This window comes from Streptomyces cinereospinus (assembly GCF_042430725.1).
Lineage (GTDB): Bacteria > Actinomycetota > Actinomycetes > Streptomycetales > Streptomycetaceae > Streptomyces > Streptomyces cinereospinus.
Genome location: NZ_JBHMCY010000024.1, coordinates 1 through 56101 on the forward strand (window position 1 = coordinate 1; position 56101 = coordinate 56101).

Here is a 56101-nt window from a genome sequence, read left to right on the forward strand (position 1 = left end):
GGTTCCTGGAGGTCGGCCCGGACACCGTCCTGGCCGCGATGGCCGAGGACGTCGCTCCCGTCGGCGCCCATGTCGTGGCCGCTCAGCGCCGGGACCGCGACGAGTCCCGCACTCTCCTCACGGCCCTGGGCGACCTCCACACCCGCGGCGCGGACGTCGACTTCACCGCCCTGCACCCCGGCGGGCACCACCTCGACGGCCTCCCCACCTACCCCTTCCAACGCCAGCGCTACTGGCAGCCCGAGCGTCCGGCCGGTGCCGGCCCGGCGTCGCTGGGGCTGGCGGCGGCCGGGCATCCGCTGCTCGGCGCGGCCGTCCAGCTCGCCGACTCCGACGCGGTCGTGTTCACCGGCCGTCTGTCGACACAGACCCAGCCCTGGCTGGCCGACCACGTCGTCGGCGGGTCGGTCCTGTTCCCCGGCACCGGGTTCGTGGAGCTGGCGCTCGCGGCAGGCGGGCAGGTCGGCTGCGAGGTTCTCGACGAACTGGTGCTGGCCGCGCCGCTCACCCTGCCCGAGCAGGGCGGGACGACGATCCAGGTGTCCGTCGGCGCCCCCGCCGAGGGCGGTGGCCGTACCGTCGCGATCCACTCACGCACCGACGACACCCAGCCGTGGGTGCGTCACGCGGACGGGGTCCTCGGCACGGCAGGACCGTTGCAACCCGCCGGACTGACGCAGTGGCCGCCGCCCGGTGCCGTGGCCGTGCCGGTGGACGACGCCTACGAGACGATGCTCGCGCGCGGCTATGGCTACGGGCCGGTGTTCCAGGGGCTCACGGCCGCCTGGCAGCGCGGCGACGAGATGTACGCCGAGATCTCGCTGCCGGAGCGGATCCACACCGAGGCCGCCCGCTACGGCCTCCACCCGGCCCTGCTGGACGCCTCGCTGCACGCGCTGGGCCTGGCCGGCGACGACCAGGACGGTGACGGTGCCGGCACCGTGCTGCCGTTCTCCTGGAGCGGTGTCGTCGTGCACGCCCACGGCGCGCGCGGCCTCCGGGTGAGGATCACACCGGCCGGTGACCGGGCCGTCGCGCTCGCCCTCGCCGACCTCTCCGGCAGCCCGGTGGCCACGGTCGGCGCGCTGACCCTGCGGGAGATCACCCCCGAGCAGCTCGCCGTGCTGCGGCAGGGTGGCACGTCCCCGTACCGGATGGAGTGGGTCCCGGTCGGCTCCCCGCCGCAGGCGGACTCCGGGGCCGGCCGGGTCACGGTCGGGCACGGCTGCCCGTACGCCGATCTGCCCGCTCTGGTCGCGGCGCTCGACGCGGGCGCCGTACCCGTGCCCGACATCGTGTTCTGGCGGGCCGCGCCCGCTCGGGCCGCCCTGCCGGCCGACGTCCGCGAGGCGCTCGCCGAGGCGCTCGGCACGGTGCAGCTCTGGCTGGCCGAGGAGCGTTTCGCGGCCGCGACGCTGGTGGTCGTGACGGACCGCGCGATGAGCGTGACCGGCGGTTCGGACGTCACTCTGCACCAGGCACCGGTCTGGGGGCTGGTCCGCGCGGCGCAGGCCGAGAACCCCGGCCGGTTCGTCCTGGCCGACGTGGACGACGCCACCGGGACGGTGGGCGGCACGTCCCCGCTCGCCGCCGCGGTGGCGACCGGCGAGCCCGAACTGGTGCTCAGGGACGGGCAGATGCTGGTGCCCCGCCTGGCCCGCGAGCAGCACGCCGGCGAGGCCTCCGGATCACCGCTCGACCCCACGGGCACCGTTCTCGTCACCGGCGGAACGGGCGGCCTCGGCGCCCTGGTGGCACGGCACCTCGTCAGCCGCCACGGCATCCGCTGGCTCGTCCTGACCAGCCGCAGCGGCCCCGACGCACCCGGCGCCGACCAGCTGCGCGCCGACCTCACCGGACTCGGCGCCGACGTGCGTGTCGTCGCCTGCGACGCCGGCGACCGCGACGCGCTGGCCGCCGTGCTGGCCGGCGTCGACCCGGCCGCACCGCTCACCGCCGTCGTGCACGCGGCCGGCGCCGTCGACGACGGTGTGGTCGGCTCGCTGACGCCGCAGCGGATCGAGACGACGCTGCGCCCCAAGGTCGACGGAGCCTGGCACCTGCACGAACTCACCGCCGGCCTGCCGCTGCGCGCGTTCGTCATGTTCTCCTCGGCCGGAGGCCTGGTGCTGGCCGCCGGGCAGGGCGGATACGCCGCCGGGAACGTCTTCCTCGACGCCCTCGCCGCGCACCGTGCGGCGCACGGGCTGCCCGCGACCTCGCTGGCGTACGGGCTGTGGGGCGTCGAGGCGGGCCTCGGCCGGTGGCTGACCGAGGCCGACCGGGGCCGCCTCGCCCGACAGGGCTTCCCCGTCCTCACCGTCGAGGAGGGGCTGGCGGCCTTCGACACCGCGCTGGTCACCGACCGGGCCACGCTCGTCCCCGTCACGGTGGACGCGACGGCCCTGCGGTCGCGGCCCGGGGAACTCCCGGCGCTCCTGCGCGGCCTGGTGCCCCCGGTGCGGCGGCGCGCCGCCGCCGGGCCCGCGGACGCCGGGGACCTGGCGCGCCGGCTCGCGGGGCTGTCCGGCGCCGAGCAGGAACGGGAGCTCACGCAGGTGGTGCGCGCCCACGCCGCCGCCGTACTGGGACACGACAGCGCGCAGGCCGTCGACCCCGAACGCGACTTCCTGGAGCTGGGCTTCGACTCGCTCGCCGCCGTCGAGCTGCGCAACCGGCTGACCGCCGCCACGGGCCTGCGGCTGTCGCCGATGGCGGTGTTCGACAACAAGAACCCCACCGCCCTCGCCCGCCGTCTGCACGCCGACCTCTCCCTGCCGCCCGCCGCCGCCCCGGCGGCCGGCGGGACGCCGGACACCCTGGCCGAGCTGTTCCGGGCGGCCGTGCTGTCCGACCAGGTGCTCAAGGGATTCGACCTGCTGCGTGCCGTCTCCGAGCTGCGCCCGCGGTTCGCGACCGCCGCCGACTTCGGGCCCCTGCCCGACGGGGTCCGGCTCGCGGACGGGCCGCAGGAGCCCGTGCTGATCGGCATCAGCACGCCGATGGCGACCGGTGGCCCGCACCAGCACGCGCGGCTCGCCGCCGCGTTCCGCGGCAGGCGCCCGATGATCACGCTGACCAACCCGGGGTTCACGGCCGGGGAGCCGCTGCCGCACTCCACCGACGCCGTGATCGACTGCCTCGCCGAAGGCGTGCTGCGGGCCGCCGCGGGCCGCCCGTTCGTCCTGATCGGCTACTCGTCGGGCGGCACGCTCGCCTACGCCACGGCCGGCCATCTGGAACGGGAGCGCGGTGTCCGGCCGGCGGGCGTCGTCCTGATGGACACCTACCGGGTCGACCTGGACGACCGGGACCAGGGCCGGCTGATGGAACAGCTCACCGTCGGACTGGTCCAGAAGGACGCGGCGTACGGCATGTTCCACAGCAGCGCCCTGTCCGCGATGAACCGCTACTTCGACCTCGTGCCCAGGTTCACCCTGGAGCCGGTGGCGGCCCCCGTGCTCTTCGTCGGCGCCACGGAGTCCTTCGTGCCCTCCGCCGCGGCCTCCGCCGCGGCCGCGGACGGCGACGACGCCTGGCGCGCCAGACCATGGGACCCGGCACACCACTTCGCGGCCGTGCGGGCCACCCACTTCTCCATGATCGAAGACCATGCGGCGCAGGTCGGCGGCCTTGTCGAGGAGTGGATCGGCCGGCACGCCGGTAGGGGTGACTAGGGGTACTTGCCGGGTCCGGCCCTCCCTATCGTCAAGGATGACATCGCGTGATCGAGCAAACAGGAGCGGCAATGAGCGCTGACGGCAGCTGGGAGTTCACGATCGACAGCCCCATCGGCAAGCAGAGCCTGTGGGTGGACATGAAGGCGGAGGACGGCAAGCTGGTCGGCACCTGCCGCGCGGACGGTCAGGTCATCGACCCGGACATCATCGACGGAAAGATCGACGGCGACCTCGTGTCCTTCAAGGTCAAGTCGCACAAGCCGGTGCCGCTGAAGATGACGCTGACCCTGACCCGCAACGGCGACACCATGACCGGCAAGGCGAAGCCCGGCATGTTCGGCACGTTCCCGGTCACCGGCAAGCGGGTCTAGTGTTCCGCCCCACTGCCAAGGGCGTGGCGCCGTTCGGTGAGTACAGGACCTGGTACCGGGTCACCGGCGAACTGTCGCCGCACCGGACGGCGCTCGTGGTGGCGCACGGCGGACCCGGCAGCACGCACGACTACCTGGTGAGCCTGGCCGCCCTGTCCGAACTGGGCGTCCCCGTGGTCCACTACGACCAGATCGGCAACGGCGGTTCGACCCACCTGCCGGACGCGCCGGCGGACTTCTGGACCGTCGAACTGTTCCTCGCCGAGCTGGACAACCTGGTGCGCCACCTCGGCATCGCCGACAACTACCTGCTGTTCGGCCACTCGTGGGGCGGCCTGCTCGTGGCCAAGCACGCCTCGACCGCCCCCGCCGGACTGCGGGGGCTGGTGATCGCCGACGCCCCTGCCTCGTACCCGCTGTGGCTGGAGCAGATGGACGTCCTGCGGTCCCGGCTGCCCGCCGGTGTCAACGAGACCCTGCTGCGCCACGAGGCCGCCGGCACGACCGGCAGCGACGAGTACCACGCGGCCACCCGCGTCTTCTACGACCGGCACCTGTGCCGTCTCGACCCGTGGCCCCGCGAGTACCAGGCGTCGTTCTTCGAGATGTACAACGACCCGACGGTCTACTTCACCATGAACGGCCCCAGCGAGTTCCACGTGATCGGCTCCCTGCGCACCTGGGGGGTCACGGACTGCGTCTCCGGCATCGCCGTGCCGACCCTGCTGGTCTCCGGCCGCCACGACGAGGCCACCCCGGAGACCGTCCGGCCCTACGCGGACCTCATCCCGGACGTGCGGTGGGAGATCTTCGAGCACTCCAGCCACGTGCCGCACCTGGAGGAGCCGGAGCGGTTCCACGCGGTACTGACCGAGTACGTGAAGGCCGTGGCCTTCGGTTAGCGGCACGAGGACACGGCCCCCGGCCGGCAGCAGCAGAAGGACGAGAGCATGGCCGATGAGCGGTTCAGCCCCCGGTTCCCCGCCGACACGCTCGACGCGTTCGCGCTGGCGCCGGCCACCCGGACGCCGGACGAGCCCGCCGTGGTGGAGCTCGGCGCGTCCGGGTCCGTCACCACGGTGTCGTACGGCGAACTCGCCCAGCGCGTCGAGGAGTACGCCAGGGAACTGACCGCGGCCGGGGTGCACGTCGGCGACCGGGTGGTGGTCGAGTCCCACACCTCCGCCGCGGCGATCGCCGTCCTGCTCGCCTGCGCGCGCGTCGGCGCCGTGTTCATCCCGGTCGACCCCGGCACACCGGCCCTGCGGCTGGACACCGTCATCGGCGCGACCGGACCGGCGCTGTACCTGCACCCGGCGGGCGGCCCGGCCCGCGCGCCCCGGGACGACGTGCCGCTCGGCGCGTTCGACGCGGACGGCCGGATCGCCCTCGACCGGCTGCCGCCGGACCGGCGGCCGCGCCGGCGCGGCGTGGTGGGCGGCGACCCGGCCTACGTCATCTTCACCTCGGGCACCACCGGCCGCCCCAAGGGCGTGGTGATGAGCCACCACGCGGCGCTGGCCTTCTACCGCGGCACCCAGCGCTTCGGCGCCCTGTCCCCCGGCGACCGGGTGGCGAGCACGTCCCCGCTGGCCTTCGACGTGGCGCTGTTCGACATCTGCGTGACCCTCGGCTCGGGCGCCACCCTGATCGCCGTACCCCGGCCGTTCCTCAGCTTCCCGCGCCGGCTGCTCGGCTTCCTGCGGGACACGGCGGCCACCGTCGTGCACGGCGTCCCGTCGCTGTGGCGGCCGCTGCTGCGGCACGAACCCGACGGTGTCGCGGCCCTCGGCGGGCAGTTGCGCGGCATCCTGTTCGCGGGGGAGAACTTCCCCCTGCCCGAACTGCGCCGGCTGCGGGAGCTGCTGCCGCACCTGCGGGTCGTCAACGCGTTCGGCGCCACCGAGACCGTGGCGTGCTCGTTCGCCGAGGTGCCCGACCCGCTGCCCGAGGACGCCGAGGCGCTGTCCATCGGGCACGGCTACCCGGGTGCCGAGATCCTGCTCCTCGACGAGCAGGGCGAACCGGTCGACGAGCCGGGGGTCGCGGGGGAGATGTACGTCCGCTGCCCGTCCCTGTTCTCCGGGTACTGGGACGACCCGGACGCGACCCGCGCCGTCCTCGTCCCGGACCCGCTCGAACCGCGCTCCGGGCAACTGGTCTACCGCTCCGGCGACCTGGCGTACCGCGGCCCGGCGGGCGAGCTGTACTTCTGCGGCCGCGCCGACTCCATGGTGAAGATCCGCGGCAACCGGATCGAACTCGGCGAGATCGAACGCCGGCTGGCCGAACACCCCGACGTGGCGGCCGCGGTGGTGCTGGCCCTCGACGGGCCCGGCGGCGAAGCGGCCCTCACGGCGTTCGTGGTGGCGTCCCCGGCCCGGGTCGCCCCGGCCGGCCTGGCGGAGCTGTGCCGGCGCGCCATGCCCGCTTACATGATCCCCAAGAGGTTCCACTTCCTGGCGGAACTGCCGCTGAACGCCAACGGCAAGGCCGACCGCGGGGCGCTGGAGGCGCTGGCCGGTCAGTAGTCCTGCCACTCGTGGCGCGCGTACTCCAGCACCGCCGGATCCATCAGGGTGCTCGCCCGGACGTCCTGGGGACGGCGGTCGAGGGGGAAGACGGAGGCGGCCCGCAGCACGGCGTCGTCCAGGAAGCGCAGTGCCGGGGCGTCGTCGGCCAGGCGCGGCACCGGCCGCGGCCCGTCGGCGCCGGGGACGGCGAGGACGTACCCCCAGTTGCCGAAGCTGGGGACGTCCGCCTGGTACGCGGCGGTGCGGTAGCCGGCCTGCTCGATCGTGGCGGCGATGGACCAGTACGACTTGGGTGCGAAGAACGGCGAGCCCGCCTGCACCACGACCTGGCCGCCGGGGTTCAGCGCGTGGCGCAGCAGGTGGTAGAACTCGACGCTGTACAGCTTGGCCAGCGCGGCGGTGTCCGGGTCCGGGAAGTCGATGACGACCGCGTCGTGGCGCCGGCCGGCGTCCCGCAGCCAGGTGAACGCGTCGGCGTGGACGACGCGCACCCGCGGGTCGTCGAACGCGTCGTCGTTGAGCTCGGCCAGCGGCCCGAAGGTGCGGGCGAGCCGCGTCATCGCCGGGTCCAGATCGACCAGCGTGACCCGCTCGACGTCGTCGTAGCGCAGCACCTCCCGCAGGGCCAGTCCGTCGCCGCCGCCCAGGATCAGCACCGAGGAGCGCTGCCGCGACAGCGCCGGATGCACGAGTGCCTCGTGGTAGCGGTACTCGTCGACGGACGAGAACTGCAGATCCCCGTTGAGGAACAACCGCATGTCGGGGCTGCCCGTGAACGCGGTGGACCGGGTGACGACGATGTCCTGGTACGCGGTGGTCTCGGCGTGCACGATCGGGTCGCGGTACAGCTGCTGGCGTGCCGTCACCTCGATGTCGTCGGCCAGGGCGTACACCGAGCCCAGCACGGCGAGCACGGCGGCGGAACCGGCCAGCAGCGTCACGCGCACCGCCCGCCGGGTCTCCCTGCGGAAGATCCACAGCACCACCACGACACCGGCCACGGCGTTGACCGCGCCCACCACCAGCGCGCCCCTGAGCTGCCCGAAGGTGGGCAGGAGCAGCAGCGGGAAGCACAGGCCGCCGACGAGCGCCCCCACGTAGTCCGCGGCGAACAGGTCGGCGACCGCGCTGCCCGCCTCCTGCCGCCTGATCCGCTGGAGCAGCGTCATCAGCAGCGGGATCTCCGCCCCGATGAGCAGGCCGACGGCGAACGACACGGCCACCATGGCCGGCATGTAGACGCGCAGCCAGGCGAACGTCACGTAGAGCACCAGCACCGACAGGCCGCCGACCAGCGCCAGCGCCCCCTCCAGCAGGGCGAAGGCCCCGACGGCGTGCCGTTGCAGCGGCTTCGCGGCCAGGGAGCCGAGACCCATGGCGAAGACCATGACGGAGATGACCACGGAGGTCTGCGTCACGGAGTTGCCGATCAGGTAACTGCCCAGCGCGGTCAGCGCCAGCTCGTAGACCAGACCGCAGGCCGCGCAGACGAACACCGCGAGCAGGAGCAGGAAACGAGCCGCCCGCGAGTGCCTCACGGGCGGCGGCGCGTCGGCCGGTGCGGTGCGGTCCAGGGTGGTATCCACGCCGGCGGGCTCAGGAGACCGCGGCGCCGACCATGAAGGCCGTACCGATGTACATGGCCGCCTGGACCCAGGCGGCGGGGTGGGGGCGGCCGTCCTGGTCGTCGAGGACGGCGTGGCCGAGGCGGCCGGGGGTCAGCAGCCCGATCAGGCACGCGATCAGGGTCATCACGACGACTCCGGCCAGGCCGTACAGCAGGGTGCTGAACAGGCCGTGGCCGAGGCCCAGTTCGGACTCGCTGGCCCGGATGGACTGGTCGATGACGAGGCCGATCGCGAGCGTCTGGCCGGCCAGCAGGACGGCCGCGCCCCGGTTCCGCTCCGTCCACACCACATGGACCAGCTTGCCGGGGGTGACGAGGTCGAGGGCGATGAACCCGACCACCATCACCACGAAGCCGGCCAGGCCGTAGAGCAGGGCCGTGCCTGCCGACTCGAAGATCTCTGCCACGGGGTGCCTTTCGAGGACTTCGGATGGGTGGGGTGCGGTGGCTGTGGCGGGCGGTGGCTCACTTGCCGGAGCCGGGGCCGCCGCCGCGGAACGAGTCGCTGTCGGGGTCCGGCCACACCGAGCTCACGTGCGGCCTCCAGCGGTAGTAGCCGCCGCGGTAGTCGTCGATCTCGATGCGGCTGCCGCCCAGGTAGGGGCTGACCGCGACGATGTCGTCCCGGTAGCGCAGGAAGACCATGCTGCCGCTGGTGGTGCGGTCCCGGGGCGAGGCGTGCTTCGCTATCTCGCCCGCGACCGTGGACACCGGGTCGGCCCGGTCGAGGTAGCCCCCGCCGCCGGCACGGTACTCCTTGCGGATCCAGCTCGACGGTACGGCGTTGCCGCCGGAGCCGCCGGAACAGGCGGCGAGCGCCGCCGTGGCGAGGAACAGGACGCCGATGCGTCGGGCGGTCTTCAACGGACCTCCAGCCGGGTGTGCGTCGCCACGATCGTGCGGCTCTGCGGATACGTGTGCCAGGTGTGCCAGCTCGGTCCTGTGCCGTGCCACTCGACGGTCAGCGCGGTGACCGCTTCCGGGGAGCCGGGGAAGATGCCGCACAGCGCCCGGGGATGCGCCTCCGCCCGGCCGCGCAGCTCCGCCACCCGCGTGCTGAAGTCGCCGGTGGCGTAACGCCGGACCTGGGCGCCGAAGCGGTAGTCCCAGCCCTCGGCCTCGTGCTCCGCCACCTCCGGCAGGCCGCCGTCCACGCCGGGCAGGCAGGCCACGGTCTCCCGGACCGGCCCCACGACGACCTGGTGCGAGGCGCCCAGGAGCCTGAGGTGCACGTCGATCCCGCCGACCGTCACGTCCCGCACGGCGAGCGCGGGGTACGGGGGGTGGCCGAGCGCGAACGAGAGCTGATCGGCGTCGGTGTCGAGATACGGCGTGGCGAGGGCTATACCACTCATCCGGTACGGCTCCAGCACGCCACCCGCGTCCCCATGACGGAACGCGCACACCGCCGCTTCAACGAAGATTCCCCCGGATTGGACCATTGCAGAACGCGGCGAGTATGGCACACGTGTCAAGGGCGCGGTGGCGGAGGCGGTGGCACGGGGGGCGCACACGGGGGACGGCGGGTGCGCGGTCCGCGCCGGCTGCGGCCGGTCCGGCGGGCGCCGGGCACGGGCCGGCCCCCGGCAGGGCGAAGCCCGCCGGGCGCGGACGGCCGGGCGGGCTCCGTGGCGGTGCCGGGGCGCGGACCGGTCCGGCCGTCCGCCGGGGACGGGAGGGCCGGTCCGGTCCGGCGGTGCGGCGTCCTCAGCGGGCCCCGGTCCAGTTGTGCGCCACGTCGACCACGACACGGTCCGTCAGCACCAGGACCCGGAAGGGCAGTCGCGCCCGCACGCCGAGCCCGATCTGCGTCTCGCCCTCGAAGCTGCCGCCGAACCGGGCGTCCCGGAACGTGCGGTAGCCGGTGAGGTCGACGCCCGGCAGTTGCTGGCCGGCCCGGGCGGGGTAGGTCGGCGCCCCGGTCCCGGGGTCGTAGCTCGGCGCGGTCACCCGGACCTCGATGACGGCTCCGCCGGCGACCGGTACGGGCCGGCCGGAGCCGTCCTGGCGGAGCCGGTCGACGTACCGGACCGAGTAGCCGGAGCCGCTGCCGCCCGCGCCGGGCAGGTCGACGACCATCCGGTCGTAGCAGGCCTGGCGGCCGGTCCTGACCTCCGTGACCGGCGCCGTCGTGGTGGCGGTCCGGGTCTTGGCCGCGCTGCCCCAGCCGGTCGGACACGCCGTCGCCGGCGCGGCGGCGACCGGGGCGCCCGCGGTGGCGGCCCGGGCCGGGGCGGCCACCAGTACCGACGTGACGCCCAGCAGCGCGAGCGTCGTCCACGCCGTCCCTCTGACTGTCCTGTTTCGTGCCATTGCAACCCCAAGGTGTGCGTGTTGGTGATATCGGCTAAGACGGCCGAGATGGCCGGAAGGTTGCATCCGATGATCACGTACCGTCACGCCCCGGCGCCGTCTCCCCTCGGCACCGTCACGCTCTGGTACCTACCGCCACGCCTCGGCACTGTCTGCGCCTCGGGGACTGTCATGCCTCGCGGCTGTCCGGCCTCCGGGCAGGCGAACACCCCCGAGACCGCTCGCACGCCGCTCGGGGCGGGGCGGGCGCGGGCTCTCGGGGGTGCGGCCGGCCGGGGTCAGGACGGACCGGGCTTGATGCGTCCGCGCCAGCCTCCGGTCTCGCCCCCGCGCTGCTCGACGTAGTCCTTGAACCGCCGCATGTCTCCCTTGATGCGCCGGTCGATGACGCCGGTCATGTCCGCGGCCTTCTCCGCGACGCCCGACGGTTCGACGTCCATGACCAGTTCCACGCGGGTGTGCGTGTCGTCCACGCGCTGGAAGCGGACGGAGCCCCGTTGCTGGGTGTCACCCGAGGTGGTGCGCCAGGTGATCCGCTCGTCGGGGAGCTGGTCGACGATCTCGGTGTCGAACTCCCGGCGCACTCCGCCGATCTTCGTGGTCCAGTGGTTGTGCCGGTCGTCGAGCTGCCTGACCTCCTCGACGCCCTCCATGAAGCGGGGGAACTCCTCGAACTGCGTCCACTGGTTGTAGGCGGTGTGCAGGGGGACCTCGACCTCGACTGTTTCCTTGACCGTGCTCATGTCCGACCTCCTTGCGATCGTGAGCGGCGGGCCGTGAGCCCGCCGTCCGGATCTCGGCACGTGCAGCGAGTACCCGAAGAGCGCGGATCAACAGCAGCACATCCGGCGACCGGCTGGCCGGGGCCGTGCCCGACGCCGGCCGCGCCCCCCGTCAGAACGGCAGCCGGCCCCGCGCCCGGCGGCCCGCCGAGCCGCTGCGGCCGAGCGCCCGCGAGCTGGACGAGAACGGCTTGCTGAACAGGCGGCCCAGCGGCCCGGGTGCCTTCGACCCGGCCCTGGACCCGAAACCGAGGGTGCGCTGCGCGCCGTTCTGCGGATGGCGGGACAGGCGGGGGAGCAGGAAGGCGAGTACGGCGAGTACCACGCAGGCGGCAATGATGCCGGCGATCATCATGAGGGTCTCCCAGTTCGCTGTTGGACGGACACCGCTCGCGTTCCCCGTTCCCGGCTGAACACGCGCCGGGCGCATTTGGTCCGGTACGGCGGTGTGTACGAGGCTGTCCGGTGAGCGCACCGCGCCGCCGGCCGGCCGAACGCCGGCAGACGCCGCCCCGGGAAGGAACGAACACATGATCATCTTCGGTACCAAGGGCTACCTGTACCAGATCGCGATACTCACGCTGCTCTGCGGCCGGTGCGGCAACCCCGCCGCCCACACGCTCAGGAAGCGCGTCACGAAGTTCACCCTGTTCTTCGTGCCGCTGTTCCCGTTCTCGACCAAGTACGCGACGCAGTGCACGTTCTGCGGCGCCGAACAGCGGGTGACCAAGGAGCAGGCGGAGCAGTTGCAGGTGCAGGCGGCGGGCGGGCCGGGCGGCCAGCCGTACGGGCAGCCGCAGCAGCAGCCGTACCAGTCCTGACCCGGGCCCGCCCGGGTCAGGACCCGGCCGCCTCCCGTGCGACGGCGCCGAAGGGGGCGCCCGTCGCCTCGGCCGGCGCCCGGGCGGCCGACAGCGGGCGGACCATGACCGTGAGGTCCGCGATCCTCCCGTCGTCGTCCAGGCGCGGGAAGTCACAGCCCTGGCCGCTTCCCGGCGACCGTCGCGGTGAGGACCGGGGCGCGGTCGCGGGCGTCACAGGCGCCGATCTCCCGCTCGTGGGCGAAGTCCTCGAAGACCTCGGCGACCGCGCGCGGGATCGCGGCGGCGACGGCCCTGTTCGGTGCACGGCTCGAAGGCGACCGGGCTGCGCGGGATGTCGTTCGAACGGGAGAACCTCCGCTGGTGCGAACCGGCGCGGCGGCGCCTGGAGCGCGGGCGGCCGCCGGGTGAGCGCGGAGCGGGCGCGGGGCTCGGGCGCGGAGCGGGGCGGGAAGAGCCGTGCGGCGTCCGCGCGTCGGCCTGTGCGGGCACGGGTGCCGGGCGTCGGGAACCGGAAACCGTGCGGGTGCAGCCGTACCGGTGCGTGCGTGCGTGCGCGCGTGACCGTGCCGAGTGCGGGCGGGCGTGGCTGTGTCGTTGTGTGCGGGCGTGGCCGTACCAGGCCCCGTCGAGCCCGGGGTTCGGTACCGGACCGGTGGGAACTCGGCTGCGGCACGCGGTGTCGAGGGCTCCGGCCGGACGGTGAGGGAACACGATGGGAAGGGACGGAACACCGCTCATGAGGATCGGCCTGGCACTCAGCGAACTGCACGACGCCGAGGTGGAACTGGTGCGCACCCTGCTGCGTACGGCGGACCACCACAAGTCCGCGCACGACGTCCACCACCTCGCCCTCGACCTGGCCGCCTGGTCCCGCCGTCATCTGCGCGAACTGGCCGCCATCGGCGGGCGCTACGGCGTCGACCTGGTCCAGGACCCCGAGCCCGCGCACGGGCGGCACGCCCAGGACGGAGAGCCGGACGAGGGTCTGCTCCTGCTGCGCGACCTGCGCGAGGTCCACGTCCGGGCCTCGGAGGTCTCCCTGGACTGGGAGCTGATCGCCCAGGCGGCCCAGGCGACCGCCGACGAGCCGCTGCTGGACCTCGTGCGCCAGTGCCACCCCGACACCCTGCGCCAGCTGTGCTGGGCCAACGCCCACCTCAAGGACAACGCGCCGCAGGTACTGGCCGGCTGACGCGCGCGCTCACGCCCCGTGCACCCGGTCCACCAGGATGCCGACGGCCCGCGGCAGAGCGGGCCGAACCCGAGCAGGACGCCGTCCTCCAGGGTGACGACGCCGCTCACGGCCGCCGGCCGGCACGTCCAACCGGCACCCCGCGGCCGGGGCACGGCCGGCACCCCGACCGGGCCGCACACCGGCTGACCGCACGGCCGGCTCGGGGCGCCCCGCACCCGCCTCCCCCGGGCGCCCCGGGTCCGGCCCCGCGTCCGTCGGCCCGTTCGGGGCACGGCACGGGCTTTCGTCCGGGCATGCGGGCGGGGCCGGGGACTGGAATGCTGAATCTGGCAGTGCCGCGTTTCGACCGCCTGACGAAGACGGTGGTGATCGCCGTGACGGTGAGCCACTCGGGGGAGCGGAAGCCGGCGTGGTCCCGGGTGGATCCCGCCGGAGTGCCGTTCCTGCGTACCCGGCTGACCCTGCCGGCCAGGCCCGCCACCTTCCTGCGCCGGGCCCGCCTGGTCGAGTCTCTCGACCGGGCGGCGACGGTGACGTTGACCATGGTCAACGGCACCGCCGGTGCGGGCAAGACCCTCCTGGTGGCCGACTGGGCCGCCGGGCAGGACCGGCCGCTCGCCTGGCTGACCTGCGACGCCGCCGACCGGGCCCCCGGCGTGTTCTGGGCGTACGTACTGGAGGCGCTGCGCGGGGCCGGCGTGCCGGTGCCGTCCGGGGTCGGCGGTCCCGCCGAAGCGGGCCGGGTGGACGCCCGGCTGCTGGCCCGCGTCGCGGCCGGCCTGGACGGCCGGGACAGCCCCGTCGTCCTCGTGCTCGACGAGTACGACCGGGTGACCGGTCCCGAAATCGCCGAGCAACTGGCGTTCGTGCTGGACCACGCGGGCCGCGGCCTGCGGCTGGTGCTCGTCACCCGCTCCGAGCCGCTGCTGCCGCTGCACCGGTACCGGGCCTCGGGCCTGATGGCGGAGATCCGCAACGCCGACCTCGCCTTCACGCCCGAGGAGGCCGCGGAACTCCTGGCCCTGCACGGTCTGTCGCTGCCCGCGGGCGCCCTGGGCGGGCTGGTGCGGCGCACCCAGGGCTGGGCCGCGGGGCTGCGGCTGTGCGCCCTGGCCGCGCAGCAGAGCCCGGACACGGAGAGATACCTCAAGGAGTTCGAGGCCGACCGCAGCACGGTGGCCGACTTCCTGCTGGCCGAGGTGCTGGACCGGCAGCCGCCCGAGCGGCAGGACCTGCTGCTGCGGGCCAGCGTCCTGGACCGGTTCTGCCCCGACCTGCTCAACGCGCTGACGCAGCGGTCCGACGCCGAGCCGACGCTGGCGGCACTGCACCGGGAGAACGCGTTCCTCCAGCGGCTCGGCCACTCCTGGTACAGCCTGCACCCGCTGTTCGCGGAGATCCTCCGGGCCCATCTGCGGGAGCGCGCGCCCGGGCTGGAGCCGGTGCTGCGCCGCCGGGCCGCGCGGTGGCTGCGCCGCTTCGGGACCCTTCCCGAGGCGCTCGCGCAGGGAGCCGCCGCGGACGACTGGAACTTCGCCGCCCGGGCCGTCGTCGAGGACCTGGCGGTGGGGCAGCTCTTCACCGGCCTGCGGTCGCGGGACCTGTCCGACCTGTTCGGGCGGATGAGCAGCGAGGCGGCCGGCCCGGCCGCGGACCTCGTCCGCGCGGCCCGCGCACTGGCCGACCGCGACCTGCGCCACGGTCTGCTCCACCTGGACCACGCCGGCAGGAACCTGGAGCAGGACGGGCTCGATCCGGGAGCGGCCCGGCTGACCTGCGCGCTGCTGGAGGCACTGGCCGGGCGGCTGACCGGTTCACCCGTCCGGGCGGAACGGGCGGCGCGGATCGCGGAAGCGGTCGCCCCGCACGTCCCGGCGGACCTCCGGGACGCGCACCCGGAACTCACCGCCCTGCTCTGGACCCACCTCGGCTGCGCCCGGCTGTGGGCCGGCGGGTTCGACGCCGCGCGGGAGGCGCTGAACGCCGTCGCCGGCTGCGCGGGCGGAGCGGCGACGGCGCTGCCCCGGACGGAGGCCCTGGACCACCTCGCGCTGATCGACTGCCTGACCGGCTGGCACACCCGGGCGGAACGCAAGGTCCAGGCGGCGGCGGCCGAGGCGGAACGCCACGGCCTGGCCCCGCAGGCCGGCTCCGGCACCGGCCGCCTGGTCCTGGCCGCCGTGGCCGTCGACCGCGGCGAGCTGGACCGGGCCGAGGCGCTGCTGGAACGGGCCGGCGACTGCGACCGCGGGTGCCTCGACCCGGTGACCGAGGCCGGACGGGTGCTCACCCGGGCACGCCTGCTGCTGGCCAAGGGCGACGCGCGGGCCGCGCTGGAGGCGGCGCGCGTCACCGTCCCCGCCGTCGTCGCCTCGCCGTGGGCCGAGGACGAGTCCGCGCTGATCACCGCGGCCGCCCACCTGGCGCAGGGCCGGCCCGAGTCGGCCGTCCGGGACCTGGAGCGCGCCTCGGGCCACCGGACGGCGTGCGCCGTCGAGGCCGCACGGGCGCGGCTCGCGGAGGGCCGGCTCGCCGAGGCCCAGGACCTCGTCGCCCACCTGCCCCACGACGACCGGCCCGGCCCGGCGGTGACCGTACGGGTCACCCTGGTGCGGGCCCAGGCCGCCCTCCAGGCGGGACGGACCGGCACCGCGCGGCGGCTGGTCGCCCGCGCCTTCCTCGACGCCCGCCGCGAGCGGCTGCGCGGCCCGTTCCTGGAGGCCGGGCCCTGGATCGGCCCCCTGCTGAGCACGGACGAGCTGCGGGAGCTGAGGCAGGGGTGGCTCACCGCCGGGCCCCGGGCCCGGCTCGCCGAGGAGCCGGGCCGGGCGCCGGCGCCGCTCGTCGTGGAGGAACTCAGCGCCCGGGAGCGCGACGTGCTGCGGCGGCTGGCGCTGATGATGTCCACCGAGGAGATCGCCGCGGACCTCCAGGTGTCCGTGAACACGGTGAAGACGCACCTCAAGAGCGTCTACCGCAAGCTCGGCGTGAACCGGCGCAGCGACGCGGTGCGCCGCGCGCGCGACCGGCGCCTGCTGTGACCCCCGGACACGGGGACCGCGGTGCACGGCCTCGCCCCCGGTGGGTGAGGCGCCCGCCCCCGCCGGCTGCTGCGATGGACCCGTGAAGCACTGGCGCGCCCTGATCGTCCTCGGTACGGCCCAGTTCCTGATGGTGCTGGACACCTCCGTGATGAACGTGTCCATCAGCCGGCTGGTCGAGGACTTCGACACCGAGGTCACCGCCATCCAGGCCGTCATCACGCTGTACGCCCTGGTCATGGCCGCCTTCATGATCATCGGTGGCCGGCTCGGGGACATCCTGGGCCGCCGCCGCGTCTTCCTGCTCGGCATGGTCGTCTACGGCACCGGATCGGCCGTCACCGCCGTGGCGCCCACCCTGGGGGTCCTCGCGCTGGGCTGGTCCGTGGTCGAGGGGCTCGGCGCGGCCCTGGTCCTGCCGTCCATGGCCGCCCTGGTCGCCGAGTCCTACCGCGGCCGCGACCGGCCCGTCGCCTACGGCGTCATCGGCGGCCTGGCCGGCGCGGGGATCGCGGTGGGCCCGCTGCTGGGCGGCTGGGTGACGACGTACCTCACCTGGCGGCTGGTCTTCGCCGGCGAGGTCGTGGTCGTGCTCGCCGTGCTGCTCTGCCACCGGGCGATCCCGCGGGCCGTCCCGGACGGGCCGCGGCCCCGGATGGACCCCGTCGGGGCCGTGCTGTCGGCGGCCGGGCTCGCGCTGGGGGTGCTCGGCGTGCTGCAGAGCGGCACCTGGGGCTGGGTGCGGCCGCGCAACCCGCCGTTCACCGTGCTGGGCTTCGCGCCCACCCTCTTCGTGATCGCGGCCGGCGCGGTCGTGCTCGCCCTCTTCCGCACCTGGGAACGGCGGCGCGACGCGCGCGGCGAGTACCCCCTGGTCCACCTGGACCTGCTCGCCCGGCCGCCGCTGCGGTCGGGCCTGCTGGCCCTGCTGAGCCAGAACCTGATCCTGCTCGGCCTGTTCTTCGCCATCCCGCTGTATCTCCAGGTGGTGCAGGGGTTCGACGCCTTCGAGACGGGTCTGCGGCTGCTCCCGGTCTCCGTCACCATGCTGGTGACCTCGCTGGTGGCCGCCCGGCTCGCCCGGACCGCGGGACCCCGCGCGGTGGTCAGGCTGGCCCTGCTGACCCTGCTGGTGGCCGTCGTGTGGCTGCTGGCCACCATCGACCCGGTCATCGACGACGCCCAGTTCTTCGCGGCCATGGCCGTCCTCGGCGTCGGCATGGGCCTGCTCGCCTCGCAGCTCGGCAACGTGGTGCAGTCCAGCGCCGCGGAGGAGGAGCGCAGCGAGGTCGGCGGCCTGCAGTTCACCGCCCAGAACCTGGGCTCGGCGCTCGGCACCGCCCTCATCGGCTCCCTCCTCGTCGGCGCCCTCGCCCACGCCTTCACCGCCGCGGTGGAGACCGATCCCCGGCTGTCCGCCCAGGCCCGCCAGGAGACCGGCGTCGCCCTGGAGGCCGGGATCAGCTTCGTGCCCACCGCACAGGTGCGGTCGGCGGCCGAACGGGCCGGACTGCCCCCGTCCGAGGTCGCGGCCCTCACCGAGTCCTACGCGCAGGCGCAGCTCGACGGCCTCCGGGCGGCCGTCCTCGCGGTCGGCGGCATCACCCTGGCGAGCCTCCTGGTCACCCGGCATCTGCCGACGGGCCGGCCCGCCCGGCCCGAGGAGCCCGAGCCGGCGGCCGGGCGCACGGAACCGGAGGAGAAGGCGTGAAATCCCGGACGCGGGACGCGTCGGCCCGGGCGGCGGAACGCCGCGCGCACGCCGACTACACCGGCGGTGTCTACGGATCGATGCTGGCCGCCTCCGTCGTGGTCGGTGCCGGTGCCCTCGGCGCGTACCCGCGCGTCGAGCTGGCGGTGCTCCTGCTGCTCACCGGCGGGGTGTTCTGGGTCGCCCACGTGTACGCCCAGCTGTTCGGGGCGCGTCTGGCGCAGCAGCCGCTGGGCCGCCGGGTGACGTGGCAGGTGTGCCGTGACGAGTGGCCGATCGTGAAGGCCGCCGTGCCACCGGCCGTGGCGGTGGCGATCAGCCCGCTGCTCGGCCTCGGCGTGCAGGGCGCCGGGTGGCTGGCGCTGTGCGTCGCCGTGGCCGGACAGGTGGGCTGGTCGGTGGCCGCGGCGCGGCGGGCGGGGGCGGGCCCTCGCATGATGGCCGCGGCGGCGGCGGTGAACCTGGTGACCGGCCTGCTGATCGTCGCGTTCAAACTCGTGGTGACCCACTGACGCCGGCGGCCGGCCGAGTCACCTGTACGGGGTGAGGCCGGCCGGGTCCGACGGGCGGAGGATCGCAGGGTGGTCGCAGGCGGCCCGATGGAAGTCCCCCCGCGGGAGAGCAGACCATGCGCTATGAGATCCGCGTCGACGGGCAGGTGTCGGAGACGCTGACCGACACCTTCCCGGAGCTGGAGTACGTGGTGATGTCCGGTCAGACGGTCTTCTACGGCCCGGTGGTGGACGAGGCCCACCTGTACGGGCTGCTGGCCCGGTTCCAGGCGCTGGGGCTCACCGTGGTGGAGATGCGCCGGCTGGCGGAGTGAGCACGCTCGGCCGTCCCGGTGGGCACGGCCGGCGGTCTCGGTCGGTACGCCGCCTCGGTGGGCACGGCGGCCTCGGTCGGCACAGCCGTCTCGGTCGGCACAGCCGTCTCGAAGGTCACACCGGTCTGTCAGGTCATACCGGTCTGTCAAGGTCACACCCGTCTCGCAAGGTCACACCCGCCGCGATGACACAGCCGTCTCGGTCGGCAGGCCCGCCCCGGTCGGCAGGCCCGCCCCGGTCCGCTCAGCCGCCCTCCGCCGTGACCCGGCCGGACCGGGCGGCGGCCCGCAGCGCCTCGAAGTCCCGCTCGTTGCGGTCGGCGTAGGACCGGGCGAACTCGGTGAGCGCCCGGTCGAAGCGGGCACTGCCACCCAGGTAGGCGGCGATGGCGACGGGGTCGCCGGAGCGCGCGTGGGCCCGGGCCAGCGACCCGCCGCACAGCTCGCCGAACAGCGCCAGCAGGCTCGCCCCGGTCCGCTCAGCCGCCCTCCGCCGTGACCCGGCCGGACCGGGCGGCGGCCCGCAGCGCCTCGAAGTCCCGCTCGTTGCGGTCGGCGTAGGACCGGGCGAACTCGGTGAGCGCCCGGTCGAAGCGGGCACTGCCACCCAGGTAGGCGGCGATGGCGACGGGGTCGCCGGAGCGCGCGTGGGCCCGGGCCAGCGACCCGCCGCACAGCTCGCCGAACAGCGCCAGCAGGCCCGGATCCATGGTGTCCGGACGGGCGATCCCCTTCCAGTCGCGCAGCTGGCGGACGTAGAAGTCCCGGCCCTGCCCGTCGAGGCCGATCGTGTGCGTCCACCCGAGGAAGATGTCGCTGGACGTCTGGATGAGGCGCTGCCCGGACACCACCCGGCGGCCCTGGTTGCCGTACCGCACGCCCCCCGTGTACGGGGCGAGCACCGACTCCTGCGCCTCCTTGGCCTGCAGCAGCAGCGGATCGTCGTCGTCCCGGCCGAGCAGCAGCGCGATCCAGCAGCGCGTGCCGACACTGCCCACGCCCACCACCTTGCGGGCCAGGTCCACCAGCCGGTACCGGTGCAGCAGATGGCGGCGCTCCGAGGACAGACTGCGGGCGTAGGCGTCCAGCAGCGCGCTCAGCTCCCCGGCCCGGTCCTCGTCCCCGGTGCCGTCCCGCAGATCGCGCAGCGGGACGACGAGCGGCGGGTCGGGGGTGATCCGCCGGCCCTCGGCCGTGGCCCGGGTGAGCTGCTCGAAGGCCTGGAGGTGGGTGCGTGTGCGGGCCCTCGCCGCGGCCCGGGCGGTGCGCCGCCGGGCCTGGCGGTCCAGCGAGGCGGCGAGAAGCTCGCGCAGCCGGTCGGCGTCGTCCTGCGCGTACCACACGTCCAGCGTGCTCATCCCGGCGAACGCCCGCATCCGCTTCCGGTAGGCCCGCACGCACGCCTCCACCGCCCGGTCCTGCTCCCGGGCGGTGAACCCGTTGGCCCGCCCGGCGACGACGAAGCTGGCCGCCAGGCGTTTCACATCCCACTCGAACGGCCCGGCCAGCGTCTCGTCGAAGTCGTTGATGTCGAACACGAGCCGCCGCTCGGGGGAGGCCAGCAGCCGGAAGTTCAGCAGGTGGGCGTCCCCGCACAGCTGCACGGTCAGCCCGGTGCTGGGCAGCGGGCCGAGGTCCATGGCCATGATCGCCGCCGCGCCGCGGTAGAAGCGGAACGGCGACTCCAGCATCCGGCCGTAGCGGATGGGCACCAGCTCCGGGAGCCGGGTGGCGGACTGGAGCTCCAGCACGTCGACCGGATCGGTCCGCTGCCGGTCCGGCTCGAACCAGCCGTGACAGGAGCGCGAGGCACGGGCCCGCGCCCTCCGGCCGTACGCCATCCGCTCGGCCACGGTCAGGGAGGCCGGCAACGCGTCCGTCGTGGTCATGGTCACCCTCCGCCCGTGTCGTCCGTGGTACGGCCGCGCTGCCTCAGCCCCTCCCGCACCGCGCCCGCCAGCACCCGCGCCGCGACGCCCACCAGCAGCAGCCCGCCGGCCATCTGGAGCATGGCCAGCACCCGGCCGGCCTGGGAGCGGGCGGTGATGTCGCCGTACCCCACGGTGCTGAAGGTGGTGAGGGCGAAGTACAGCGCGTCCGTCCTGGTCAGGTGCTCGCTGAAGGCGCTCGGGAACGAGTGGCCCAGCAGGTAGTAGGCGCTGGCGAAGAGCAGCACGTACAGCGGCACGGTCGCGGCCAGCGCCTCGACGGCCTTCAGCCGCGGATGGGCCGAGCGGATGACCGTGCGGACCTCCCAGGCGAACACCGCCACGACCGCCAGCAGGCCGCACACCAGCCACACCACGGTCTCCGCCGTGACGCGCTCCATGGGCAGCAGGTAGTAGCCCGCCACCAGTCCGGCCGCGATGACGGTGCCCCGCGCGAACGCCGCGGCCGCCACCCGCCGACCGGGACGCGACCGCGTGCTCATCCTCGCTCCGTTCCGCCGGTGACCGGTGCACCGCCTCCAGGATCACCTCAGCGCTCCCGCGGCGCCCGCGGATCACCCGTCGTGGGTGATCCGCGGGCGGGCGGCCGGGCACGACGCTGGCCCGGTGGGCACCGCACACCGTCCGCGTCAGCGGTCCGCACCCGCCCCGGACGGGCCGCGCCAGGAGGAGCCATGACCGTTCCGGGTGGTCCGACACCACAGGAAGCACCGAACCCCTCGTCCGGGGGAGCGCGCCCCGCGCCGCCGGGCGACCCCGCGGAACTGCTGGGACGGCTGGGCGGCTCGTGGACGTGGCTGCTGGGCTCGGCGCTGGCGACGCTCGTGCCGGGCGTCGTCGTGCTGGTGTGGCCGGCGGGCACGCTGCACGTGCTGGCCGTGGTCATCGGGCTGTACCTGCTGGTGACCGGGGGCTTCCGGTTCGTCGCCGTCTTCGCCCAGGAGCGCGGGGAACGGCTGCCGGGGCTGCTGCTGGCCGTGCTGTACGTGCTGGCCGGGGTGCTGTGCCTGCGGAACCCGCTGCAGACGATCGCCGCGCTGTCGCTGATCGTCGGGATCGTCTGGCTCGTCACCGGCATGCTGACCGCCTACGCGGCCGTCGCCGCCGAGGCCCTGCCCCACCGGGGCGTCGTGTTCGGCGCCGGGGCGCTCGGCGTCGTGGCCGGCGTCGTCGTGCTGGCCCTGCCGGCCGAGTCCGCCCTCGCCCTGACCCGGCTGCTCGGCCTGTGGCTGGTGCTGCTCGGGCTGGTCGAACTCGCGGTCGCCTTCGCCTGGCGGGCCGCCTCGCGCCGGGCGCCCGGAGACGGCCGGGCGGGCCCGCCCGCGGCGGCGTGAGATCCCCGGCAGCCGGCCCTGCCACGGAGCACCGCCGCGCCCTCCCGGGCCACCCAACAACTTACGGAGACCCCATGGCCCCGACCCAGACCCCCGCACCGCCGCCGTCCGGCGGCGGTGCGGACGACCAGGTCGTCGTCACCCCCGAGGAGCACGCCGAGTACCGCCGGCTGCGCCACGCCGCCGCCGTGCGCCACCGCACGGCGCGCTCCGTCGGCGCGTCGGTTCTGCTCCTGGTCGCGCTGCTGCTGTCCCCGCTCGCCGTGGTGGCGGCCTGGGTGGACGACGAGGTCACCGACACCGACCGGTACGTGCAGACCGTGGCGCCGCTGGGCTCGGACCCGGCGGTGCAGGCGGCCGTCACCGACCGCCTGACCGACCGCGTCGTGGCCAACGTGGACGTCGAGGCGGTGACGAGGTGGCTGGGCGAGGCACTCGCGGACGCCGGGGCACCGCCCGCCGTCGCGGACCGCGCCGACGCGCTCACCGGGCCGCTGCGCGCCGCCGTCACCGACGCCGTGCACCGCGTGGTGCAGCGGGTGGTCACCAGCGACGCCTTCGAGGATGCGTGGGTGGCGGCCAACCGGCGCGCCCACACGGCGGTGGTGAACGTGCTCACCGGCAGCCAGGGCGGAGCCGTGCGCGCCGAGCAGGACAAGGTCGTCCTGGATCTCGGCACCGTCGTCGACGAGGTCAAGCAGCGACTGGTCGACGCGGGCTTCGAGAAGGCGTCGGTCATCCCCGCCCCGGACCGGCAGATCACCCTGTTCGAGAGCGACGCGCTGCCCGAGGCGCAGGCCGGCCTGCGGCTGCTGGACGTCCTCGGCACGTGGCTGCCGGTCCTCACCGTCGTGCTGGCCGCGCTGGCCGTCTGGACCGCCCCGGGGCACCGCGTGATGCTGCTGGTCACGGCCCTGGGCGCGGCATTGATGATGGTGCTGCTGCTGATCGCGCTGGCCGTGGCGCGCCGGTTCTACCTGGACGCCGTCCCCGCGTCGACCCTGCCCCCCGACGCCGCCACGGCGATCTACGACACCCTGGTCCGCTTCCTGCGCGACAGCACGCGCACCCTGCTCGTGGTCGCCGTCGTCGTCGCCCTGGCCGCCTACCTGTACGGACCCGGGCGCGCGGCCCGCGGGGTACGGGGCCTCGCGGCGAGCGGCACCACCGCGGCCGGCCACGGGCTGCGGCGCCTGGGGCTGCGCACCGGCGCGGCCGGACGCTGGCTGGCGGCGCGCCGGCCGGGGACCACCGGCGTCGTCATCGCCGGCGGTGCCCTCGCCCTCGTGTTGTGGAACCACCCCACGGTCGCGGCCGTCGCCCTGGTCCTCGGCCTGGTCCTCGCGGTCCTCGTCGTGCTGGCCGTGCTCGCGGCGGCCGGCGGGTCCGCGCCCCGCGAAGCCGGACGGCCGGCCGGACCCGGCGGGGCCGCGCCGTGAGCCCGGCCCCGACGGCCGTCTCACCCCCGCCGGGTGAGGCCGTACCGCACGAGCGTGCGCAGCCTGAGAGCAGCGGGGAACACCTGCCGGGCGCCGCCGCGCACGGAGACGACAGGAGACGAAGATGAGTACTGGGACCTACCTCGCCTACGACTTTCCGCTGCTGAGCATGTTCTGGACCCTGCTCTGGTTCTTTCTGTGGATCATGTGGTTCATCCTGCTCTTCCGCATCATCGGCGACATCTTCCGCGACGACACCCTCAGCGGCTGGGGCAAGACCGGATGGCTGGTGTTCGTCATCGTGCTGCCGTTCCTCGGCGTCTTCGTCTACCTCATCGCCCGCGGCAAGGGCATGGGCCACAGGGAGGTGTCCCACGCCCGGGCGCGGCAGGAGGCCTTCGACAGCTACGTCCGGGAGACGGCGGCCGGCGGCCGGCCCACCAGCAGCGCCGACGAACTCGCCAAGCTGTCCGAGATCCGCGCCCGCGGCGACATCACGGACGAGGAGTTCCAGCGGGCCAAGGCCCTGGTCCTGAGCGACTACGGCCCGTCGGCCCGCTCCGGCGCCGCCGGCTGAACCCGCACCACCGGCCGACGGCCGCCACCGCACACAAGGACACGGAAACGAGGCAGACATGACCGCCACACCCCAGCCCCAGAGGCACACCGCGCGGCGCGAGTGGGCCGCGGACCTGATGGTCTTCGGCGCCATCATGCTGATGCTCGCCGGCATTCTCGGCATCCTGCGCGGCATCATGGCGATCGCCCAGGACGATGTCTTCGTCACCACACCCGACTACGTGTTCCGGTTCGACCTCACCGGGTGGGGCTGGGCCCATCTCGTCCTCGGCGCGGTCGCCGTGCTCGTCAGCGTCGGGCTGTTCCAGGGGGCGACGTGGGCACGGGTCGGCGGCGTGGTGATCGCCGGGCTCATCGTCATCGCCAACTTCCTCTCCCTGCCCTACTACCCGGTGTGGTCGGTGCTGATGATCGCCTTCTCCGGGTTCATCATCTGGGCCCTGTGCGTCGCCCGGAGGGAAGACGTCCGAGCCCCGCTCGGCGCACGCGCCGGTACGGCCGGCCGGTAGTCCCGACTCCGGTGCGCCCTGCGGTGACCGGGCGGCCCCGGTCGCCGCACGGCGCACACGAGGGGGCGGACGGCGCGCGGTGACCGGGGACAGGAGACGGCTCCGCGCGGCACCGACTGGCTGCTGTCCCGGGACGCGGGCGACGTCACCGCCGACGGCGCACGCCACCAGTTCCGCGTCTTCGTCCTCGGCGGCCGCGTGATCCACGCCCGTGAGCACCTCCAGTCCGAGCCGGACACCCCCTGCACCACCTGCCGGGGCGCCCCGCCCGTCCCGATCGCCCCGCCCGGCCTGCCGCCGCGCCTCGCCCGGCCGGCGATCGCGGCCACCGCGCCGGTGGGACCGCCCTTCGCCGGCGTCGGCCTCGCCGTCGAGAACGGGGGAGTGGTCTTCGAGGCGGACGTGCAGCCCGCCTTCGTCGACGGCGAGGCCGGGACCGTCGCCGTGCCGTACGTCGAGGCCCATCCGAGCGCCCCGGCGGCGGCCCGCCGGGCCCGCCGGGCACAGCGGTTGCCCGCCCGAGGGTTCCTCACACCTGGGTTACGAAATGTTCAACCACTGGTATCGGTGGGGTGATGCGGTGACGATGGACACATGACTCTGGCCCAGCGCGCCCTGGAGCGACTCGCAGTCTGGCCCGACCTCACGGCGGGACCGGCCAGTTGCGGCACGGGGCGGGCAGTTCGCACCGCCCGCAGCGAGATAGCCCACTTCCACTCGGCCCGCGACGTGGACCTGCACCTGACCCGCCGGGCCATCCGCCGGATCGCCCAGGACCTCAGCGTCTCCACGGCGATCCGGCTGGTGCCCGGCTCCCGGTGGGTGACCGTCCACCTCGACTGCGACACGGACGTCGACCTGCTGCTGAGCCTGGTGAGCGTCGCCCTCCAGGCGCACCAGGCCGGGCCCCCCGCCGAGCCCGCCACGCCCGGCGGGTGCAACTTCCGCCGGGTCACGGTGCTGCGCCCCGACCCGGCCGGCGCGGCGCCCCCGGCCCCGTAGGAGCGTCTCCCGCGCGGGGTACCCGTCCGTCACCGGCGTGGGCCGCGCCACCCGGCGGGGCGTCGGGGAGACACTGCTTCCGCACGGCGCCGAGACGGCCGGACCGCGTCCCGGCGGGCCGCCCGCTGCGGGAGGAGCACCGAGGTGATGGGCTGGACCTGGGAGTACGAGGGCTACGAGCCGGCCGACGAGCGGCTGCGCGAGTCGCTGTGCGCGCTCGGCAACGGCTACTTCGCCACCCGCGGCGCACTGCCGGAGTGCTCGGCCGACGATGTGCACTACCCGGGGACCTATGTGGCCGGCTGCTACAACCGGCTCACCTCCGACGTGGCCGGACGCATGGTCGAGAACGAAGACATGGTCAACCTGCCCAACTGGCTGTCGCTGCGCTTCCGGTTGCGCGGGCGCCCCTGGCTCACCCCGGACACCGCCCCCGTCCTCGAACACCGCCAGGTGCTGCACCTGTCCTCGGGCGTGCTGGAGCGGCTCACCTGCTACGGGCTGGGCGACGGGCGGGCGCTGACCGTCCGCCAGCAGCGGCTGGTGCACATGGCCGACCCGCACCTGGCGGCGCTGCGCACCGACTTCACCGCCGACGGCTTCACCGGCGAACTGCACGTCGAGGCGGCCCTCGACGGCGGCGTCACCAACGCCGGCGTGGCGCGCTACCGGGACCTGGACGGCCGGCACCTCACCCACGAGCACGCGGGAACCGCCGAACACGACACGGTGTGGCTGCGCTGCCGTACCCGCACCTCCGACATCCGCGTCGGCATGGCCTCCCGCCTCACCGCCGACGCGCCCGTCACCGTCCGGCACGCCCGTCCCCGTACCACCCAGCGGATCCGGCTGCACCTGGCGCCCGGCCGCACCGCCACCGTCGACAAGACCGTCGCCCTGCACACCTCGCGCGACCCCGCGATCAGCGACCCGCTGCACGCCGCCGTCGCGCGTGTCGGCCGCGCCCCCGGCTTCGACGAGCTGCTGCGCGGCCACCGCACCGCCTGGGCCCAGCTGTGGCGCCGCGCCGACCTCGACGTCGCCGGCGAGGCCGGCAGCATCCTGCGGCTGCACCTCTTCCACGTGCTGCAGACGCTCTCCCCGCACACCGCCGACCTCGACGTCGGGGTGCCCGCCCGCGGACTGCACGGCGAGGCCTACCGCGGCCACGTATTCTGGGACGAGCTGTTCGTGCTGCCCTTCCTCAATCTGCACTTCCCCGAGGTCTCCCGGGCCCTGCTGCGCTACCGCCACCGCCGCCTCGAACAGGCCTGCACCGCAGCCCTGCACGCCGGCCGCCGGGGCGCGATGTACCCCTGGCAGAGCGGCAGCGACGGCCGTGAGGAGACCCAGCAGCTGCACCTCAATCCGCGCTCGGGCCGCTGGCTGGCGGACCACTCCCACCTCCAGCACCACGTCGGCTCGGCGATCGCGTACAACGTGTGGCAGTACTGCGAGGCCAGCGGCGACACCGAGTTCCGGCACACCAAGGCCGCCGAGATGCTGCTCCAGATCGCCCGCTTCTGGGCCGACGCCGCCGGGTACGACCAGACGCTCGGCCGGTACCGCATCCGGGGCGTGGTCGGCCCCGACGAGTACCACGACGCCTACCCCGGCGCCCGGCAGCCCGGCCTGGACGACAACGCCTACACCAACGTCACCGCTTCCTGGGTGCTCACCCGCACCCTGGAGCTGATCAACGGCCTGCCCGAGCCGCGGCGGCGCGAACTCGCCGAGCGCACCGGCCTGGACGACGACGAACTCGGCCACTGGGAGGAGGTCTCCCGCACCCTGCACGTGCCCTTCCACCAAGGCGTCATCAGCCAGTTCGACGGCTACGGCGACCTCGCCGAACTCGACTGGCACCGCTACCGGCAGGAGTACGGCGACATCCGCCGGCTGGACCGGATCCTGGAGGCCGAGGGCGACACCGTCAACCGCTACCAGGCGTCCAAGCAGGCCGACGTGCTGATGCTCGGCTACCTGTTCTCACCGGCCGAGCTCCAGGGCCTGTTCGCCCGGCTGGGGCTGCGGCTGAACGACGAGACCTGGCACCGCACCGTCGACTACTACCTGCACCGCACCAGCCACGGCTCCACCCTCAGCGGCCTGGTGCACGGCTGGATCCTCACCCGGGCCCGGCGCGCCGAGGCCTGGCAGTTCGTGCAGGAGGCGCTGCGCGGCGACATCGCCGACGTCCAGGGCGGCACCACCGGCGAGGGCATCCACCTCGGCGCCATGGCCGGCACCCTCGACCTCGTCCAGCGCGGACTGACCGGCCTGGAGACCCGCGAGGGCGCCCTGTGGCTGGACCCGGTCCCGCTGCCGGAGCTGTCCTCGTACGGCTTCTCCCTGCGCTACCAGGGCAACTGGGGCGTCCGCCTCCGCCTGCGCCACGGGCGCCTGGAGATCACCGTGCCGTCGTCCGACGAGACCGCCATCGACGTACGGCTGCCGGACCGGGCGGTGCGGCTGGAGCCGGGGGAGACGGGGCGGCTGGTGCTGCCGGAGTGAGGGGGTCCGCTTCGCCTTCGGCACCTTCGGCTTCACGCCGTCCAGCGGCGGGCGTTTCGGGCCGGCTGCCCCGGACGGCGCGGCGGGACGGCGGGCCCGGACGGCGCGGCGGGACGGCGGGCCCGGCGGGTGGAGGACCTGCTCGCCGGCCGGGTGCGCGGGCTCACCCGGCAGACCCGGACCGGCCGGCCCGCCGCCGCCCTGGCCCGGCAGCGTCCGGACCCGGTGCTCAACGGCCACCGGGCCCGGCTCGACGGCCTGGTCCGGACCGCCGCCGGCCGCACCGGGGAGTGCCCCCCCGCCGCGCGCGGTGCCGCCCGGCAGTGGCTGCGGCCAGGCCTCCACCTGAGCCCGAAGCTGCCGTAGGCTCGCCGTCATGCGGATCTCCGTCTCCTCGGACACGGCCGAACCCGTCGCCCGCCTGCTCGTCACGGAACTGCGCGAGCGCGGCCACGAGGTGCTCACCCACGGCGCGCTGCGCTCCGGTGACGACCCCCAGTGGGCGGCGTGCTCGGTGGCGGCCGCCCGCGACGTGGCGGACGGGACCTCGGCGATGGCGGTGGTGTGCTGCTGGACCGGCACCGGCGCGTCGATCGCCGCGAACAAGGTGCCCGGCGTCCGGGCGGCCCTGTGCACGGACGCCTGCACGGCCGACGGCGCCCGCCGCTGGAACGACGCCAACGTGCTGGCGCTGAGTCTGCGGCTGACCTCCGCGCCGGTGCTCAGGGAGATCCTCGACGCCTGGTTCGCCGGGGAGCCCGGGGAGGACGCCGAGGACCGGGCGAACGTGGCCCGCATCGAGCAGCTGGACGACGGCCGGGTCCTGCCGTGACAGGGCTCAGCGGCCGGGGGCCGGAAGTCCGGTACCCCGGCCGCTGAGCCCTGTCGGCCCGGGCAGAGCCCTGTCTGCACAGCCCTGTCTGCCCGGAAAGAGTCCCGTCAGTCCAGCTCGGGTCCAGATCAGGTCCAGACCGAATCCAGATCAGGTCCAGATCGGGTCCAGATCAGGTCCAGATCGGTCTAGAAGCGGTCACCCTTCGGTTTCCCCCGCTGGTCCGGCGTCCCGTGCGGCGGCGGGCCGGCGGGCTGCGGCGACGTCGCGGGCGACACCGGGGAGCCGCCCCGGTCCGCCGCGCCCTGCTCGGGACGGAGCGCGGACGGATCGCCGGAGGTCGGCTCCGCGCCCGCCTTGAGCTGCTCCAGCCGGGCGGTGAGCAGCTCGGTCGCCGGCAGCCGGTCGGCGTGCGTGCGCTCGTACGCGAGGAGCTCCTCGACCTCCTCCGCGGTGAGTGACCGCACCCGGGCTTCCAGACCGCCGATCGGCAGGTGGTCGTAGTCGGGCAGGGGCAGGCCGCTGCGGCCGGCGTCCGCCATGATGTCCCTTCCCTCCGTCTGTGCTGTGCGTCCGTGCTGCCGGGGCGGCGCTCAGTGCGCGCCGAGCCCGCCGCCGCCGAACGATCCGGTCGTGCCCTTGCCCCAGCGGGGCCGGTCCTTCGACGTGCTGGGCCGGGTCTGCATGTTGGTCAGCTCGTACGGGGTGAGCGGACGGCCGCCCTTGGGAATCCTGGGCACCTCGTCGGGCTCCCGGTTCTGCCGGATCTCGTGCACCGCGCCGTCCGGCGGCAGGTGCGGCTGCTCCTCGGGCCGCGGGCGCGGCGACTCGCGGACCTTGATGCGGGAGCCGAGCCAGAAGCTGCCCGCCAGTATCGCGAAGACGGCGATCGCCACCGCGAACAGCCCGAGGACGAGCAGTCCGCTCGGCGCGGCCAGCTGCATCGCTGCGATGTTCATATCGGACATATAAGACGAATACCCCCTCAATCGGGAGTGACACGGAAGCGCGCTCGCGGGTGACCGGGCAGCCCGGTCGGGCGTGACACGGAAAGGATCCGGTCACTACGACCGGGCGGCGCGCGTCCGGGACCGGTTGGCCTTGCGGATCGCGTCGAGCAGCTCCGTCTTCGACATCCGGGACCGCCCCTCGATCCCCAGCCGCCTGGCGAGGTCGTACAGATGCCGTTTCGAGGCGTGCTCATCGACGCCCTCACCGCTGCGCCCGCCCTGACCGCGCGGCCGCGCCGACCGCGGGTCCGAGGGGCCCTTGCGGCCGCCCTCCTTGCGCTCCCAGTGGTCGCCGACCTTCTCGTGCGTGTGCTTCAGCGCCCCGTAGGCCACGCGATGCGCCCGCTCGCCCTCGCCGTACTGCTCGACCGCCGAGTCGTGCGCCTTGATCCAGGTCCGCTGGGCCTGCGGGGAGGAGCGCTCCACGGTGGAGGGAAGTTCCTCTCGTCCGGGCACCTCACCCACCTCCCTTCGTCCGGGCATCTCACCCGCCTCCCTCGTTCTCCGGGTGTCCCCGGGTGCCCGCGGGCGATGGCGGAAAACGGGCCGTACCCTTCGGGCCCGGCGTTTGCCGGTGCCCGCGGTGGGGACCCGCGCAGTGTGACTTCGACGACTTCGCAGCAGGAGGTCTTCCGGTTCCTGGAAGACCGGTTCGCCTGTGCGCAGGCGTGCACGGAGTGCGCGCGGGTGTGTGCGCTGCGCGCCGGCCTGGTGGACCCGGACGGGACGGAGGGACAGGAGCTTCTGCGCCGCAAGGGGATCATGTGCGCGGAGGTCTGCGACGCGACCTGCCGGATGCTGTCCGAACAGACCCTCGTCGACGAGGACGGGCTGCGGGTCCAGCTGGAGTGGTGCCGCACCGTGTGCCTGGAGTCCGCCCATGTCTTCGACGGCCGCCCCGGCGCCGAGGACGCCGCGGCGTCCTGCCGCGCCTGCGCCCGGGCCTGCACGGAATTCCTGAGCACGCTGAACTGAGCCGCCCCCGCAAGCCCGCGCGCCGGACCGCCGCGGCCCTGCGCCCGGCCGCGCCGCCGGCCCGGACCCGGTCGCCTCCGCCTTTCCCCCGGCCCTCTCCGCCGCCCGCCCTGGCCGGCCAGATCCGGCCACGCTTCCGTCGGCCGCCGTGGCCGCGCCCGCCCCCACCGCGCCGTGCCGCCGGTCGCCATGGCCCGGCCCCTCCGCCCTTCCTGCCGATCATCACCGGGCCTCGCCTCGGCCCCTCCGCCCTTCCTGTCGGTCACCTGGGTGCCCGGCTCGGGCCCCGGCCCTGCGGCCGGCCGCCGTGGCGCTGCTCGGCCCCCGCCCTCCGGCCGGCCGCCGTGGCCGGGCGCGGCCCCGCCCCGCGCCTGCGCCGGCCGCCCCGGACCGGCGGGCATCCAGCCGTCGGCCGAGGGGCCGTGCGCATCCGAACTCCGGGTCGCCATACTGGACGAGCCAGGGGTGGGTGGGGCTCGGAGCGACGGGGGCGACGGCAGGCGATGGGGGAGACGAGACTGATCCAGGGCCGGTACCGGCTGCTGGACCTGATCGGGCGCGGCGGCATGGGCGAGGTCTGGCGGGCCCGCGACGAGTCGCTCGGCCGGCAGGTCGCCGTGAAGTGGCTCAGACCCCTCGGCCCGCATCACGACCAGTCCTTCACCCGGGTGCTGCGAGAAAGGTTTCGCCGCGAGGCCCGGGTGGCCGCCGCGCTACAGCACCGCGGGGTGACCGTGGTCCACGACTTCGGCGAGTCGGACGGGGTACTGTTCCTGGTGATGGAGCTGCTGGAGGGCCGCAACCTCAGCCAGGTGCTGGACGACACCCAGCACCGTCCGCTGCCGCTCCCCGACCTGGTCGACATCGCCGAGCAGGTCTGCGACGCCCTCGCCTACACCCACCGCCAGGGCATCGTGCACCGGGACCTGAAACCGGCCAACATCGTGCGGCTGACCGACGGCACGGTGAAGATCTGCGACTTCGGCATCGCCCGCCTCGCCGACATGGGCCTCACCTCCCGGCTGACCGGCACCGGCGTGGCCATGGGCACCCCGCACTACATGTCGCCGGAGCAGATCGGCGGCGGCAAGGTCGACCTGCGCAGCGACCTGTACTCGCTGGGCTGCGTGCTCTACGAGCTCGCCACCGGCGTGCCGCCGTTCGACCTGGGCGACGCCTGGGCCGTCCTGGTCGGCCACCGCGACACCCCGCCCGAGCCGCCGCGCACCCACCGCGCCGACCTGCCCGCCCACCTGGAGCAGGTCATCCTCGACCTGCTCGCCAAGCTGCCCGGGCAACGCCCGAGCGACGCCGCCGAGGTCGGCCGCAGGATCGGCGCGGCCCGGCCCGTCCCGGCGTACCCGCCGACCGTGCTCAGCGCCGGACCGGCCGCGCGCGAGGCGCGCCTGCCGTCCTGGACCCACGGCATGACCGCCGGCCACCGGGCGGCCGGTGCCGAGCCGCGCACCCCGCCGCCGGTCACCGACGCCGGCCTCACCGGCGACTGGACCCGCCCGGCCACCGCCCCCACCCCCCTGCCGGCGCCGGACACCCCGCCCACCCCGCCCGACGACGCGCTGACCGCCCTCGCCGGGCGCCACAACGCCGGCCTCAGCCTGGGCGCGCTCGGCCGCTGGGCCGAGGCGGGCGAGGTGCACCGCGCGGTCGCCGCCGACCGCGAGCAACTGCTCGGCCCCGATCACCCCGACACCCTCGCCAGCCGCTACGAGGCCGCCTTCGCCCTCAGCCGCACCGGCCGCGCGGCCGACGCCCTGCGCGCGTACACGCACGTCGCCCGGGTCCGCGAGCGGGTGCTCGGCGCCGAGCACCCGGACACCCTCGCCGCCCGGCAGGAGACGGCGTACGTGCTCGGGCAGCTGGGACGGACCGCGGAGGCGCACCAGGTGTACACGTCGGTGCTCGCCGTGCGGGAACGCGCCATGGGTCCCGACCACCCCGACACGCTGCGCTGCCGCCACAACCTCGCCTTCACCCTCGGCAGGCTCGGCCGCCTGGACGACTCGTACCGGATGGCCCGCGAGGTGGCCGAGGCGCGCGCCCGGGTGCTCGGCCCCGATCACCCCGACACCCTGGTCACCCGCTGCGAGGTCGGCTACGCGCTGGGCCAGTTGGGCCGCTGGCAGGAGGCGCTGGACACCTACCGCGCGGTCGCGGAGGCCCGCGCCCGGGTGCTGGGCCCCGACCACCCCGACACGCTCGCCGCCCGCCACGAGATCGGCATCGGCCTCGGCCGGCTCGGCCGCGGCGCGGAGGCGGTGACGCTCTACCGCGGCCTGGTCGGCGACCGCGCCCGCGTGCTCGGCCCCGGCCACCCCGAGACCCTGCGCGCCCGGCACGGCCTGGGCGTCAACCTCGGCCGCCTCGGCCGCTGGGAGGAGGCGCTCGCCGAGGCGCGTGACGTGTGCGCGGTCCGGGAGCGGGTGCTCGGCCCCGATCACCCCGACACCCTGGTCAGCCGCCGCGAGGTCGCCGTCGGCCTGGGCCGGCTGGGCCGCTGGGCCGACGCGCTCACCGAGTACCGCACGGTCGCCGACGCCCGCGAACGCGCCCTCGGCGCCGCCCATCCCGACACCCTCGCCGCCCGCGACGACGAGGCCCACTGCCGGGAGCGGCTCGGCGGCGGCCGGGCGGCGGGGGAGCCCTCCGGCGGGGTCGGCGAGCCCCGCCGGCCGCGCGACCCGCACGGGACCTGACCGGCCCGGGCCCGCTCTGGCCGAGGCGGATCACCGCGTGCTACCAAGGACCATGCCCGCACCCGAGGGATCCCGTGCCTACGACGCCGTCGTCGTCGGCGGCGGCCACAACGGCCTGGTCGCCGCCGCCTACCTGGCCCGCGCCGGCCGCTCGGTCCTGGTGCTGGAACGGCTGGACCACACCGGCGGCGCCGCCGTCTCCACGCGCCCCTTCCCCGGCGTCGACGCCCGCCTCTCCCGCTACTCCTACCTGGTCAGCCTGCTGCCGCGGAAGATCGTCCGCGACCTCGGCCTGGACTTCCGCCTGCGCACCCGCACCATCTCCTCGTACACCCCCGCCGAACGCGCCGGACGGCCCACCGGACTGCTCGTCGGCGGTGGCGAGCGGCGCACCCGGGAGGCCTTCGCCCGGCTGACCGGCGGCGACCGCGAGTACGCGGCCTGGCAGCGCTTCCACGGCATGACGGGCCGGGTCGCCGAGCGCGTGTTCCCCACGCTGACCGAGCCGCTGCCCACCCGCGACGAACTGCGCCGGCGCGTCGACGACGAGGAAGCCTGGCGGCTGCTGTTCGAGCAGCCGATCGGGGTCGCCGTCGAGGAGCACTTCGCCGACGACCTGGTCCGCGGCGTGGTCCTGACCGACGCGCTGATCGGCACGTTCGCCGACGCGCACGACGAGGACCTGCGGCAGAACCGGTGCTTCCTCTACCACGTGATCGGCGGCGGCACCGGCGCCTGGGACGTCCCGGTCGGCGGCATGGGCGCCCTGACCGGCGCGCTGGCCGCCGCCGCCCGGGAGGCGGGCGCCGTCCTCGCCACCGGCCACGAGGCCCTGCGGATCGACACCGACGGCCGCACCGCCGAGGTCGCCTACCGCACGCACGACGGCGAGGGCGTCGCCGCCGCCCGGCACGTCCTGGTGGGCGCGTCCCCGCGGGAGCTGGCCGCCCTCACCGGCGACCCACCGCCCGTCCCCGCCGAGGGCGCCCAGCTCAAGGTCAACATGCTGCTCACGCGGCTGCCGAGGCCGCGCGACCCCGCCGTCGACCCGCGCGAGGCGTTCGCCGGCACCTTCCACGTCGCCGAGGGGTACCGGCACCTGGCCACCGCCTACGCCCAGGCCGCCGCCGGCGACCTGCCCGCCGCCCCGCCGTCCGAGATCTACTGCCACTCCCTGACCGACCCGTCGATCCTCGCCCCCGGCCTGGTCGAGCGCGGCTACCAGACGCTCACCCTGTTCGGCCTGCACACCCCGGCCCGGCTCTTCGCGCGGGACAACGACGCCGTCCGCGACGCCCTGCTGAAAGCGGTCCTCGCCCAGCTCGACACCCACCTCGCCGAACCCCTCGCCGACTGCCTGGCCACCGACGCCGAGGGACGGCCCTGCATCGAGGCGAAGACGCCGCTGGACCTGGAACGCGACCTGCGGCTGCCCGGCGGCAACATCTTCCACCGCGAGCTGTCCTGGCCCTACGCCCAGGAGGGCACCGGCCGCTGGGGCGTCGAGACCCGGCACGCCAACGTGCTGCTGTGCGGGGCGGGCGCCGTGCGCGGCGGCGGGGTGAGCGGGGTGCCGGGGCACAACGCGGCGATGGCGGTGCTTCAGGGCGGCGCCCCACCCCGGTGACCCGACTGCGGCGCGGGCCGGTCAGCCGGCCGAGGCCGTCCGGCCCACCGCCGCGATCCGCGCCGCGCCGGCCGGCCGCGCCTCGTCCCACAGGACGGTGCCGTCCGCCTCGACGCGCGGGCCGTCGAGGTACGCCCCGCGGCCGACGTACAGCCGGTCGGTGGTGCACCGCCGGCGCGCGGTGAGGCCCGGGACGGCCGCCGGGCGGCACCGTCGGCGGCGCCCGCGCGCGGTGAGCAGGGCGACGGCCATGAGGGGGAACCGTCCCGGGCGGATACGCATCGTGCCTTCCCACGTCATGGCGAGCAGGAGCGGTTGAGCGTACCGACGGGGATGTGCGCCCGCCGCGCCGCCGAGGTCTTCCCGAACGCCGAGGTCGCCGTCCAGCCGGGCGCGGGGCGCTCTCCGTGGGTGGACGGCCCCCGGCGGTTCGCGGGGCGCGTCGCGGACTTCCTCGCCGCGATCGGGAAGGGCGCGTGGTCCGTGCCGGCGCGTCCGGCGGGGGCGGCTCCCGCCCCCGCCGCGCGACACCGGGGAACGCCGCCGCCGGACGCCGGAAAGGTCCCCCTCATGTGGCCTGTCGGCTCCGGGGGCCGATCGCTAGGCTGGCCGCGGACGACGAGTCGGGAGGAGCACGGACGTGGCCGAGACCACCATCCAGCAGCAGCCGCTCATGGGCTGGGACAAGCCGGAACTGGACCTGAGCAACGCCGAGTGGCAGTCCAGCAGCCGCGGCCTGGGGGATGTGCAGATCGCCTTTGTCGAGGGCTTCATCGCCATGCGCAACAGCGGCCGCCCGGAGAGCCCCTCCCTGATCTTCACCCCCGCCGAGTGGGGCGCGTTCGTGTCGGGCGCCCGGGAGGGCGAGTTCGACCTGACCTGAGGCCGCTCGGGTGAACCGGGCGGACGGGCCGATCCGGGGACGTTCCGCCCGATTTCCCGGACATGCGATCCTGTGGGTCCTCCCGGGACGCAGGCCCGGGCGAGGCTGTGCCCGGGATGCGGCCGGTCGCCACTTCCGGAGGTGAGGGACATGAGCACCCTGCCGGTCATCGCCGCGTTCGACGGCTCGGACGACAGTCTGCGGGCCCTGGACTGGGCCCTCGACGCCGCCCGCGGGCGCGGCGCGCCGCTGCGCGTGGTGCATGTGCGGCAGTACGCCGTCCGGGTGCCCGCCGGTACGGAGGTCGCCCGGCTGCCGGAGCCGGAGGACGATCCGGTGCTCGGCCGGGCCCGCACGTACCTCGCCGAGCGTGCCGGGGGACTGGCCGTGGACTACCTCGGCCCGGAGGGCACCCCGGCCGCCGTACTGCCCGAACTGGGAGCCGCAGCACAGCTGTTGGTGCTCGGCTCCCGGGGGCGCGGCGGTTTCGCCAGGCTCCTGCTCGGCTCCAACGGCCTCGCCGCGGCCCGGGACGCCGAGTGCCCGGTCGTCGTGGTGCCCCGGCCCGGCCGCGAGGTCGACGACGCCCCGCCGCAGGAACCGGGCCCCCGGGTGGTCGTCGGCCTCAACGTGGACGGCCCGGACGACGCCGCCCTCACCTTCGCCTTCGCGGAGGCCGGGCGGCGCGACGCCCGCCTCCGGGTGGTGGCCGCCTACCCGTGGCCGGTGCAGCTCTGGGCGGGCTCCACGGGCGAGCTGCTGCCGACCGGCATCGACCAGGGCGCCGTCGAGAGCGAGTGCCGGGCCCTCGCGGAAGGCTTCCTCACCCCGCACCGCCGGCGCCACCCCGGCGTCCGGGCGGAGGCGTACGTGGCACCCGGAGACGCCGCCGCCCAGTTGGTCGCGCACTCGCAGGACGCCGACCTGGTGGTCGTCGGCCGCCACCGCCGCCGCCTGCTCGCGCCCGCCCGCATGATGGGCTCGGTCACCCACGCCGTCCTGCTGCACGCGGCGAGCCCGGTGGCGGTGGTGCCGCCCGCGCCGCCGGAGGAGTGAGACGCGCCGATGGCCGCCCGTGACCCCGTCGCCGGGGTCACGCGGGACTCGGCCGGCAGGGACGCACGGCGCGCGCCCGGCCTCGCCCCGACCGTCCGGCAGGACGGGCACGGCGGCGTCGCCGACGACCTGACCGGCCCCGCGGGGCTCACCGCACGGGTGCGCTCCCACCCCGGCACCGGCACCTGTACCGCGGACGCCGCAGCCCTCGCCGCCGTCCGCGCCGCCGCCCCGAGCCCCGCCGACGCGTCCTGTCCGCCCCCGTCACCGAAGCCCTGACCTGCCTCGACGCCGCGGCCGCCCTTACCCCCACGGTCCCCGTCCCGCTCTGGCCCGACGACGCCGAACCCGTGGCGCGGCACCGGGCGGCGCACGGCGACGACGACCTCACCGCGCTGCTCGCGCACGCCACCGTCGCCTTCCTCACCGGCCCAGCCCGCCACCGGCTGCGCGCCTGCCACGCACCGCGCCGTGTGCGGTACTTCCTCACGGAACACCCCCGCCAGGAGTGGCGCACACCGTCCCGCGGGAACCGCGCCCGCGTCGCCCGCCACCACGAACGGCGCAGGAGGCACTCCTGGCGGGAACCACTCCCAGGGGTGCCTCCCGGGACCCGGCCACGGTCGCCCGACGGGGCCCGCCCACCCGGCGCCGACGGCCCGCGGGCACGTACCATGGCGGCATGTCGTTCCTCCGCCGCCGCAGTGCCACCCCCGCCGGGCCCGACTTCGACGTGCTGGCCATGGACCCGGGTGACTGGCCCGGCAACCTGGGCGCGGGCCTGCTGCCCGCCGCCGACGGCACCTGCCAGGGCGTCTTCCTGCGCTACGACCTGTTCGGCGGCCGCGGCCCCGCGATGATCATCGGCAATCTCCCCGAGGGCTCCCCGGCCCGCGAGGTCCCCGAGGGGCAGGTCCCGTTCGAGGTGGCCCAGCTGCTGCTGGCCCTGGAGAACGACGAGGAGGTGACGGTGGTCGGCACCGAGGACGTGCCGGTGATGCAGGGCGACAACCTCCTCATCGTGCGCCGCCTGAAGCTCTCCGAGAGCCGGATCTCCTGCGTGCAGTTCGACCGCAGCGACAACGTCCTGGTCACCATCGCCGCCTGGGACCGCCCCATCACCGACGACCTGTACGCCCTGCTGAAGCCGCTCCCGGCGGAACTGTTCCAGCAGGGCTGAGCCGTCATGGCGTCACGGTGACGGCACCGCCGTGACGTCGGCCGCCCGGACGAACGCGACCCGGTGGCCGAACTGGATCTCGTAGTACCGCTCCTCGCCCACGACCACCCGGTGTCCGTCGGCGGCGAAGGTGACCGCGTAGTAGTACTCGCCGGGCACCTTGGCGCCGGCCACGTACCGCTGCCCCTTGAGCAGCTGGTACGGCAGCGGGGACACCGGCTGGGCGGGCACGCCCGCCGGGTAGGCGGACGCCTCCGGGTAGGCGCGGCCGTACACCGGCACGCTCTCCACACCGTCCCTCGGAGTGACGACCAGGCCCTTCGCGGGCACCGCGGTGGGTGCCTCCGCCGGGTTGCGGAACCAGGCCCGCCGGCCCAGGTACCAGATCGCCGTCCAGTCGCCCCGGCGCCCCGCGACCGCGTACTGCTGGCCGGTGGAGACCCGTGAGCCGATGTCGTTGACGTCCGTCGTCGAGTCCTCGCCACCCGGGCGCAGGCCCACGTCCTTGATCAGCGGGTACGTCTCGCCGGGGCCGGAGTACAGCCTGACCGCGCTCGAACCGTGCACCGGGCACGGCGCGCCGCTTGTCACGCAGCCCGTGTACGCCGGCCGGTTCGCGGCGTAGTCCGGCAGGATCGTCACCACACCGCCGCCCGGGCGGGCGGTGGGGCCGAGCGGACGCCCGAGCAGCGTGAAGTAGTGCCGCCAGTCCCAGTACGGACCCGGGTCGGTGTGCATGCCCCTGATCGTCGCCGTGGTCGGACCGGGCACGGTGTCGTGGCCGAGGATGTGCCGCCGGTCCAACGGGACGCCGTACTTCCTGGCCAGGTACTTCACCAGCCGGGCCGACGCGCGGTACATCGCCTCCGTGTACCAGGCGTCCGGCGAGGCCAGGAAACCCTCGTGCTCCAGCCCGACCGACTTGGCGTTGACGTACCAGTTGCCCGCGTGCCAGGCCACGTCCTCCGCCCTGACGTGCTGGGCGATGTGGCCGTCCGTGGAACGCAGCGAGTAGTGCCAGGACACGTACGTCGGGTCCTGCACCAGGTCGAGGACGCCTTCCCAGGTGCCCTCCGTGTCGTGCACGACGATGTACTCGATGCTCTGCGCCGCCGGGCGCCCGCCCTGGTCGTGGTTGCCGTAGTCGCCCTCGCCGAACTCCTCGTACGGTGCCGGGATCCACTCGCAGGAGACGGCCGCCGGACACTCGGTGCCCGCGGCGGACGCCTCACGCAGCCCCGAGCGCCGCAACTGGGCGGTGTCGGGGACGAGTCCGGGCCGCGCCGCCAGGGTGACCCGCTGGCCGGCGTCCGTGCGGCGTTCCTGGCCGGTGCGCAGCACGTCGTAGACGTCGTCGGCGTACGCCGCCGCCGTCGCGGTGTCGTCGGCGCCCGAGAAACGGGCCACCGCCCCGTACCACCGCGCCGGGTCGTCGCTCGGCGGCTCGCCCAGCTCCCGCTGCGCGGCGGCGAGCAGCGCGGCGCCGCCCGCCACGTTGGCCCCGGGGTCGGTGCGCAGCTCCTCGGCGCCGATGCCGGTCAGCTCGGCGGCCCGGATCAGGGTCCTCAGCCGGGCCGGGAGTTCCGCCGCGCGCGGCGGCCCGGCGGTGGGCAGCAGTGGCGGGCGGGCGTCGTCGCCGCGCGGGTCCTCGGTGCCCTCGCCGTGATGCGGGGTCCGGGCCAGCGCGGTACGGGCGTCGGTGAGGTGCATCGGGCCGTAGCCGCCGGTCACGCTCGGCGCGCCGCCGTGCGCGTCCCAGCGGGACTGGAGATAGGAGACGCCGAGCAGCACACTCTGCGGCACGTCGTACTCGGCGGCGGCCTGCTCGAACGCCTGTTGGAGCCGACCGTCCGGCGGGGTGTCCGCGCGGGCACCCGACGGGGCGGCGCCGAGCAGCGGCAGCAGCAGCGCGGCGGAGGCCACGGCGCCGGCGGTGCGGCGCGCGCGGCGGGGCCCGGCGGCCCGGCGGTGGTCGATGACGGATCCTCGCAATGCAGCCTCCTGGGACGGTTGGGGCGCGCTGAGCCGTGCGGGGCCGGGCGTGGCAGTGGTACCGGCTCTCCGACGATCCGTCAATCATGCAACCCAGGAGGCGATTACCCCGGTCAGGGCGGGGTCGGCGCGTTGCGTGGCGGTGTCCGGCGGGCCTGCGGGGCATCAGTGGCGTGCACCAATGGCCCCATGGCGACGGCCCCGGACGCGACGAGGTCCGCGGTGCGCCACCCTCGTCGGCGCACCGCGGACCGTCATCCCCCTTCAGCGAGTGCCGACGGCCGCGCGCACGGCCCGGCGGGCCAGCTGGCAGTCGTCGTGCAGCCGCCGTAACAGCAGCCGCTGCTCCTCGCCGGACGGCGCAGCACCGGGATGGGCCGGTCCCGGTGCCGCCGGGGTCGTGTCGTGCATCGAACGCTGCACGGCCGTCTCGTAGGTACGGATCTCGCGGGTCAGCACGAGCATCAGGTTGACCAGGAACGCGTCCCGCGAGGCGGGCCCCGCGGACTGGGCGATCTGGCTGATGTGCCGCCGCGCCGCCGGGGCGTCACCGAGCACCGACCACAGGGTGGCCAGGTCGTACCCCGGCAGGTACCAGCCCGCGTGCTCCCAGTCCACCAGGACCGGTCCCGCGGGTGAGAGCAGGATGTTCGACAGCAGCGCGTCGCCGTGGCAGAACTGGCCCATGCCCTGCCGGCCCGCGGCGAGCGCGATGCCGTGCAGCAGCTTCTGCAGGTCGCCCAGGTCACGGTCGGTGAGCAGCCCGAGCTCGTGGTACCGGGAGAGCCGGGCCGCGTAGTCCAGCGGCGCGTCGAACGTGCCCGTGGGGGGCCGCCAGGCGTTCAGCCGGCAGATCGCGCTCAGCGCCTGCCGGATGTCCGCGCGCGGCGGCGCCTCCGACGGGTGCCGCTGGAGGGCGGCCGCCCGCCCCGGCATTCGCTCGATCACCAGGGTGCAGTTGTCCGGGTCCGCCGCGATCAGCCGGGGCGCCCGCACCGGCGGGCGGTGCCGGACGAACGAGCGGTATGCCGCTATTTCGTGGCGGATCCGCTCGGCCCACGCCGGGGAGTGGTCCAGTAAGCACTTGGCGACGGCCGTACTGCGTCCCGTGGTGCCGACCAGCAGCACGGACCGCCCGCTGCGCCGCAGCACCTGCACGGGAGCGAACTCCGGGCAGATCCGGTGCACCGAGGCGATCGCCGTGCGCAGCTGGGCGCCCTGGGGGCCGGACAAGTCGAGTCTCCCGCTGAGCGGTTGGGTGCCGAGCCCCGCGGGGCGCCGCGTCCGGCCCGCGCCGAGCGCGGGGGCCGCCGGGCGCGCGGGGGCGAGGTAGGGGCCGCCGCCACCCGGCAGGGAGGGCTCTCCCGGCCTGGGGGAGGCGGGAGCCGCAGGGTGCGGACGCAGCGGCCGGGGCGGGGCGGACACGGAGGACGATGCTGCGTACATGGGCGAGACAGATCCCTTCGTGTGCCTGCGACGTCATCGCGCCACCCGAACCGACCGCCCGGGTGCACCCTGGGGAATGCACCAGCCGTATCGAGAAGGCGACCGGGTCGGGGTGGCGCGTTCCTACCTGACACCGGTTGGCCGGTGGCACACCATCTGGCGCACCCTGGCGAACCCTGGCGAATAGTCGCCCGGCACCTCGCCCCGGGCTACTGTCAACTCAGCCGAGAACCTGGGGGCTTGACGTGAGCGGACAACCCAACACCCGCCTTGCGGACCTGTTCGGCCTGGCCGGCTGGTCCAAGGGGGAGCTCGCGAGGCTGGTCAACAAGCAGGCGGCGGCCATGGGCCACCCCCAGCTGGCGACCGACACCTCACGGGTGCGGCGGTGGATCGACACGGGAGAGATCCCGCGCGATCCGGTGCCGCGGGTGCTGGCGGCCCTGTTCACCGAGCGTCTCGGCCGTGTCGTGACCATCGAGGACCTCGGTCTGGTCCGGCACGGGCGTGCGGGGAAACGGCGGGGCGGCGGGAGAGCTGAACATCCCGACGGCGTGCCGTGGGCGCCCGGGCGGACCGCTGCGGTCCTCACCGAATTCACGGGAATGGACCTCATGCTCAACCGACGCGGCTTGGTGGGCGCGGGTGCCGCGCTCGCCGCGGGATCCGCACTCAGCAGATCCATGCACGACTGGCTGCACACCGATCCGGCCCTGGCGGCCGACGCTCCCCGTCCCGACGACCCCCTGCACGCCGACCCCGCCGGGTACGACCGCTACGAGGCCGCCCCCATCGGGTCCCAGGAGATCGAAGAACTGGAGCGCTCGGTCGAGGTGTTCCGGGCCTGGGACGCGGCCCGCGGCGGCGGGCTCCAGCGCAAGGCGGTGGTGGGCCAGCTCAACGAGGTGGGCGGCATGCTCGCCTACCATCACCCTCCTCATCTGCGGCGGCGCCTGTGGGGCGTCGCCGCCGACCTCGCCGTCCTCGCGGGCTGGATGTCGCACGACGTCGGCCTGGAGCCCACGGCCCAGAAGTACTTCGTCATCGCCGCCCACGCCGCGCGCGAGGGCGACGACCGGCCGCGGGCCGGCGAGGCGCTCTCCCGGGCGGCCCGCCAGATGGTGCACCTCGGCCGGCCCGACGACGCGCTGGACCTGCTGAAGCTCGCCCAGACCGGCTCCGGAGAGGAGGTACTGCCCCGCACCCGGGCGATGTTCCACACCATCGAGGCCTGGGCGCAGGCGTCCATGGGCAAGGGCCAGGCGATGCGCCGCACCCTCGGCCGGGCGGAGGACCTGTTCGTCTCCGACAAGGGCGACGTGCCGCCGCCGAACTGGATGCAACTGTTCAACGAGGCGGACCTGTACGGCATGCAGGCCCTGGCCTACCGCACCCTCGCCGAGCACGAGCCGGGCGCGGCGACGCACGCGCAGCACTACGCGGACAAGGCGCTGGCCCTGCGGGTCGACGCACAGCAGCGGTCGAAGATCTTCGACTTCCTGTCGATGGCGTCGGCGTGCTTCATCGCCGACGACCCGGAGCAGGCGGACCGGTTCGCCCGCCTGGCCCTGATGCCGATGGGACAGAACTCCTCGCGCCGCACCTGGGACCGGTTGCGCCAGATGTACCTGCTCACCGCCGAGTACGCGGAGTACCCGAAGATCCAGCAACTGCGGGAGGAGATCAAGCTGGCGCTGCCCAAGCTCAAGGGGAGGGGCGGCAACAGCTCATCGGTGTAGTCCCGCCGACTGTCCTCTTCTCCCGATGTTCCCGATGGTGTCTACGACGTGACCCTGGCGACCAGGACGCAGGCGTCGTCCGCCCGCTCGGTCTCGCCGAACTCCTCCACGATCGTCCGTACGCACTCCTGAGCGGTGTGGGTGCCGGCGAGGCGCGGTGCCAGGTCGGTGAGCCGGCGCACGGCGGCGGCCCCGCTGTCCCCGGGCACCAGCCCGTCGGTGTGCAGCAGGACGAGGTCGCCCTCCTGGAGGCTCTCCTCGGCCTCGCCGTACTCGGCACCCGTGGTCGCGCCGAGCAGGACCCCGTGCGGTGCCTGCAGCCCACGCCCCGTCCCGTTGCGGAAGAGCAGCGGGGCGGGGTGTCCCGCCTGTGCCCACACCAGCGTGCGGGTCTCGGGGCGGTAGCGGCAGCAGACGGCGCTGCCGAGGGCCGGCTGGACGGTGGTGTCCAGCAGCCGGTTGAGCCAGGACAGCAGCCGGCCGGGCCGGGTGCCCGTCATCGCCATGCCGCGCACGGCGCCGAGCAGCATCGCCATGCCCGACGTCACCGCGACGCCGTGGCCGGTGAGGTCGCCGACGCTGAGCAGCGTCTCGCCGCCGGGCAGTTCCAGCGCGTCGTACCAGTCGCCGCCGATCAGCGCGCTGGTCGAGGCGGGCAGATAACGGGCCGCCAGATCCAGGCCTCCCGGGCCCTGGTGCGGGAGCCGCAGGGTGCCGTGCCACGGCGGCAGCACGGCCTCCTGCAACTCGACCGCGAGCCGCCGCTCGGTCTGTGCGGCATGCCGCCGGCGCTGGAGCGAGTCACGGGTCTCGCTCACGGCCTGCCAACTGCGGCGCAGTTCGCTGACGTCGCGCAGCACCGCCCACATCGAGGCGGTGCCGCCGTCAGCGTCGAGCACGGGCTCACCCATCACGTGCACGGTCCGCACCTCGCCGTCCGGCCGGACGATCCGTAACTCGTCGTCGATGCGCCGGGCGTCGACCAGGCAGTCCGTGACCATCGCGGTCAGCTTCGGGCGGTCCGCGTCCAGCACCAGCGAGGGCAGCTCGTCCAGGGTGAGCGGGTCGGTGGCGGGGTCGCGGCCGAGGATCTCGTACCACTCGCCCGACCAACTGGCCTGGTCCGTCAGCAGGTTCCACTCCGCGCTGCCGACCCGGCTGAGCAGCGACTCGCCCCGGGCGGCGGGCGGTGCCGCCGTGACCGGCCCGGCCTGCGCGGCCGAGGTGACCGGCGGGGGGCCGTCGCGCAACTGTGCCAGATGCGCGTCCAGGTCGTCGAGTTGGTGCAGGGCGAGGTCGCACAGGGCGCGCTGCCAGCGGTCCTCCGGGTCCGATCCGTCTCCCTGGGCGTCCCGCCGTACGGCGTCCACCTCGCCCTTGAGCCGCCGCGTCTGCGATATCAGCGCGTCCACCGAGCCGCGTCCGGGCGGCTGGGCGGCGGGGCGGTCCGCGGACAGATGGGACGGCATGACGCACTCCGATGCGGGACGGTACGGCGGTGGGACCGTTACGACTGTTGCACAGCGCGCGACGCCCTGTAAGGGATTCGGCACCACACGATTCGGTGGTGCTTCTGGCATATGCCAGAGTCTTTCCGGGGCCGTACGGGTGTTCCAGGTGTACGTCAGACGCCGCAGCGAGCTCCTAAGAACATGGACATCACTCTCCAGCAGCCCGCCCGCGCCCGGCTGATCACGGTGGAGGAGCGGGAGGTGCCCGTTCCCGTCACGCTCCGCTACCTCTCCACCGACCCGCTGGCCGTGCACTTCGACTTCCCGCCCGAGTCCTGCCTGGAGGGCGAGGCGCTCAGCTGGACCTTCGCCAGGGCCCTGCTGGCGGACGGGGTGTGCGCACCGGCCGGAAGCGGCGACGTGCACATCTGGCCCTGCGGACGGGCCCGTACGGTGCTGGAGCTCCACTCGCCGTCCGGGCTGGCGCTGCTCCAGTTCGACACCGCGGCGCTGCGCCGCTTCCTGCTGCGCACCTACGCCGTCGCCGCACCCGGCGAGGAGGACCTCGCCGGGGCCGTCGAGCGCGGGCTGAGCAGCCTGTTCGACGGCGTCTGACGGCACGGGCCGGCCGCGTCCGGCGTCAGCCGCCGGCACCTCCGTACAGCTCCGGCCGGTCCGCGAGACCGACCGTCACCCGGGCGCCGCTCTCCAGCGCCCGGACCCCGGCCTCGGCGACGGCGGAGGCCGCGTACCCGTCCCAGGCGCTCGGGCCGGTGACCCGGCCCTGCCGGGTGGCGTCGACCCAGGCCTGCACCTGGCGGTCGTAGGCGTCGGCGAACCGGACGAGGTAGTCCTGCGGCACCTCCGCGCGGGCGCCGCCCTCCGCCGTGACGACCATCGCGCGGTCCTCCCCGATCCGGGCGCTGCCCGCCTCGCAGACGGCCTCGCAGCGCACCTGGTAGCCGAAACCGCAGTTGACGAAGACCTCCACGTCGACCAGCGCGCCGCCCTCGGTCTCGAACAGCACGAACTGCGGGTCGAGCAGCCCGGCGGGGGCGCTCGCGGAGGGGCGGGGGCGCAGCACGGTCACGGCGGCCGGCTCCTGGCCGAGCAGCCAGCGCGCCGCGTCGATCTCGTGCACCACCGAGCTGTCGACCAGCATCGCGCTGGTGAAACCGGGCACCGAGGAGACGTTGCGGTGCACGCAGTGCAGCATCAGCGGCCGCCCCAGCCGGCCGCTGTCCAGCAGCGACTTCAGCTGCCGGTACTCGGCGTCGTAGCGCCGCATGAAGCCGATCTGCGCCAGCCGCCGGCCGAGCCGCGCCTCGGCCTCCACCACCCGCAGCGCCCCCGCCGACTCCGGCACCATGGGCTTCTCGCACAGCACCGGGAGGCCGCGCGCGAAGGCGGCGAGCAGGGCCTCCTCGTGAGCGGGGCCGGGGGAGGCGATCAGTACGGCGTCGACGCCGGGCGCGTCCAGCGCGGCCTGGGCCTCCGCGTGCACCGTGACCGCCTCGACGCCGGCCACGGCCTCCTTCGCCCGGCCCGGGTCCGGATCCGCCACGGCGGCGACCCTGGCGCCGCTGACCACCCGGTCCAGCCGCCGTATATGGTCGGCCCCCATGTGCCCCGCGCCCAGTACCGCCACGCCCAGCAGTTCACCCATGTGCGCCCTCCCTCGTCGCCGACTGCTCCCGGCGTAGCGTAGGCGGAAGGGCGCGGGTGCCGTCAGTAGCGCAGTACCCCGGCGATGCCGTCCGCGTCGGCCAGCGTGCCGTCGGGGACGAAGCGGACGTCGGCGCCGGTCTCCAGGCACTGCTCCACGATCTCGTCGACGATGTCCTCCCGGGCGTCGAGGTCGTCGCTGGAGGCCGGGATCAGGTGGTCGCCGTCGTCGCGCACGGTCACGCGGTAGTTCTCCTCGACGGCCAGCAGCCGCACCCGGGCCTCGCGGGCGTTCTGCCAGACCTCGTCGACGCCGGCCGCGAACTCCTTGCGCCCGCGCGCGGTTTCGAGTTCCTGCGTCACGACGTCGATCGTGCGCAGGTCCTCGGCCTCGACCAGCGGGCCCACCGCCTGCCAGACGGCGTCCGGGGTGCCGTGCGCGAGACCGCCGTGCGGGATGTGCACGGCACGCCGGGTGATGTCCCCGACCTCCTCCAGGCAGGACAGCGCCGCCTGCTCACCGGTCACGTACAGCGGCCGCGGGCTGTCCCGCAGCACCGCGCCGATCGCCGTGTCGGTCTCCCGCAGGAAGTGCCGGGTGCCCTCGTCGCGGAAGGTGCTCGGCATGTCGCCGAACCGCTCCAGACGCTCGGGGTCGAAGTTCTCGGCCCGCCGGGTCAGCGGGAAGCCGCCGACGCGCTCCTCGGCGACCCGGCCGCCGCCGCCGTTCCACAGGGTGGCGCGGTCGGCCGAGACCGACAGGACCCAGAACGACCGCTCGGACACCTGGGCGGAGACGAGATTGCGGGTGAGGAAGGTGTCGGAGAGCACCACCCGCTCGGGCACCGAGCGAGCGAGCGACCACACCTGGTGCTCACCCGGGGCGGCGAAGATCACCAGGCCGTCCTCGGCGTGCGTCAGGTCGACCTCGCCGAGCGCCTCGTCGAGCTGGGCCGCCACGTCGGCGCGCCGCTCGCGGGTCACCGCGGGGTCGGCCTCCAGCTGCTTCTTGGCCTCGGCCACCACATTGCGCAGCCGGACCCGGTCCTGCGCGTTGTACGGCTCCCTGCGGTGCGTCGGCGTCAGCACGGACACCGCGGGGTAGGGCCGCGGTCGGCGCAGTTCGGCCAGGGTCGTGGGACTGAGTGCGTGCTCCATGACAGCACCATAGGGCCGATTCACGTATCGGGCATTTGGGGCGCGGTGATCGTCACGGCCGGGCTCCGCCGCCGTTCCCGGACCCGCAGGAGCTGCCGCTCGCGGGCAGGCTGCCGTACAGCAGGAAGGCGTCGACCTTGCCGCGCACGCACTTCGACGAGGCGTAACCGGTGTGGCCGTCGCCCTTGTTGTCGAGGACCACGGCCGACGGCCCCAGCCGCTCGGCCGTCTGCACCGTCCAGCGGTACGGCGTGGCCGGGTCGCCGCGGGTGCCGACCAGCAGCATCCTGGGCGTGTCGACGTCCTTCACCCGCTCGCGGATGAAGTCGGTCCCCCTGGGGCGGCCGTAGCACAGCAGGAACTGGGTGAGGCGGAACCGGCCGAAGACCGGCGACGCCTCCTCGTACGCGGCGCGCAGCCGGCCGAGGTCCCGGGTGATCTGCCGGGCCGTGGGGCGGTCGGGGTCGTCGGCGCAGTTGATCGCCATCAGCGCCGCCGGAAGGTTGTCCAGGGGGACGTCCTCCTGGTCCACCAGCCCGCCGTCGGCGGGCGGCGCGGGCCGGTGCCGCTCCCCGGGCGGGCCGGGCGCGAGGCCGCCGGTGGCGAAGGCCTCCACCCCGCGCGTGTCCCCGTCCTCCACCAGCAGGGCCAGCGCGCGCTCCAGCGACGGCCACATGTCCCTGCTGTACAGCGCCTGGCCCAGCGCGCCGACCAGGTCCTGGCCGCTGAACGTGCCGCTGAACGGCGTCGGCACCGGGTCCTCGTCCATCGACCGGACCAGCCGCACGACGGCCTCCCGGGCGGCCCGCGCGTCCTGGCCGAAGGGGCAGCCGACGTCCTGCACGCACCAGTCGAGGAAGTCGTCCAGCGCGACCTGCTGCCCCGCGGCGCCCGCCAGGCCCTGCCGGGTGAGCGACTCGGTCAGCGTGTCCACCCCGTCGAGCGCCATCCGGCCCACCTTGCCCGGGAACTGGGTCGCGTACACCGCGCCCAGCCGCGTGCCGTAGGAGAAGCCGAGGTAGTTGAGCTCGTCGTCGCCGAGTGCCTGGCGTATGACGTCCAGGTCGCGGGAGGCGTTCACCGTGCCGATGTGCGGCAGTACCGGCCCGGAGTGCTTGGCGCACTCGCGGGCCGCCTTCTGCAACTGCCGCAGCACCGCCTGGGGATCGCGCAGCGCCTCGTCGGTCCCGACCGTGACGCCGGCGCCGCCGAACGGGTCGCTGCCGCAGCTGACCGGGGAGGACCGGCCGACGCCGCGCGGATCGAAGCTCACCACGTCGTAGCCGTCGGACAGGTCCATGAAGTCGTCGCCGGAGGCCGCGAGTTCACTGACGCCGGGGCCGCCCGGGCCGCCGAAGTTCAGCAGCAGCGAGCCGCGTTTCTCGCCGCTCGCCCGGAACCTGGCCAGGGCCAGGTCGAGGGTGCCCGCGCCGGGCCGGGCGTAGTCGAGGGGCACGGTGACCTTCCCGCACTGCAGGTCCTCGGGGGCCTGCGCGCCCTCGCACGCCGTCCACGCGACCTTCTGCCGGTAGAACCGGGTGAGGTCGGGCTGCTTGTCGTCCGCGGCCGCGGCCGGCAGGCCGGCGCCCAGCAGCGCCAGGACGATGGCCCCGGCGGCCGCGTGGCGTCGTACCGCGCGCCACGGTTCCAGCTTGGCCGGCATGGATGCCTCCCGGGCCGCAATCCGCCGGGGGGCCGGCGGACGGCGCCCTCGCTCACGATAGGCGGCGTTCGGGCGGGCCGCCTCCGGACCGGCGGATCCTCGGGGACCGGCGTTCGCCCGCCACTCACCCGTCCGATGCAGGTGATCACCGAGTGTGCCGGGTGGTTCGGACGAATTTACTGCTGGTTCGACAACCCTGCCACTCGATGGGGTGAAAGGCGGATAAGCCATAACTCGGATGGTTCACCTGCGTTTTATCCGGTGCGGGTGAGCGCCCGTGACCACGTCCGGAAGGCAAGGACTCCATGAAACGGGTTACCCGAAACGGTCTGATCGCCGTCGCCGCCGCATCGGGCGCGATGGCTGTGACGTGTCCGGCGTACGCCGACTCCGCGGCCGACGGGGCCGCGGCCGGCTCGCCGGGTGTGATCTCCGGCAACACCGTCCAGCTCCCGGTGCACGTCCCGGTGAACGTGTGCGGGAACACCGTGAACGTGGTGGGGCTCCTCGACCCCGCCGCGGGCAACCGGTGCGCCAATACGGGGGGTGCCGGGCACCAAGGCCCCGGGCCGGGAGCCGCGACCGGCGGGGGAGCGGCCGCCGAGGGCGGTGGACAGGATGCGCCGGGGGTGATCTCCGGCAACGGGGTGCAGCTCCCGGTGCGTCTGCCGGTGAACGTCAGCGGCAACACCGTGAACGTCGTCGGCGTCGGCAACGGGGCGGCCGGCAACGAGTCCGTGAACATCCCCGGCGACCGCCCGGTCCGGCCCGAGCGCCCCGCGTCACCGCCCCCCGAGCGGCCGGCGCCCCGGCCGTCGGCCCCGCCGAAGGCCCGCCCGGTCCCCGCGCCGGTGGCCCCGCGCGCCGAGCCGCCCGCCCCGACCGGCCTCGCGGACACCGGCGCGGACGCCGTCCTGCCCGCCGTGGCCGGCGCCACCGCGATGGTGCTGGGCGGTGCCGTCCTCTACCGGCGCCACCGGCCCCGGGCGGTGCGCTGAACCCGGGCGGCTCGCGGCCCGGCCGGGGGAAGGCCCCGTCGGGCGGGTGGTCACCGGCGGGGCCCGGGACCGCGGCGGACTCCGGGGGCCGGATGCGATCACCTGTGGCCACCCGGTCGTGGTTCTCGGCGAGCACCCTGCCGTCCGCGCCGGCCGGCACCGGTCCGAACGGCTCGTCCCGGCCTCCAGCGTCTGGGCGGCCCGCTCGACACGCCGGCGCAGGTACGGCAGGCACCGCGTCGCCCGCCATGCCGTACGCCTCCGCCATCCTCGGCGTCGCCCGCGCGCCCCTTCGGCGGGACCGGCACCGGGACCGGTGCCGGGCCGGGTGCCGGGCGTCAGGCGCGCGTGCGGGCGCAGCGCCGTGCCGGCGGGCGGGTGCCGCCCGTCAGAGGGCCCGGGACGTCCGGGGCCGGGCGGCTCGGGCACGGAAGGGGCCGGTCCGCCGCAGGCGGCGGGCCGGCCTCGGTGTCACTCATGTACTCCCTTCCTGTCGGGGATACCTACGGCTTGGGGGCGCTCTTCGCCGCCGTACCGGCGCACACCAGGGCCAGGATCACGGCGAGGGCGCCAATGATGATGTTGTTCCAGACGGCACCGGCGTCCGGGTTCGCGCCGACGATCCACGGCGCGACGATCATCCACGCGCCCAGTGCGCACATGGCCCAGCTGAGGCCGTACATGCGTTCAGGTGCACGGGTGAACCCGAGGGCCAGCAGGCCGATCGCGATCCCTATGATCAGGTTGTGGGTCGTGAGGGCGGGCTGGCTGGTGCTGTAATGGACCACCCAGGGGGACACGGCGCAGTACAGGCCGAGCAGGAACACCGGTCCGTCCACGAGCGCCACGTCGCGACCGCCGAGCACGCGGGCGTACCGGTCCCGCATCTCGAGTGCGTCGGGGTGGCTCGTGATGTCACCTCTGGTGGGGTGCACGTTGGCCATGGCTCGTCTCCTTTGCCTCGGCTGGCCCGACCGCGTCTGGTGCGGTATGCGGTAAGCGCCGCGTATGCTCATTCTGCTCTTATTTCGCCTTTATGTGTAGAGGTCACTGCTCTGATCACCGTGGACAGGATCGATCACGCGGACGGCGCGGGCGGACGGCGGCCCCCTCGGGGGGTGCCGGGCTGCGGTTCCTCGCCGCGCGGCCGCGGCGGATGAACGTCGAGACCGACCGCCTGGTCCACGGCTTCGCGTCGGCGGCCTGAACGCCACCGGCGTGCAGGCGCTCGCGGCCGTCCTGGACGCCGGGCCGATGGCTCCTGGACGGTCGCGCGAACACCTCGGACTCGCCACCGGGGCCGTCTCCGCCCGCGGGGAGCGGCTGGAGCGGGCGGGACTCGTCCGGCGGGTCCGGGGCAGCGCCGACCGCCGGGTGGCGCACCTGCGGCACGCCTCCGCCGCACGGTCGAGGGCCGGCTCGTACTACCGGCCGCTCGCCGCGGCCACCGCAGCCGCCCGGGCCCGGTTCTCCGAGGCCGGACCCGCCGTCGCGCCGCGCTTCCTGGCCGCCCTCACCGAGGAACTCGCCCCGCACCGGGCCTCGGACGGCTGACCCCGGGCACCGACGGAGCGCCGGGACAGCCGCCCGTGATCTCCTGTCCGCGGTTCGTCGCTCCCCGGTCCCGCGGGTGTACATGATCGCCGGGATCGCGGGCACGTGAATCGTACGGAAAGTGTCCGTATCCGTCGAGGGTTCGACGTTGCACGGTGGAGGTGTCTGCGGCTATGGGTGCGAAGGTGATGGAGCGTTTTCCCGCCGGGGCCCCGCGAGGATCGTGGCCGGCGGAGGAGTACGCCGCCGCACTGCGCGCCGAGGGCGAGCCGGCGACGGTCGTGATGGACCTGAAGTCGGACGCGTTCCTCGTCGTGGTGCCGGCGCGCGACGAGGACTGAGCCGTCACCGACCGGGCGGCGGGGAAGTCGCCGCCCCGGTCGCCGGGGCCGCGGCCGGCGGCTCGACGCGGTCCGGCCACCGCCCCGAGTGCCGTCCTCCTCAGGACGCCAGGGCGGCGAGATGAGCCCGCCGCGACTCCGCCGTCTGCCCCTGGACCAGCAGGAACATCCCCTCCCGCGCGAGCCGTTGGGCCGTGCTGGTCAACGCCGTCGCCCGGCCCCCGCCGGCCACCACGGCCGCCGTGGTCGCCGCGCCCAGCACCTCGAACGACCGCAGCCTGAGGGCCAGCCGCTCGTCCAGGTGCGCGTGCGGTGCCGCCTCGTCGGCCAGCGCGTAGGCGCGGTCGCGGACCTCCGCGAGGCGGGTGCGCAGCGGCCCGGCGGTGCCCTCGTCCAGCAGGGCGAGGGCGGCCTCGGCGACGCCGAAGACCGCGGGCGAGGCGGTCACCGTCTTCGGCCGGTCCTCGGCGGCCCACCGCTCGTACGGGGTGCGCAGCGCCACCGCCTCCTCGGGCAGCCACAGCCCGTCCAGTTCCAGCGCGACGGTGCGCGCGGCGGTGAGCGCCACGAGGCGCATCGGCGGCGAGGCGCGCAGCCCCGGCTGCTCCCGCGCCTCGGTGAACGCGAACAGGGCCTCACCGGCGTCGGTCACCCCGGCCAGCAGCATCACGTCGTTCAGGCCCCACCCGGTGTACCAGGGCACGGTCCCGTCGAACCGCCACCCGCCGCGCTCCCGCACCACTCGCACCGGCGTCCGGGGGAACGCCCGCAGATGCGCGTACGCCACCCCCGACAGCAGCTCACCGCGGGCCATCGGGCCGAGCAGCCGCTCCCGCACCGCCGGCGCACCCTTGACCAGGGCCGCGACCGGCGTGTGGTGCTGGGTCTGCACGAACCAGGTCGAGCAGCACGCCCCCGCCAGGATCTCCGCGACCTGCCGGGCCACCGGCGCGGGCGCGGCCGCGCCGCCGTACGCCTCGGGCGCGCCCAGCCCGAGCAGACCGGACCGCCTGACGGCCGCGATGTGGCCGGCGGGCACCTCCGTGCGGTCCACGGTCTCGGCGTTCGGGGCGAGGAGGCGGTCCGCGAGCTGCCGGGCGCGGGCGACGAGCGGGTGCGACGAGGTGGTCATGGCAGAGATCCTCCGGCGCCGTGGCGCGCGGTGTCGACTGCGGGGCGGCCCGTGCGCGGTCCGGGGCGGAGCCGCCGCGCCTACCCTGGAGACGTGGCTCGTGCCAACGATGAGGTCGCCGCGCTGTTCGCCGAGTACGCGGACCTGATCTCGATCACCGGAGGAGACGCGTTCCGCGCCCGCGTGTACGAGAAGGCCGCCCGGTCGATCGGCGGCCACCACGCCGACGTGTCCCGGCTCGACCTCAAGGGGCTCCAGGAGATCCCCAACGTCGGCAGGTCGATCGCGGAGAAGATCGTCGAGTACCTCGGCACCGGCCGGGTGTCCGCGGTCGAGGAACTGCGGGCCAGGATCCCCGCCGGGGTCCGGCGGCTGACGGCCGTCCCCACGCTCGGCCCGAAGAAGGCCATGGCGGTCTACCAGGAGCTGGGCGTCTCCTCGATCGAGGAACTGGTTGACGCCATCCGCGACGAGCGGCTGCGGGACCTGAAGGGCTTCGGGCCCAGGACGGAGCAGAACATCCTGCACGGGATCGCGCTGCTGCGGTCCTCCGGTGACCGGGTGCTGATCGACGCCGCGATGGACGTCGCCGAGAGCGTCGTGGCCCGGCTGTCGACGGCGGCCGGCTGCCGGCGCTGCGCGTACGCCGGTTCGCTGCGCCGCGGCCGCGAGACCATCGGGGACGTCGACGTGCTCGCCGCGGCGGACGACTCCGAGCCGCTGATGCGGGCGTTCACCGAGCTGCCGCGGACCCGCGAGGTCGTCGCGCACGGCACCACCAGGACGTCGATCCGCACCACCGAGGGCCTCGCCGTCGACCTGCGGGTCGTACCGCCGGACTCCTGGGGAGCGGCCCTGCAGTACTTCACCGGCTCCAAGGCGCACAACATCCGCACCCGGGAACGGGCCGTGCACCAGGGGCTGAAGCTCTCCGAGTACGGGCTGTTCGACGCCGAGACCGGGGAGAGGATCGTCTCCGAGACGGAGGAAGAGGTCTACGCCCGCCTCGGCCTGCCCTGGATCCCGCCGCCGCTGCGCGAGGACCGCGGCGAGATCGAGGCGGGGCTGCGCGGCGAACTCCCCGAGCTGGTGCGGGAGTCCGACCTCCGGGGCGATCTGCACACCCACACCGACCTCACGGACGGCCTCGCCCCGCTGGAGCAGATGGCCGCCGCGGCCGCCGCACGCGGCCACGCCTACTACGCGATCACCGACCACGCGCCCAACCTCTTCATGCAGCGCATGACCGACGAGCGGATGCTCGCCCAGCGCGAACGCGTCCGGGAACTCGACGCCGAGTACGGGCGGCGCGGCGCACGCGGCGGGACACGGCTGCTGCACGGCGTGGAGCTGAACATCGATCCGGACGGCGGCGTGGACTGGCCGGACGACTTCCTGGCCGGCTTCGACCTGTGCGTGGCTTCGGTGCACTCGCACTTCAACCAGTCGCGGGACGCGATGACCCGGCGGTTCCTGCGGGCGTGCGAGAACCCGTACGTCAACATCATCGGCCACCCCACCACCCGCGTCATCGGCAAGCGGCCCGGCGTCGACGCCGACCTGGACGCGCTGTTCGCCGCCTGCGCCCGCACCGGCACCGCCCTGGAGATCAACTCCCATCCCGACCGGCTCGACCTCGACGACGAGCACATCCTGCGGGCCAGGCGGTACGGGGTGAAGTTCGCCATCGACAGCGACGCCCACTCCACCCTCCATCTGGCGTATCTGCGCTACGGGGTGGCCACGGCGCAGCGCGGCTGGCTCGCCAAGGACGACGTGATCAACGCCTGGCCGCTGACCCGCCTGCGCCGCTTCCTGCGCAAGGGGCGGACCGGGTAGCGGGCCCGGCCCCGCACCCCCTGCTCACTCCTCGCGGTCTCCGCGCGTCCGCACGGGCTTTCGCCGACTCCCCTCTGCGAGGCGGCGGTTGACCGGCCTGCGCCCTTGACTGGTACAGACCAATGCGGTTGAGTGTCGGTCCAACCCCCCACCACGGCCGCCCCCCCTCGTTCCTCCCCCGGGGAGCGGCCGTGCACCGCAAAGGAGCTGAACCGTGTCGAGACGTCGTGTCCGCATGCGCATCTCCGCACTCCTGAGCTCACTCGCCCTCGCGGGCGCCGCCCTGGCCCTGCAGCCGGCCCCCACCGCTGCCGCCGCCGGGTTCGTGGTCAGCGAGGCGCAGTTCCACCAGATGTTCCCGAACCGCAACGCGTTCTACACCTACAGCGGTCTGACCGCCGCCCTCGGCGCGTACCCCGGTTTCGCGAACACCGGCAGCGACACCGTGCAGAAGCAGGAGGCGGCGGCCTTCCTCGCCAACGTCGCTCACGAGACCGGCGGCCTGGTGCACGTCGTCGAGCAGAACCAGGCCAACTACCCGCACTACTGCGACGGGAGCCAGCCCTACGGCTGCCCGGCCGGGCAGGCCGCCTACTACGGCCGCGGTCCCATCCAG

The 56101-nt window shown here is 74.8% G+C and carries 52 protein-coding genes and 3 pseudogenes (1 of these 55 cut by a window edge); 33 read left to right on the forward strand and 22 right to left on the reverse strand.

What is annotated here, in order from left to right; all coding sequences use genetic code 11:
- From ACFF45_RS14735 to ACFF45_RS14750, 4 genes are all read left to right on the forward strand, one after another.
- The coding region (locus tag ACFF45_RS14735) for a type I polyketide synthase (protein WP_381346417.1) at positions 1–3677 on the forward strand (3677 nt) is incomplete at its 5' end.
- A 71-nt stretch (positions 3678–3748) separates the two neighbouring features.
- On the forward strand, positions 3749–4051 hold the full coding sequence (locus tag ACFF45_RS14740) for a hypothetical protein (protein WP_381346419.1): 303 nt from the start codon (positions 3749–3751) through the stop codon (positions 4049–4051).
- Complete coding sequence (locus ACFF45_RS14745; RefSeq protein ID WP_381346421.1) at positions 4051–4953, forward strand: proline iminopeptidase-family hydrolase; 903 nt, start codon at positions 4051–4053, stop codon at positions 4951–4953. The genes ACFF45_RS14740 and ACFF45_RS14745 overlap by 1 nt, the downstream gene beginning before the upstream one ends.
- A gap of 48 nt (positions 4954–5001) precedes the next feature.
- Positions 5002–6582 (forward strand): amino acid adenylation domain-containing protein, encoded by a 1581-nt coding sequence (locus ACFF45_RS14750; protein ID WP_381346423.1) that lies wholly within the window; start codon positions 5002–5004, stop codon positions 6580–6582.
- Here the strand turns inward: ACFF45_RS14750 and ACFF45_RS14755 are convergent.
- From ACFF45_RS14755 to ACFF45_RS14785, 7 genes are all read right to left on the reverse strand, one after another.
- On the reverse strand, positions 6576–8171 hold the full coding sequence (locus ACFF45_RS14755) for a polyamine aminopropyltransferase (protein ID WP_381346425.1): 1596 nt from the start codon (positions 8169–8171) through the stop codon (positions 6576–6578). The genes ACFF45_RS14750 and ACFF45_RS14755 overlap by 7 nt on opposite strands.
- Positions 8172–8181: 10 nt before the next feature.
- On the reverse strand, positions 8182–8619 hold the full coding sequence (locus ACFF45_RS14760; protein WP_381346427.1) for a DUF350 domain-containing protein: 438 nt from the start codon (positions 8617–8619) through the stop codon (positions 8182–8184).
- Positions 8620–8677: 58 nt separating this feature from the next.
- Positions 8678–9076, reverse strand: a complete 399-nt coding sequence (locus ACFF45_RS14765) for a DUF4247 domain-containing protein (RefSeq protein ID WP_381346429.1) — start codon at positions 9074–9076, stop codon at positions 8678–8680.
- The gene (locus tag ACFF45_RS14770) at positions 9073–9567 is read right to left on the reverse strand and encodes a DUF2617 family protein (RefSeq protein WP_381346431.1); all 495 of its coding nucleotides are present in this window, start codon (positions 9565–9567) and stop codon (positions 9073–9075) included. The genes ACFF45_RS14765 and ACFF45_RS14770 overlap by 4 nt, the downstream gene beginning before the upstream one ends.
- A 352-nt stretch (positions 9568–9919) precedes the next feature.
- Positions 9920–10525, reverse strand: a complete 606-nt coding sequence (locus tag ACFF45_RS14775) for an AMIN-like domain-containing (lipo)protein (RefSeq protein WP_381346433.1) — start codon at positions 10523–10525, stop codon at positions 9920–9922.
- A 278-nt stretch (positions 10526–10803) separates the two neighbouring features.
- A complete protein-coding gene (locus ACFF45_RS14780; protein ID WP_381346435.1) occupies positions 10804–11268 on the reverse strand; it encodes an SRPBCC family protein in 465 nt (154 codons plus the stop codon).
- Positions 11269–11419: 151 nt separating this feature from the next.
- Entirely contained in the window at positions 11420–11662 is a 243-nt protein-coding gene (locus ACFF45_RS14785) for a DUF6411 family protein (RefSeq protein WP_381346437.1), read from the reverse strand.
- Positions 11663–11837: 175 nt separating this feature from the next.
- Here ACFF45_RS14785 and ACFF45_RS14790 point away from each other — a divergent pair, with 175 nt between their 5' ends.
- The 6 genes from ACFF45_RS14790 to ACFF45_RS14815 all read left to right on the forward strand — a co-directional run bounded on the left by ACFF45_RS14790 (position 11838) and on the right by ACFF45_RS14815 (position 18904).
- The gene (locus ACFF45_RS14790) at positions 11838–12128 is read left to right on the forward strand and encodes a zinc-ribbon domain-containing protein (protein WP_381346438.1); all 291 of its coding nucleotides are present in this window, start codon (positions 11838–11840) and stop codon (positions 12126–12128) included.
- A gap of 739 nt (positions 12129–12867) precedes the next feature.
- Positions 12868–13323: a hypothetical protein gene (locus ACFF45_RS14795; RefSeq protein ID WP_381346440.1), complete on the forward strand. Its 456-nt coding sequence runs from the start codon at positions 12868–12870 to the stop codon at positions 13321–13323.
- Between the two features lie 320 nt (positions 13324–13643).
- Positions 13644–16367, forward strand: coding sequence for a helix-turn-helix transcriptional regulator (locus ACFF45_RS14800; protein WP_381346442.1), 2724 nt, complete (start codon positions 13644–13646; stop codon positions 16365–16367).
- 82 nt (positions 16368–16449) lie between these two features.
- Positions 16450–18078 (forward strand): MFS transporter, encoded by a 1629-nt coding sequence (locus ACFF45_RS14805; RefSeq protein ID WP_381346443.1) that lies wholly within the window; start codon positions 16450–16452, stop codon positions 18076–18078.
- Complete coding sequence (locus tag ACFF45_RS14810; RefSeq protein ID WP_381346445.1) at positions 18075–18590, forward strand: hypothetical protein; 516 nt, start codon at positions 18075–18077, stop codon at positions 18588–18590. Before ACFF45_RS14805 ends, ACFF45_RS14810 begins: the two co-directional genes overlap by 4 nt.
- Before the next feature lie 116 nt (positions 18591–18706).
- Entirely contained in the window at positions 18707–18904 is a 198-nt protein-coding gene (locus tag ACFF45_RS14815) for a DUF8691 family protein (protein ID WP_381346447.1), read from the forward strand.
- Positions 18905–19148: 244 nt separating this feature from the next.
- Here the strand turns inward: ACFF45_RS14815 and ACFF45_RS14820 are convergent.
- From ACFF45_RS14820 to ACFF45_RS14830, 3 genes and pseudogenes are all read right to left on the reverse strand, one after another.
- Positions 19149–19367 (reverse strand): annotated as a pseudogene (locus ACFF45_RS14820) (DUF2252 family protein); the annotation flags it as partial.
- Positions 19368–19383: 16 nt separating this feature from the next.
- Complete coding sequence (locus ACFF45_RS14825) at positions 19384–20793, reverse strand: DUF2252 domain-containing protein (protein WP_381346449.1); 1410 nt, start codon at positions 20791–20793, stop codon at positions 19384–19386.
- A 2-nt stretch (positions 20794–20795) separates the two neighbouring features.
- A complete protein-coding gene (locus ACFF45_RS14830; RefSeq protein WP_381346451.1) occupies positions 20796–21335 on the reverse strand; it encodes a potassium channel family protein in 540 nt (179 codons plus the stop codon).
- Between the two features lie 192 nt (positions 21336–21527).
- Between ACFF45_RS14830 and ACFF45_RS14835 the strand changes: the two genes are divergently transcribed.
- The 9 genes from ACFF45_RS14835 to ACFF45_RS14875 all read left to right on the forward strand — a co-directional run bounded on the left by ACFF45_RS14835 (position 21528) and on the right by ACFF45_RS14875 (position 29062).
- Positions 21528–22187 carry an HdeD family acid-resistance protein gene (locus ACFF45_RS14835; protein ID WP_381346453.1) on the forward strand — a complete coding sequence of 220 codons (660 nt, stop codon included), beginning with the start codon at positions 21528–21530 and terminating at the stop codon, positions 22185–22187.
- A 74-nt stretch (positions 22188–22261) separates the two neighbouring features.
- Positions 22262–23626: a hypothetical protein gene (locus tag ACFF45_RS14840; RefSeq protein ID WP_381346455.1), complete on the forward strand. Its 1365-nt coding sequence runs from the start codon at positions 22262–22264 to the stop codon at positions 23624–23626.
- Positions 23627–23750: 124 nt separating this feature from the next.
- Positions 23751–24203, forward strand: a complete 453-nt coding sequence (locus tag ACFF45_RS14845) for an SHOCT domain-containing protein (RefSeq protein WP_381346457.1) — start codon at positions 23751–23753, stop codon at positions 24201–24203.
- A 58-nt stretch (positions 24204–24261) separates the two neighbouring features.
- Positions 24262–24714: a DUF7144 family membrane protein gene (locus ACFF45_RS14850; protein ID WP_381346459.1), complete on the forward strand. Its 453-nt coding sequence runs from the start codon at positions 24262–24264 to the stop codon at positions 24712–24714.
- Positions 24715–24912: 198 nt separating this feature from the next.
- A complete protein-coding gene (locus ACFF45_RS14855) occupies positions 24913–25290 on the forward strand; it encodes a hypothetical protein (protein WP_381346461.1) in 378 nt (125 codons plus the stop codon).
- An 18-nt stretch (positions 25291–25308) separates the two neighbouring features.
- Entirely contained in the window at positions 25309–25716 is a 408-nt protein-coding gene (locus ACFF45_RS14860) for a luciferase domain-containing protein (protein WP_381346463.1), read from the forward strand.
- A gap of 147 nt (positions 25717–25863) precedes the next feature.
- The gene (locus ACFF45_RS14865) at positions 25864–28230 is read left to right on the forward strand and encodes a glycoside hydrolase family 65 protein (protein ID WP_381346465.1); all 2367 of its coding nucleotides are present in this window, start codon (positions 25864–25866) and stop codon (positions 28228–28230) included.
- Between the two features lie 129 nt (positions 28231–28359).
- A complete protein-coding gene (locus tag ACFF45_RS14870) occupies positions 28360–28596 on the forward strand; it encodes a hypothetical protein (protein ID WP_381346466.1) in 237 nt (78 codons plus the stop codon).
- 10 nt (positions 28597–28606) lie between these two features.
- Positions 28607–29062 carry an RpiB/LacA/LacB family sugar-phosphate isomerase gene (locus ACFF45_RS14875; protein WP_381346468.1) on the forward strand — a complete coding sequence of 152 codons (456 nt, stop codon included), beginning with the start codon at positions 28607–28609 and terminating at the stop codon, positions 29060–29062.
- A gap of 188 nt (positions 29063–29250) precedes the next feature.
- Here the strand turns inward: ACFF45_RS14875 and ACFF45_RS14880 are convergent, their stop codons facing one another.
- From ACFF45_RS14880 to ACFF45_RS14890, 3 genes are all read right to left on the reverse strand, one after another.
- The gene (locus tag ACFF45_RS14880) at positions 29251–29604 is read right to left on the reverse strand and encodes a DUF8129 domain-containing protein (protein WP_381346470.1); all 354 of its coding nucleotides are present in this window, start codon (positions 29602–29604) and stop codon (positions 29251–29253) included.
- A gap of 51 nt (positions 29605–29655) precedes the next feature.
- On the reverse strand, positions 29656–30021 hold the full coding sequence (locus ACFF45_RS14885) for a DUF6479 family protein (protein ID WP_381346472.1): 366 nt from the start codon (positions 30019–30021) through the stop codon (positions 29656–29658).
- 105 nt (positions 30022–30126) lie between these two features.
- A complete protein-coding gene (locus ACFF45_RS14890; RefSeq protein WP_381346550.1) occupies positions 30127–30528 on the reverse strand; it encodes a ChaB family protein in 402 nt (133 codons plus the stop codon).
- 144 nt (positions 30529–30672) lie between these two features.
- On the opposite strand from ACFF45_RS14890, the gene ACFF45_RS14895 reads away from it, so the two are divergent.
- The 3 genes from ACFF45_RS14895 (at position 30673) to ACFF45_RS14905 (ending at position 35388) form a co-directional block, all read left to right on the forward strand.
- A complete protein-coding gene (locus ACFF45_RS14895; RefSeq protein WP_381346474.1) occupies positions 30673–31047 on the forward strand; it encodes a four-helix bundle copper-binding protein in 375 nt (124 codons plus the stop codon).
- Between the two features lie 503 nt (positions 31048–31550).
- Positions 31551–33761: a serine/threonine-protein kinase gene (locus ACFF45_RS14900; RefSeq protein ID WP_381346476.1), complete on the forward strand. Its 2211-nt coding sequence runs from the start codon at positions 31551–31553 to the stop codon at positions 33759–33761.
- 52 nt (positions 33762–33813) lie between these two features.
- Positions 33814–35388, forward strand: a complete 1575-nt coding sequence (locus ACFF45_RS14905; protein WP_381346478.1) for a phytoene desaturase family protein — start codon at positions 33814–33816, stop codon at positions 35386–35388.
- Positions 35389–35409: 21 nt separating this feature from the next.
- Here the strand turns inward: ACFF45_RS14905 and ACFF45_RS14910 are convergent.
- A pseudogene (locus ACFF45_RS14910) lies at positions 35410–35589 on the reverse strand (serine hydrolase); the annotation flags it as partial.
- Positions 35590–36028: 439 nt separating this feature from the next.
- Here ACFF45_RS14910 and ACFF45_RS14915 point away from each other — a divergent pair.
- The 4 genes from ACFF45_RS14915 to ACFF45_RS14930 all read left to right on the forward strand — a co-directional run bounded on the left by ACFF45_RS14915 (position 36029) and on the right by ACFF45_RS14930 (position 38507).
- Positions 36029–36271, forward strand: coding sequence for a DUF397 domain-containing protein (locus ACFF45_RS14915; RefSeq protein ID WP_171115929.1), 243 nt, complete (start codon positions 36029–36031; stop codon positions 36269–36271).
- 150 nt (positions 36272–36421) lie between these two features.
- Positions 36422–37327 carry a universal stress protein gene (locus ACFF45_RS14920; protein ID WP_381346479.1) on the forward strand — a complete coding sequence of 302 codons (906 nt, stop codon included), beginning with the start codon at positions 36422–36424 and terminating at the stop codon, positions 37325–37327.
- A 9-nt stretch (positions 37328–37336) separates the two neighbouring features.
- Entirely contained in the window at positions 37337–37606 is a 270-nt protein-coding gene (locus tag ACFF45_RS14925) for a hypothetical protein (protein WP_381346481.1), read from the forward strand.
- Positions 37607–38009: 403 nt separating this feature from the next.
- The gene (locus tag ACFF45_RS14930; protein ID WP_381346483.1) at positions 38010–38507 is read left to right on the forward strand and encodes a hypothetical protein; all 498 of its coding nucleotides are present in this window, start codon (positions 38010–38012) and stop codon (positions 38505–38507) included.
- Positions 38508–38519: 12 nt separating this feature from the next.
- Here ACFF45_RS14930 and ACFF45_RS14935 read toward each other — a convergent pair whose 3' ends face one another.
- Complete coding sequence (locus ACFF45_RS14935) at positions 38520–40499, reverse strand: N-acetylmuramoyl-L-alanine amidase (RefSeq protein WP_381346484.1); 1980 nt, start codon at positions 40497–40499, stop codon at positions 38520–38522.
- Between the two features lie 264 nt (positions 40500–40763).
- The gene (locus ACFF45_RS14940) at positions 40764–41945 is read right to left on the reverse strand and encodes an aminoglycoside phosphotransferase family protein (RefSeq protein WP_381346486.1); all 1182 of its coding nucleotides are present in this window, start codon (positions 41943–41945) and stop codon (positions 40764–40766) included.
- 245 nt (positions 41946–42190) lie between these two features.
- Between ACFF45_RS14940 and ACFF45_RS14945 the strand changes: the two genes are divergently transcribed.
- Positions 42191–43684 (forward strand): DNA-binding protein NsdB, encoded by a 1494-nt coding sequence (locus ACFF45_RS14945; RefSeq protein ID WP_381346487.1) that lies wholly within the window; start codon positions 42191–42193, stop codon positions 43682–43684.
- Positions 43685–43725: 41 nt separating this feature from the next.
- On the opposite strand, the gene ACFF45_RS14950 is transcribed toward ACFF45_RS14945, so the two are convergent.
- Positions 43726–45153: a PP2C family protein-serine/threonine phosphatase gene (locus ACFF45_RS14950; protein WP_381346489.1), complete on the reverse strand. Its 1428-nt coding sequence runs from the start codon at positions 45151–45153 to the stop codon at positions 43726–43728.
- A 183-nt stretch (positions 45154–45336) separates the two neighbouring features.
- Between ACFF45_RS14950 and ACFF45_RS14955 the strand changes: the two genes are divergently transcribed.
- Positions 45337–45750: an SsgA family sporulation/cell division regulator gene (locus ACFF45_RS14955; RefSeq protein ID WP_381346491.1), complete on the forward strand. Its 414-nt coding sequence runs from the start codon at positions 45337–45339 to the stop codon at positions 45748–45750.
- A gap of 25 nt (positions 45751–45775) precedes the next feature.
- Here ACFF45_RS14955 and ACFF45_RS14960 read toward each other — a convergent pair whose 3' ends face one another.
- The 3 genes from ACFF45_RS14960 to ACFF45_RS14970 form a co-directional block, all read right to left on the reverse strand.
- Positions 45776–46801 carry a Gfo/Idh/MocA family protein gene (locus ACFF45_RS14960; RefSeq protein ID WP_381346493.1) on the reverse strand — a complete coding sequence of 342 codons (1026 nt, stop codon included), beginning with the start codon at positions 46799–46801 and terminating at the stop codon, positions 45776–45778.
- Between the two features lie 62 nt (positions 46802–46863).
- Positions 46864–47958 (reverse strand): baeRF3 domain-containing protein, encoded by a 1095-nt coding sequence (locus ACFF45_RS14965; RefSeq protein ID WP_381346495.1) that lies wholly within the window; start codon positions 47956–47958, stop codon positions 46864–46866.
- A 52-nt stretch (positions 47959–48010) separates the two neighbouring features.
- The gene (locus tag ACFF45_RS14970; protein WP_381346497.1) at positions 48011–49621 is read right to left on the reverse strand and encodes an alpha/beta hydrolase; all 1611 of its coding nucleotides are present in this window, start codon (positions 49619–49621) and stop codon (positions 48011–48013) included.
- Between the two features lie 305 nt (positions 49622–49926).
- Between ACFF45_RS14970 and ACFF45_RS14975 the strand changes: the two genes are divergently transcribed.
- Complete coding sequence (locus ACFF45_RS14975; protein ID WP_381346498.1) at positions 49927–50619, forward strand: chaplin; 693 nt, start codon at positions 49927–49929, stop codon at positions 50617–50619.
- A gap of 503 nt (positions 50620–51122) precedes the next feature.
- Here the strand turns inward: ACFF45_RS14975 and ACFF45_RS14980 are convergent.
- Entirely contained in the window at positions 51123–51563 is a 441-nt protein-coding gene (locus ACFF45_RS14980; RefSeq protein ID WP_381346500.1) for an SPW repeat protein, read from the reverse strand.
- 92 nt (positions 51564–51655) lie between these two features.
- Here ACFF45_RS14980 and ACFF45_RS14985 point away from each other — a divergent pair.
- Positions 51656–52173: pseudogene (locus tag ACFF45_RS14985) on the forward strand (winged helix DNA-binding protein).
- 173 nt (positions 52174–52346) lie between these two features.
- Positions 52347–52514 (forward strand): DUF8839 family protein, encoded by a 168-nt coding sequence (locus ACFF45_RS14990; protein ID WP_381346502.1) that lies wholly within the window; start codon positions 52347–52349, stop codon positions 52512–52514.
- A gap of 100 nt (positions 52515–52614) precedes the next feature.
- Here ACFF45_RS14990 and ACFF45_RS14995 read toward each other — a convergent pair whose 3' ends face one another.
- Entirely contained in the window at positions 52615–53646 is a 1032-nt protein-coding gene (locus ACFF45_RS14995; protein ID WP_381346504.1) for an acyl-CoA dehydrogenase family protein, read from the reverse strand.
- A 93-nt stretch (positions 53647–53739) separates the two neighbouring features.
- Here ACFF45_RS14995 and polX point away from each other — a divergent pair, with 93 nt between their 5' ends.
- Positions 53740–55485, forward strand: a complete 1746-nt coding sequence (gene polX, locus ACFF45_RS15000) for a DNA polymerase/3'-5' exonuclease PolX (RefSeq protein WP_381346506.1) — start codon at positions 53740–53742, stop codon at positions 55483–55485.
- Between the two features lie 235 nt (positions 55486–55720).
- On the forward strand, positions 55721–56101 hold the 5' portion of the coding sequence (locus tag ACFF45_RS15005) for a chitinase (protein ID WP_381346551.1). The gene runs 321 nt beyond the window's last position; only the first 381 of its 702 coding nucleotides appear in the window; the start codon lies at positions 55721–55723; its stop codon lies beyond the right edge, outside the window.

Bases quoted from the DNA above. Each gene is read 5' to 3' on its own strand.
- ACFF45_RS14740 (WP_381346419.1), top strand. From the start codon at position 3,749: ATGAGCGCTGACGGCAGCTGGGAGTTCACGATCGACAGCCCCATCGGC.
- ACFF45_RS14750 (WP_381346423.1), top strand. From the start codon at position 5,002: ATGGCCGATGAGCGGTTCAGCCCCCGGTTCCCCGCCGACACGCTCGAC.
- ACFF45_RS14770 (WP_381346431.1), bottom strand. From the start codon at position 9,567: ATGAGTGGTATAGCCCTCGCCACGCCGTATCTCGACACCGACGCCGAT.
- ACFF45_RS14775 (WP_381346433.1), bottom strand. From the start codon at position 10,525: ATGGCACGAAACAGGACAGTCAGAGGGACGGCGTGGACGACGCTCGCG.
- ACFF45_RS14780 (WP_381346435.1), bottom strand. From the start codon at position 11,268: ATGAGCACGGTCAAGGAAACAGTCGAGGTCGAGGTCCCCCTGCACACC.
- ACFF45_RS14785 (WP_381346437.1), bottom strand. From the start codon at position 11,662: ATGATGATCGCCGGCATCATTGCCGCCTGCGTGGTACTCGCCGTACTC.
- ACFF45_RS14790 (WP_381346438.1), top strand. From the start codon at position 11,838: ATGATCATCTTCGGTACCAAGGGCTACCTGTACCAGATCGCGATACTC.
- ACFF45_RS14795 (WP_381346440.1), top strand. From the start codon at position 12,868: ATGAGGATCGGCCTGGCACTCAGCGAACTGCACGACGCCGAGGTGGAA.
- ACFF45_RS14800 (WP_381346442.1), top strand. From the start codon at position 13,644: ATGCTGAATCTGGCAGTGCCGCGTTTCGACCGCCTGACGAAGACGGTG.
- ACFF45_RS14815 (WP_381346447.1), top strand. From the start codon at position 18,707: ATGCGCTATGAGATCCGCGTCGACGGGCAGGTGTCGGAGACGCTGACC.
- ACFF45_RS14825 (WP_381346449.1), bottom strand. From the start codon at position 20,793: ATGACCACGACGGACGCGTTGCCGGCCTCCCTGACCGTGGCCGAGCGG.
- ACFF45_RS14830 (WP_381346451.1), bottom strand. From the start codon at position 21,335: ATGAGCACGCGGTCGCGTCCCGGTCGGCGGGTGGCGGCCGCGGCGTTC.
- ACFF45_RS14835 (WP_381346453.1), top strand. From the start codon at position 21,528: ATGACCGTTCCGGGTGGTCCGACACCACAGGAAGCACCGAACCCCTCG.
- ACFF45_RS14840 (WP_381346455.1), top strand. From the start codon at position 22,262: ATGGCCCCGACCCAGACCCCCGCACCGCCGCCGTCCGGCGGCGGTGCG.
- ACFF45_RS14845 (WP_381346457.1), top strand. From the start codon at position 23,751: ATGAGTACTGGGACCTACCTCGCCTACGACTTTCCGCTGCTGAGCATG.
- ACFF45_RS14850 (WP_381346459.1), top strand. From the start codon at position 24,262: ATGACCGCCACACCCCAGCCCCAGAGGCACACCGCGCGGCGCGAGTGG.
- ACFF45_RS14860 (WP_381346463.1), top strand. From the start codon at position 25,309: ATGACTCTGGCCCAGCGCGCCCTGGAGCGACTCGCAGTCTGGCCCGAC.
- ACFF45_RS14865 (WP_381346465.1), top strand. From the start codon at position 25,864: ATGGGCTGGACCTGGGAGTACGAGGGCTACGAGCCGGCCGACGAGCGG.
- ACFF45_RS14875 (WP_381346468.1), top strand. From the start codon at position 28,607: ATGCGGATCTCCGTCTCCTCGGACACGGCCGAACCCGTCGCCCGCCTG.
- ACFF45_RS14880 (WP_381346470.1), bottom strand. From the start codon at position 29,604: ATGGCGGACGCCGGCCGCAGCGGCCTGCCCCTGCCCGACTACGACCAC.
- ACFF45_RS14885 (WP_381346472.1), bottom strand. From the start codon at position 30,021: ATGAACATCGCAGCGATGCAGCTGGCCGCGCCGAGCGGACTGCTCGTC.
- ACFF45_RS14900 (WP_381346476.1), top strand. From the start codon at position 31,551: ATGGGGGAGACGAGACTGATCCAGGGCCGGTACCGGCTGCTGGACCTG.
- ACFF45_RS14905 (WP_381346478.1), top strand. From the start codon at position 33,814: ATGCCCGCACCCGAGGGATCCCGTGCCTACGACGCCGTCGTCGTCGGC.
- ACFF45_RS14920 (WP_381346479.1), top strand. From the start codon at position 36,422: ATGAGCACCCTGCCGGTCATCGCCGCGTTCGACGGCTCGGACGACAGT.
- ACFF45_RS14925 (WP_381346481.1), top strand. From the start codon at position 37,337: ATGGCCGCCCGTGACCCCGTCGCCGGGGTCACGCGGGACTCGGCCGGC.
- ACFF45_RS14930 (WP_381346483.1), top strand. From the start codon at position 38,010: ATGTCGTTCCTCCGCCGCCGCAGTGCCACCCCCGCCGGGCCCGACTTC.
- ACFF45_RS14940 (WP_381346486.1), bottom strand. From the start codon at position 41,945: ATGTACGCAGCATCGTCCTCCGTGTCCGCCCCGCCCCGGCCGCTGCGT.
- ACFF45_RS14950 (WP_381346489.1), bottom strand. From the start codon at position 45,153: ATGCCGTCCCATCTGTCCGCGGACCGCCCCGCCGCCCAGCCGCCCGGA.
- ACFF45_RS14955 (WP_381346491.1), top strand. From the start codon at position 45,337: ATGGACATCACTCTCCAGCAGCCCGCCCGCGCCCGGCTGATCACGGTG.
- ACFF45_RS14960 (WP_381346493.1), bottom strand. From the start codon at position 46,801: ATGGGTGAACTGCTGGGCGTGGCGGTACTGGGCGCGGGGCACATGGGG.
- ACFF45_RS14965 (WP_381346495.1), bottom strand. From the start codon at position 47,958: ATGGAGCACGCACTCAGTCCCACGACCCTGGCCGAACTGCGCCGACCG.
- ACFF45_RS14970 (WP_381346497.1), bottom strand. From the start codon at position 49,621: ATGCCGGCCAAGCTGGAACCGTGGCGCGCGGTACGACGCCACGCGGCC.
- ACFF45_RS14975 (WP_381346498.1), top strand. From the start codon at position 49,927: ATGAAACGGGTTACCCGAAACGGTCTGATCGCCGTCGCCGCCGCATCG.
- ACFF45_RS14980 (WP_381346500.1), bottom strand. From the start codon at position 51,563: ATGGCCAACGTGCACCCCACCAGAGGTGACATCACGAGCCACCCCGAC.
- ACFF45_RS14990 (WP_381346502.1), top strand. From the start codon at position 52,347: ATGGGTGCGAAGGTGATGGAGCGTTTTCCCGCCGGGGCCCCGCGAGGA.
- ACFF45_RS14995 (WP_381346504.1), bottom strand. From the start codon at position 53,646: ATGACCACCTCGTCGCACCCGCTCGTCGCCCGCGCCCGGCAGCTCGCG.